The organism is Streptosporangium sp. LJ11 (genome assembly GCF_051918945.1).
Lineage (GTDB): Bacteria > Actinomycetota > Actinomycetes > Streptosporangiales > Streptosporangiaceae > Streptosporangium.
Window position 1 is genome coordinate 1 of the sequence record NZ_JBPXMB010000047.1, and the last position, 49138, is coordinate 49138.

General features: G+C 71.7%; 50 protein-coding genes and 4 pseudogenes. 25 read left to right on the plus strand and 29 right to left on the minus strand.

The features are described 5' to 3' along the window. The coding region (locus ACTOQ3_RS41055; RefSeq protein WP_440086835.1) for a DUF6766 family protein at nt 1–81 on the plus strand (81 nt) is incomplete at its 5' end. Nucleotides 82–418: 337 nt separating this feature from the next. Here the strand turns inward: ACTOQ3_RS41055 and ACTOQ3_RS41060 are convergent. Next, nucleotides 419–958: a DUF1062 domain-containing protein gene (locus tag ACTOQ3_RS41060; RefSeq protein ID WP_440089290.1), complete on the minus strand. Its 540-nt coding sequence runs from the start codon at nt 956–958 to the stop codon at nt 419–421. Between the two features lie 301 nt (nt 959–1259). Continuing rightward, complete coding sequence (locus ACTOQ3_RS41065) at nt 1260–1847, minus strand: TetR/AcrR family transcriptional regulator (protein ID WP_440066822.1); 588 nt, start codon at nt 1845–1847, stop codon at nt 1260–1262. Nucleotides 1848–2220: 373 nt separating this feature from the next. On the opposite strand from ACTOQ3_RS41065, the gene ACTOQ3_RS41070 reads away from it, so the two are divergent. From ACTOQ3_RS41070 to ACTOQ3_RS41080, 3 genes are all read left to right on the plus strand, one after another. Beyond that, nucleotides 2221–2790 carry a dihydrofolate reductase family protein gene (locus ACTOQ3_RS41070; protein ID WP_440089292.1) on the plus strand — a complete coding sequence of 190 codons (570 nt, stop codon included), beginning with the start codon at nt 2221–2223 and terminating at the stop codon, nt 2788–2790. Nucleotides 2791–3040: 250 nt separating this feature from the next. Next, nucleotides 3041–3445: a transposase gene (locus ACTOQ3_RS41075; protein WP_440089293.1), complete on the plus strand. Its 405-nt coding sequence runs from the start codon at nt 3041–3043 to the stop codon at nt 3443–3445. 538 nt (nt 3446–3983) lie between these two features. After that, the gene (locus ACTOQ3_RS41080) at nt 3984–4112 is read left to right on the plus strand and encodes a hypothetical protein (RefSeq protein ID WP_440089295.1); all 129 of its coding nucleotides are present in this window, start codon (nt 3984–3986) and stop codon (nt 4110–4112) included. A 202-nt stretch (nt 4113–4314) separates the two neighbouring features. Here ACTOQ3_RS41080 and ACTOQ3_RS41085 read toward each other — a convergent pair whose 3' ends face one another. Both ACTOQ3_RS41085 and ACTOQ3_RS41090 read right to left on the minus strand, forming a co-directional pair. Beyond that, complete coding sequence (locus tag ACTOQ3_RS41085) at nt 4315–5202, minus strand: CPBP family intramembrane glutamic endopeptidase (RefSeq protein ID WP_440089296.1); 888 nt, start codon at nt 5200–5202, stop codon at nt 4315–4317. Between the two features lie 271 nt (nt 5203–5473). Continuing rightward, complete coding sequence (locus ACTOQ3_RS41090; protein ID WP_440089298.1) at nt 5474–6472, minus strand: alpha/beta hydrolase; 999 nt, start codon at nt 6470–6472, stop codon at nt 5474–5476. Nucleotides 6473–6531: 59 nt separating this feature from the next. On the opposite strand from ACTOQ3_RS41090, the gene ACTOQ3_RS41095 reads away from it, so the two are divergent. Then, a complete protein-coding gene (locus ACTOQ3_RS41095) occupies nt 6532–7137 on the plus strand; it encodes a helix-turn-helix domain-containing protein (RefSeq protein ID WP_440089300.1) in 606 nt (201 codons plus the stop codon). A gap of 543 nt (nt 7138–7680) precedes the next feature. Here ACTOQ3_RS41095 and ACTOQ3_RS41100 read toward each other — a convergent pair. From ACTOQ3_RS41100 to ACTOQ3_RS41115, 4 genes and pseudogenes are all read right to left on the minus strand, one after another. Continuing rightward, nucleotides 7681–7791: pseudogene (locus tag ACTOQ3_RS41100) on the minus strand (IS5/IS1182 family transposase); the annotation flags it as partial. Nucleotides 7792–7855: 64 nt separating this feature from the next. Next, nucleotides 7856–8809: pseudogene (locus tag ACTOQ3_RS41105) on the minus strand (GlxA family transcriptional regulator); the annotation flags it as partial. Continuing rightward, nucleotides 8797–9444: an HD domain-containing protein gene (locus ACTOQ3_RS41110; RefSeq protein ID WP_440089301.1), complete on the minus strand. Its 648-nt coding sequence runs from the start codon at nt 9442–9444 to the stop codon at nt 8797–8799. The gene ACTOQ3_RS41110 and the pseudogene ACTOQ3_RS41105, both read right to left, overlap by 13 nt. Before the next feature lie 252 nt (nt 9445–9696). Beyond that, nucleotides 9697–10632 (minus strand): LysR family transcriptional regulator, encoded by a 936-nt coding sequence (locus tag ACTOQ3_RS41115; protein ID WP_440089302.1) that lies wholly within the window; start codon nt 10630–10632, stop codon nt 9697–9699. 133 nt (nt 10633–10765) lie between these two features. On the opposite strand from ACTOQ3_RS41115, the gene ACTOQ3_RS41120 reads away from it, so the two are divergent. Beyond that, nucleotides 10766–12211 carry an MFS transporter gene (locus ACTOQ3_RS41120; protein WP_440089303.1) on the plus strand — a complete coding sequence of 482 codons (1446 nt, stop codon included), beginning with the start codon at nt 10766–10768 and terminating at the stop codon, nt 12209–12211. Nucleotides 12212–12234: 23 nt separating this feature from the next. Here the strand turns inward: ACTOQ3_RS41120 and ACTOQ3_RS41125 are convergent. Further along, a pseudogene (locus ACTOQ3_RS41125) lies at nt 12235–12468 on the minus strand (NAD-dependent epimerase/dehydratase family protein); the annotation flags it as partial. A 174-nt stretch (nt 12469–12642) separates the two neighbouring features. Here ACTOQ3_RS41125 and vanY-N point away from each other — a divergent pair. The 4 genes from vanY-N to ACTOQ3_RS41145 all read left to right on the plus strand — a co-directional run bounded on the left by vanY-N (nt 12643) and on the right by ACTOQ3_RS41145 (nt 16550). Then, a complete protein-coding gene (gene vanY-N, locus ACTOQ3_RS41130; protein ID WP_440089304.1) occupies nt 12643–13215 on the plus strand; it encodes a D,D-peptidase/D,D-carboxypeptidase VanY-N in 573 nt (190 codons plus the stop codon). Nucleotides 13216–13377: 162 nt separating this feature from the next. Continuing rightward, nucleotides 13378–14334, plus strand: a complete 957-nt coding sequence (locus ACTOQ3_RS41135) for a D-alanine--D-alanine ligase family protein (RefSeq protein WP_440089306.1) — start codon at nt 13378–13380, stop codon at nt 14332–14334. Further along, the gene (locus tag ACTOQ3_RS41140) at nt 14331–15710 is read left to right on the plus strand and encodes a UDP-N-acetylmuramoyl-tripeptide--D-alanyl-D-alanine ligase (RefSeq protein WP_440089308.1); all 1380 of its coding nucleotides are present in this window, start codon (nt 14331–14333) and stop codon (nt 15708–15710) included. The genes ACTOQ3_RS41135 and ACTOQ3_RS41140 overlap by 4 nt, the downstream gene beginning before the upstream one ends. Before the next feature lie 147 nt (nt 15711–15857). Next, the gene (locus tag ACTOQ3_RS41145; RefSeq protein ID WP_440089309.1) at nt 15858–16550 is read left to right on the plus strand and encodes an aspartate/glutamate racemase family protein; all 693 of its coding nucleotides are present in this window, start codon (nt 15858–15860) and stop codon (nt 16548–16550) included. Between the two features lie 37 nt (nt 16551–16587). Here the strand turns inward: ACTOQ3_RS41145 and ACTOQ3_RS41150 are convergent, their stop codons facing one another. From ACTOQ3_RS41150 to ACTOQ3_RS41165, 4 genes are all read right to left on the minus strand, one after another. Beyond that, nucleotides 16588–17073 (minus strand): hypothetical protein, encoded by a 486-nt coding sequence (locus ACTOQ3_RS41150; RefSeq protein ID WP_440089310.1) that lies wholly within the window; start codon nt 17071–17073, stop codon nt 16588–16590. Continuing rightward, nucleotides 17070–18560 (minus strand): ATP-binding protein, encoded by a 1491-nt coding sequence (locus ACTOQ3_RS41155; RefSeq protein WP_440089311.1) that lies wholly within the window; start codon nt 18558–18560, stop codon nt 17070–17072. The genes ACTOQ3_RS41150 and ACTOQ3_RS41155 overlap by 4 nt, the downstream gene beginning before the upstream one ends. Before the next feature lie 7 nt (nt 18561–18567). Further along, complete coding sequence (locus tag ACTOQ3_RS41160) at nt 18568–19242, minus strand: response regulator (RefSeq protein WP_440089312.1); 675 nt, start codon at nt 19240–19242, stop codon at nt 18568–18570. Nucleotides 19243–19542: 300 nt separating this feature from the next. Beyond that, nucleotides 19543–19932 carry an Lrp/AsnC family transcriptional regulator gene (locus tag ACTOQ3_RS41165; protein WP_440089313.1) on the minus strand — a complete coding sequence of 130 codons (390 nt, stop codon included), beginning with the start codon at nt 19930–19932 and terminating at the stop codon, nt 19543–19545. A 235-nt stretch (nt 19933–20167) separates the two neighbouring features. Between ACTOQ3_RS41165 and ACTOQ3_RS41170 the strand changes: the two genes are divergently transcribed. Next, nucleotides 20168–21382, plus strand: a complete 1215-nt coding sequence (locus ACTOQ3_RS41170) for a M20/M25/M40 family metallo-hydrolase (RefSeq protein ID WP_440089314.1) — start codon at nt 20168–20170, stop codon at nt 21380–21382. Between the two features lie 55 nt (nt 21383–21437). On the opposite strand, the gene aspS is transcribed toward ACTOQ3_RS41170, so the two are convergent. Together aspS and ACTOQ3_RS41180 are read right to left on the minus strand one after the other, a co-directional pair. Continuing rightward, complete coding sequence (gene aspS / locus ACTOQ3_RS41175; RefSeq protein ID WP_440089315.1) at nt 21438–22769, minus strand: aspartate--tRNA(Asn) ligase; 1332 nt, start codon at nt 22767–22769, stop codon at nt 21438–21440. Between the two features lie 484 nt (nt 22770–23253). Then, nucleotides 23254–24090: an SDR family oxidoreductase gene (locus tag ACTOQ3_RS41180; protein WP_440089317.1), complete on the minus strand. Its 837-nt coding sequence runs from the start codon at nt 24088–24090 to the stop codon at nt 23254–23256. A gap of 119 nt (nt 24091–24209) precedes the next feature. On the opposite strand from ACTOQ3_RS41180, the gene ACTOQ3_RS41185 reads away from it, so the two are divergent. After that, on the plus strand, nt 24210–25055 hold the full coding sequence (locus ACTOQ3_RS41185; protein WP_440089319.1) for a helix-turn-helix domain-containing protein: 846 nt from the start codon (nt 24210–24212) through the stop codon (nt 25053–25055). A 90-nt stretch (nt 25056–25145) separates the two neighbouring features. Here the strand turns inward: ACTOQ3_RS41185 and ACTOQ3_RS41190 are convergent, their stop codons facing one another. Next, nucleotides 25146–26051, minus strand: coding sequence for an AraC family transcriptional regulator N-terminal domain-containing protein (locus tag ACTOQ3_RS41190; RefSeq protein ID WP_440089320.1), 906 nt, complete (start codon nt 26049–26051; stop codon nt 25146–25148). A gap of 175 nt (nt 26052–26226) precedes the next feature. On the opposite strand from ACTOQ3_RS41190, the gene ACTOQ3_RS41195 reads away from it, so the two are divergent. Continuing rightward, complete coding sequence (locus tag ACTOQ3_RS41195) at nt 26227–27309, plus strand: aldo/keto reductase (protein WP_440089322.1); 1083 nt, start codon at nt 26227–26229, stop codon at nt 27307–27309. Nucleotides 27310–27332: 23 nt separating this feature from the next. Here ACTOQ3_RS41195 and ACTOQ3_RS41200 read toward each other — a convergent pair whose 3' ends face one another. From ACTOQ3_RS41200 to ACTOQ3_RS41210, 3 genes are read right to left on the minus strand one after another with little or no spacing between them, the layout of a single operon-like run. After that, on the minus strand, nt 27333–28577 hold the full coding sequence (locus tag ACTOQ3_RS41200) for an RNA polymerase sigma factor (RefSeq protein ID WP_440089323.1): 1245 nt from the start codon (nt 28575–28577) through the stop codon (nt 27333–27335). Beyond that, nucleotides 28574–28912 (minus strand): YciI family protein, encoded by a 339-nt coding sequence (locus ACTOQ3_RS41205; RefSeq protein WP_440089324.1) that lies wholly within the window; start codon nt 28910–28912, stop codon nt 28574–28576. Before ACTOQ3_RS41205 ends, ACTOQ3_RS41200 begins: the two co-directional genes overlap by 4 nt. A 7-nt stretch (nt 28913–28919) precedes the next feature. Continuing rightward, nucleotides 28920–29288, minus strand: a complete 369-nt coding sequence (locus tag ACTOQ3_RS41210) for a YciI family protein (RefSeq protein WP_440089325.1) — start codon at nt 29286–29288, stop codon at nt 28920–28922. Between the two features lie 185 nt (nt 29289–29473). Here ACTOQ3_RS41210 and ACTOQ3_RS41215 point away from each other — a divergent pair, with 185 nt between their 5' ends. Beyond that, complete coding sequence (locus ACTOQ3_RS41215; RefSeq protein ID WP_440089327.1) at nt 29474–30118, plus strand: dihydrofolate reductase family protein; 645 nt, start codon at nt 29474–29476, stop codon at nt 30116–30118. Between the two features lie 111 nt (nt 30119–30229). Here the strand turns inward: ACTOQ3_RS41215 and ACTOQ3_RS41220 are convergent, their stop codons facing one another. Continuing rightward, nucleotides 30230–30664, minus strand: a complete 435-nt coding sequence (locus ACTOQ3_RS41220) for a nuclear transport factor 2 family protein (protein ID WP_440089328.1) — start codon at nt 30662–30664, stop codon at nt 30230–30232. Nucleotides 30665–30757: 93 nt separating this feature from the next. On the opposite strand from ACTOQ3_RS41220, the gene ACTOQ3_RS41225 reads away from it, so the two are divergent. Continuing rightward, on the plus strand, nt 30758–31327 hold the full coding sequence (locus tag ACTOQ3_RS41225) for a PadR family transcriptional regulator (protein WP_440089330.1): 570 nt from the start codon (nt 30758–30760) through the stop codon (nt 31325–31327). After that, nucleotides 31314–31439, plus strand: coding sequence for a hypothetical protein (locus ACTOQ3_RS41230; RefSeq protein WP_440089332.1), 126 nt, complete (start codon nt 31314–31316; stop codon nt 31437–31439). Before ACTOQ3_RS41225 ends, ACTOQ3_RS41230 begins: the two co-directional genes overlap by 14 nt. Here ACTOQ3_RS41230 and ACTOQ3_RS41235 read toward each other — a convergent pair. The 3 genes and pseudogenes from ACTOQ3_RS41235 to ACTOQ3_RS41245 form a co-directional block, all read right to left on the minus strand. Beyond that, the gene (locus tag ACTOQ3_RS41235) at nt 31424–33814 is read right to left on the minus strand and encodes an ATP-binding cassette domain-containing protein (RefSeq protein ID WP_440089333.1); all 2391 of its coding nucleotides are present in this window, start codon (nt 33812–33814) and stop codon (nt 31424–31426) included. The genes ACTOQ3_RS41230 and ACTOQ3_RS41235 overlap by 16 nt on opposite strands. A gap of 274 nt (nt 33815–34088) precedes the next feature. After that, nucleotides 34089–34193: pseudogene (locus ACTOQ3_RS41240) on the minus strand (VOC family protein); the annotation flags it as partial. Between the two features lie 5 nt (nt 34194–34198). After that, nucleotides 34199–34648 carry a helix-turn-helix transcriptional regulator gene (locus ACTOQ3_RS41245; protein WP_440089335.1) on the minus strand — a complete coding sequence of 150 codons (450 nt, stop codon included), beginning with the start codon at nt 34646–34648 and terminating at the stop codon, nt 34199–34201. 286 nt (nt 34649–34934) lie between these two features. Between ACTOQ3_RS41245 and ACTOQ3_RS41250 the strand changes: the two genes are divergently transcribed. Beyond that, nucleotides 34935–35558, plus strand: coding sequence for a hypothetical protein (locus ACTOQ3_RS41250; protein WP_440089336.1), 624 nt, complete (start codon nt 34935–34937; stop codon nt 35556–35558). Nucleotides 35559–35914: 356 nt separating this feature from the next. Here the strand turns inward: ACTOQ3_RS41250 and ACTOQ3_RS41255 are convergent, their stop codons facing one another. Further along, a complete protein-coding gene (locus ACTOQ3_RS41255; RefSeq protein ID WP_440089338.1) occupies nt 35915–36625 on the minus strand; it encodes an alpha/beta fold hydrolase in 711 nt (236 codons plus the stop codon). 199 nt (nt 36626–36824) lie between these two features. On the opposite strand from ACTOQ3_RS41255, the gene ACTOQ3_RS41260 reads away from it, so the two are divergent. Continuing rightward, nucleotides 36825–37136, plus strand: coding sequence for a phenolic acid decarboxylase (locus tag ACTOQ3_RS41260; RefSeq protein WP_440089340.1), 312 nt, complete (start codon nt 36825–36827; stop codon nt 37134–37136). A gap of 2 nt (nt 37137–37138) precedes the next feature. Next, complete coding sequence (locus ACTOQ3_RS41265) at nt 37139–37501, plus strand: nuclear transport factor 2 family protein (protein ID WP_440089342.1); 363 nt, start codon at nt 37139–37141, stop codon at nt 37499–37501. A gap of 141 nt (nt 37502–37642) precedes the next feature. Here ACTOQ3_RS41265 and ACTOQ3_RS41270 read toward each other — a convergent pair whose 3' ends face one another. Beyond that, the gene (locus ACTOQ3_RS41270) at nt 37643–38113 is read right to left on the minus strand and encodes an SRPBCC family protein (protein WP_440089344.1); all 471 of its coding nucleotides are present in this window, start codon (nt 38111–38113) and stop codon (nt 37643–37645) included. Nucleotides 38114–38152: 39 nt separating this feature from the next. After that, nucleotides 38153–40906 (minus strand): helix-turn-helix transcriptional regulator, encoded by a 2754-nt coding sequence (locus tag ACTOQ3_RS41275; protein WP_440089345.1) that lies wholly within the window; start codon nt 40904–40906, stop codon nt 38153–38155. A 98-nt stretch (nt 40907–41004) separates the two neighbouring features. Here ACTOQ3_RS41275 and ACTOQ3_RS41280 point away from each other — a divergent pair, with 98 nt between their 5' ends. After that, nucleotides 41005–41478, plus strand: coding sequence for a MarR family winged helix-turn-helix transcriptional regulator (locus tag ACTOQ3_RS41280; protein ID WP_440089347.1), 474 nt, complete (start codon nt 41005–41007; stop codon nt 41476–41478). 537 nt (nt 41479–42015) lie between these two features. On the opposite strand, the gene ACTOQ3_RS41285 is transcribed toward ACTOQ3_RS41280, so the two are convergent. Beyond that, nucleotides 42016–42282 carry a GlsB/YeaQ/YmgE family stress response membrane protein gene (locus tag ACTOQ3_RS41285; RefSeq protein ID WP_440089349.1) on the minus strand — a complete coding sequence of 89 codons (267 nt, stop codon included), beginning with the start codon at nt 42280–42282 and terminating at the stop codon, nt 42016–42018. 512 nt (nt 42283–42794) lie between these two features. Here ACTOQ3_RS41285 and ACTOQ3_RS41290 point away from each other — a divergent pair. After that, on the plus strand, nt 42795–44150 hold the full coding sequence (locus tag ACTOQ3_RS41290) for a serine hydrolase domain-containing protein (RefSeq protein WP_440089351.1): 1356 nt from the start codon (nt 42795–42797) through the stop codon (nt 44148–44150). Here the strand turns inward: ACTOQ3_RS41290 and ACTOQ3_RS41295 are convergent. After that, the gene (locus ACTOQ3_RS41295; RefSeq protein ID WP_440089352.1) at nt 44093–44989 is read right to left on the minus strand and encodes a LysR family transcriptional regulator; all 897 of its coding nucleotides are present in this window, start codon (nt 44987–44989) and stop codon (nt 44093–44095) included. The two genes, ACTOQ3_RS41290 and ACTOQ3_RS41295, sit on opposite strands and share 58 nt — an antisense overlap. A gap of 77 nt (nt 44990–45066) precedes the next feature. On the opposite strand from ACTOQ3_RS41295, the gene ACTOQ3_RS41300 reads away from it, so the two are divergent. The 3 genes from ACTOQ3_RS41300 to ACTOQ3_RS41310 all read left to right on the plus strand — a co-directional run bounded on the left by ACTOQ3_RS41300 (nt 45067) and on the right by ACTOQ3_RS41310 (nt 47737). Then, complete coding sequence (locus tag ACTOQ3_RS41300) at nt 45067–45771, plus strand: CTP synthase C-terminal region-related (seleno)protein (RefSeq protein ID WP_440089354.1); 705 nt, start codon at nt 45067–45069, stop codon at nt 45769–45771. Between the two features lie 275 nt (nt 45772–46046). Next, on the plus strand, nt 46047–46925 hold the full coding sequence (locus tag ACTOQ3_RS41305; RefSeq protein ID WP_440089355.1) for a cytochrome P450: 879 nt from the start codon (nt 46047–46049) through the stop codon (nt 46923–46925). Beyond that, entirely contained in the window at nt 46922–47737 is an 816-nt protein-coding gene (locus ACTOQ3_RS41310; protein WP_440089356.1) for an isocitrate lyase/PEP mutase family protein, read from the plus strand. Before ACTOQ3_RS41305 ends, ACTOQ3_RS41310 begins: the two co-directional genes overlap by 4 nt. A gap of 158 nt (nt 47738–47895) precedes the next feature. Here ACTOQ3_RS41310 and ACTOQ3_RS41315 read toward each other — a convergent pair whose 3' ends face one another. Continuing rightward, a complete protein-coding gene (locus ACTOQ3_RS41315; protein WP_440089358.1) occupies nt 47896–48321 on the minus strand; it encodes a MerR family transcriptional regulator in 426 nt (141 codons plus the stop codon). 37 nt (nt 48322–48358) lie between these two features. On the opposite strand from ACTOQ3_RS41315, the gene ACTOQ3_RS41320 reads away from it, so the two are divergent. Further along, on the plus strand, nt 48359–49006 hold the full coding sequence (locus ACTOQ3_RS41320) for a class I SAM-dependent methyltransferase (RefSeq protein ID WP_440089360.1): 648 nt from the start codon (nt 48359–48361) through the stop codon (nt 49004–49006). The last annotated feature ends 132 nt before the right edge of the window (nt 49007–49138 follow it).

The following is a 49138-nucleotide window of genomic DNA, read 5'->3' on the forward strand; positions in this document are numbered from 1 at the left end:
TCGGTCTACCTGCGCCAGCGTGGCTCCCCGGAGTCCAAACCCGTCGGCACCCCGCACGAGGAGACCGGCGTGGAAGGCTGACCCGCCGCACACCGTGCCCTTTCCATCACGCCTCGCGGGCACCGCGCGACGTCCTTGCTCCGCTCAGCCGCGCACCTGCTTCGGGGCCGGATCGCCTGCTCCGCCATGATCGGCTACCGCTCATGCACGTGATACATGGTCCGATATCACGTGCATGAGCGGCCGTCTGCGGTGCCGTCGTGGAGCCGGCGACGAAGGCCGCGGCGGAGCGGGCCACGCCGGCCCGCTCCGCGCACACCGTGGCCGCCCTGGGCGACTTTCTGCCACCGGAGCCGCCGCCGGACGAGGCGTGTCGCGCACGGACGCTCGAGGAACGCGCGCCGCGGCTACGTGCCCGCTAGTCCCCGGCCATCACGGTGAAGGTGAACCCGGTGCTCGTCGGACGGCGCAACGAAGTGTCGCACTTGATCCGGCGCCGCACCTCGTTCCTGCTGAAGCCGAGTCCGCGTGCGATGAGCCAATCCGGGCGCACCGGGACCGGATCCTCGAAGACGACCTCCACGTGGACCGGCCACGCCTCGTCGAGCCATGCCTGCGGGGTGTCCAGCCGCCAGGCCCCCTTCCAGTCCAGGGTGAAGCGGTTGCGCCGGGCGAGCAGCGGATCCAGCAGCCTGGACGCCACCAGCTCCGGATCGTTGGCGTGATAGCCGTCGAGCTCGGCCGGATCGAGGGATCTGACCGGCGCTCGCTCGTGCACGGTGAGCTTGCTCGTCCGATCGCAGAACACGCAGCGGACCAGCAGCCACACGTCCAGCAGGTTGCCGTTGGCGTTGACGCGGAACCTGCCCTCGCCGGTGGTGGCCGACTCCGACCGGCAGTCCACGCACCGCAACGACAGCAGAGGCAGCCTGGTCCGGCGAACGACCCAGGGCAGCACGATATGAGGTTGTGAAGACATGATCTCTCTAGACCTGACACGAGGCCGATTGCGCGCGGCCTCAAACGCTGTATGGCCGGGCGCGCACGGGCAACCCGGCAGAGCCGACGGAAGGGCCGGCTTGAAGGTGAGCGGAAGAAGGTGTCAGGTCTAAAGAGCAGGCGGGGTCACGCGGTTTGTCCTCTGTCCTCACTGCGGCGCGGTCGCAGGCAACCTACGGCAACGCGGGAAGAAGGCTCAAACGGTTTTCCGGCGGCGGTGGTCCCTGCCGCCGACCGGGAGATCGCCCGGGACGCGTGCGTCAGGTCGCGCGTCGGGGGCCGGGCAGGATGCGTTCGACCACGTCGGTGACCAGGGTGTGGATCTGGTCCTCGGGAAAGATGTCGGGCAGCGTGAGCCGTTCCAGGATCAGCCAGTTCAGCGCCAGGTAGAGCAGGACCACGGTGGTCGCGTCGCCGGGCAGGCCGGCCTGGGTGTGGTGGCTGATGTTGGCCTCGACGTCGGCACGGATGCGTTCGGTGAGCAGGCGGCGCAGTTCCGGGCGGCGGGTGGCCTCCAGGCGAAGTTCCAGCAGTGCCAGGTATCCGGAACGGAAGTGGCTGACGCGGTCCACCAGGTCGTGCATGAGCTCGGTGACCCGGTCGCGGTCACGCGGACCCTCCAGGACGGCGGCCATCACCCCCGGGTCGGGCTCCAGCCGCTCGTAGAAGCGGTGGCCGACCTGGGTGAGGAGATCGTCGCGGTTGTCGAAGTAGTTGGAAGCCGTGCCGTTGGGCACCCGCGCCTCGACGTCGACGGCGCGGAAGGTCAGTCCGCGCGCGCCCTCGCGGGCCAGGACCTCGATGGCCGCGTCGAGGAGCGCCGCCCGTCGTGCCGGATTCTGCCGCATTGCGATCTCTCCTGGAATCGATGTTGACACCACTGCAATCATAGTACTACGGTTCAACCACTACAGACAGAGTACTACACCGAAAGCACCAATCGAGAGGAACGCAGAGATGCGAGTTCGGCTCAACACCCTGACCGGCTTCACCACGCCGTCCGCCGCCGCTCCCTCATGGACAGCCGACCCGGCCTCACGCGCCTTCCCCCAGACCAAGCCGGGTCACCTACGGCCGAATCCCCGACCGCGCTCGGTACCGCGGCCCAGGTCCCTGCCCAAGCCCGGCGGCAACCGGTAGCCCGGCGCGGCCGGCTCCAGGACGCCACCGCTTCACACCATCCCGCTTGAAACCAAATAAAGACCGTGAATAGGACCAGATATGCGAAAGCTCGTTTACTACATCGGCATGACCATCGACGGCCGCATCGCCGCCCCCGACGGGAGCGCCGACTTCTTCCCGGTGACGCAGGACGTCATCGACTTCATCGTCGAGGACTATCCCGACACCCTGCCGACGCACCTGCGCGAGCAACTCGGCGTGCACGGTCCCAACCGGAACTTCGACGTCGGCGTGCAGGGGCGCGTCACCTACGAGCCCGCCCTGGAGATCGGGGTCACCAGCCCGTACGCCCACCTGCGCCAGTACGTGGTCTCCGAAAGCATGAAAGAGACCCTGGACCCCGCGGTTGAGATCATCTCCACCGACGTGGTCGGCAGGATCCGCCGGCTGAAGGCCGAGGACGGCAAGGACGTCTACCTGACGGGCGGCGCCCGGCTGGCGGGCACCCTGCTCCCGGAGATCGACAGGCTCGTCATCAAGCTCTACCCGGTGGTCGCCGGAGCCGGGATCCCCCTGTTCACCACCGACTTCTCCCCCACCCACTTCGAGCTCACGGGTACCCGCACCCTCGAGAACGGCACGGTCATCCTCACCTACGACAAGAAGTGACCGCTGTGGCGCGGGCAGTCCACCAGCGATCACCCCGTCGTCCTGGACCGCCCGCACGCCGACGCCGCGACCGCGCCGCGGTCGCGGCCGAGCCGCTCGCCACGAGCCTGCGCGCCTTCCGTGAGCACGGCGCGCGGAGGCTCCCGCTCCACAGCCCGGCGCCGCCCGCCGGCAGACCTAGGGCCTGTACGGAGTTGAGATCAGAGGGATTCGCCTGCGCGGTGGCTTGCCGTCCTGGTAGGCCATCGCCATGGCGCGTGGAGAGCTCACCGATGAGGAATGGTGCTTGACCGATCCTCACCTGCCCTTGGGTGAGCGCGGCCCGATCCCGGACTTGCGGCAGCAGTTCAACGCCGTGATGTGGCGGTTTCGTACCGGCAGCCCGTGGCGGGATCTGCCGGTCGAGTACGGGCCGTGGTCCACCGTTTATGACCGGTTCCGCTCCTGGGCGATGGCCGGCGTCTTCGAGCAACTGATGCAGACCATGATCGCTGAGGACGTTGCGCGTGGGCAGGCCGACCTTGACCTGGTCAGCGTGGACTCCACCAGCGCCCGCGCCCACCACCACGCCGCCGGAATGGTCTTGGACGCTGAGCTGGTCAAGGCGCTGGAGAAGGCCGCCGAGCAGGAAAAGGGGGCTACGCCAAAGGGGTAAAACTCCCACAACGGCGAACCCGGCGGAGACGAAGGTGAAGGCGAACGCCGGCGGTTACGACGACGGCGCCGCATCCGGCTGACGGCAGCCAGGCTGGGCCGCTCCCGGGGCGGGCTGAGCAGCAAGGTCCACCTGTCGGCTGATCGGCACTGCCGTCCGCTGTCGTTCGTGCTGACCGCGGGCCAAGCCGGAGACAGTCCGCAGTTTCGCGCCGTCGTGGGCGTGCAGCTCCTGGCGGGCCTCGATCTGGAGCAGCGGTACGCGGCCCAGCTGAAGCCCCCGGCGGGGAGGCGAAGCCGCGCGTTACCCGCCTGTACCTGCCCCGGCTGGTGTGGGCCGCGATCCGGGCCCGCGATCCGGCGGAGTTCCGGGTACGGATGGGCAGGATGGCTCGCCGTCAGGACCCCCTCGGAGGCCGAACGGCGGGCGGAGATCGTGCGGTGGCTCGGAGGTGTCCACACCTGGCCGGAGCGCAGACTGGTGATCACCAGCGTGGAGGCGGAGTCGGGAGAGTTCGTGACGTTCGACGCGGCGAGCGGTGTCGAGCTCGTGGAACATGCTCGACCCGGCCCGCCGTCCCGCCGCCGCCCGCGCCGGCCGAGCCCAGGCGGCCAAGGCGGCCAAGGCGGCCGAGCGGGTGGCCGACGTGTGGCGAACGACCCGTTAGGCCCCGCCCCGCTGCCAGGTGGCGAAGGCGCCCGGGTTCCCCGGCACGCGGGGGACCCGGACACCTTCGCACCGGGCCCGGCGGGAACCGGCCTGCCGGTCCGCCGGGCTCGTCCGTCTCCGATGTCTGTTTCCGACAGCCACGGGACGCGGTCGCGGGAGCTGACCCGGCAGACGCTCCGGGCCGATCCAACCCGGACCGATCAACCGCGGGTCCGGCCGGTCTGGTACGGCGCGTCGGTGTCGGCCCGGTGCGGCTGAGGGTCCGCGTCAACCGGCGGGTTGTCGTCGCGGCCACGCCGCGAGGCGAGCAGCGCGATCGCGACGACGATCTGCACCGCCACGACGGACGCCATCGTCAGGGGCGAGCTGACGCTCAGCAACGCCATCGTCGCGTTGACGCCGAAGTGGACCGCGATCGACGCCGCGACCCCGGCACGCTCGTAGGCGTAGCCGGTCAGCAGCGCCATCGGGATGACGCTGATCGTGAACAGCAGCCCGCTCCAGCTGAACAGCCCGAATCCGGCCTGGACGGTCCCGGGGACGAAGAACAGCGGCAGATGCCACACCGCCCAGACGACACCCAGCAGCAGGCCCGTCTGAAGGCGGCTCAACGACGCGCGCAGACGCGGGTACGCCGTGCCACGCCAACCGGGCTCCTCGGACAACGGGCCGGCGATCAGCATGCTGATGAGGAACGGCACGGGTCCGCCGATGGTCGCGACCAGATGCTGCCCCGCCGTCAGGCTCACCTCGGGACCCCCCAGGAGGTACGCGAGCAGCGCGGCTCCCACCACGGTCGCCGACGCCGTCACCAGCAGGGGCGGCACCCAGAACAGCCGCGTGCTCAGCCGGAGCCGCACCGTGTGAGCGGGGACGGGCTGACGGCGCCGGGCGCGGCGCGCCCGGATCACGATCGCGCCGATCATGGGGCCGAAGCCGGCGAGCAGGTGGGGGACGACGGTGGGGAAACTCATCGCCGACCCACCGAGCATGATCGCGGTGAGCCAGAAAGCCCAGCTCGTCACGAACGTGACGATCCAGAAGAGAGCGAGGCCGTTCTGCCGGCGGGCGGGGGGTGCGGTGGTCATGCTTTTCCCTTTCACGGGTGTCACGGGGAGGAATCTCTGGTTCCTGCCGCGGGGAGGAGAGGAAACCGCGATCGAGCGTTCTCGACGGCCGGCGCGGAACGACACGGAACGGCGTGAAACAACGCGGAACGACGCGGAACGGCGCGGCGGGCAGCGAGCCCGGGAGCGACGAGAACACGTGCGCCGACCGGACGCGACGCCCAGCCGGCACCTGACCGGCCGTGCCGACCAGAAGGGCCGGAATGCCGTGGAATGGCCTTAAATGGCAGGGCTAGGGGCTCTTGACCAGGGAATTTTCTGTCTCACCGGGAGATTCGCGCCCCGAAGCGGATGGATTCTCCCGGTCCTCGTCGCTCTTCCCGGACGTTTCCCGGAGCCGGCGGGCGAGCCAGCCGGCCACCCGCGCGAGCAGGTCGGCGTCGACCGGCCGACGCAGCAGCCGGGGATAGGAGCGCACCGACGGACGGCCGAGGTCACGGCGCAGCAGGTGGGTGAGGTCGGGGATCCGCTGGACCTCGACCTCACCGGGCACCAGCCTGCGGATCTCGTCCAGGTCCGCCGGGTCGACCTGGATGTCCTTGCCGCCGGTGATCGCCAGGACGGGGACCCGGATGTTCGCCAGGTCCGGGCGCGGGTCGTGGTCGAGCATCTCCCGCATCCACCGGGCGTTCACCGGCATCCCGGCGAAGCGGGCCACGTCCGCGCTGCTCGTCCTGATCTGAGCCAGGTGCCGGGCGGCCAGGGCCCGCAGGACCGGCAGCAGCGGCCGCATCGGCGCGGGGAGGCCGCGGGCGATCATCCCGGCCTGCCAGCGCAGGGCGTCCTCACCCGGGCGGGCGAACCCGGCCAGCAGCACCACCGCGCCGACCCCCGGGTGCGTGCCGAGGGACATGGCGTGGACGGCGCCCTCGCTGTGCCCGACCAGGCCGATGGCGTCCGCCCGGATGCCGGGCCGCCCGGCCAGGGCGCGTAGTGCGGCGGCGGCGTCGTGCCGGTTGTCGGTGAATCCGGTCGCGCGCCAGTCGCCGGAGGTGGCGCCGACGCCGCGCCGGTCGTAGCGCAGTGTGGCGATCCCGTCCTTGGCGAGCGCGGCGGCCAGCGGCGGTCCGAGCTCCATGCGGAGCCGGCCGGTGTTGGCGTCGCGGTCCAGCCGCCCGGATCCGTGCAGCAGCAGGACGGCCGGGTGCGGGCCGGGGCCCGCGGGCAGGGTCAGCGTGCCGGCCAGGGACAGTCCGTCGTCCGCGGTAACCGTCATGTCGACGTCGCGCATGTCCCGCCTCTCATTGTTATCAACTTTGAGAACATTATCTCATATGAGAAAATAGGTCCATGTCAACCGCGGACCTTCTCCTGCACCCCGTCCGGATGCGCATCCTGCAAACGCTTTTCGACACCGACCCGATGACCACCGCGCAGCTGCGCGAGCGCCTCCCCGACATCGCGCCGGCGACGATGTACCGGCACATCGCCGTGCTGACCGACGCGGGCGTGCTGGAGGTGGTGGACGAGAGACGGGTGCGCGGCACGGTGGAGCGCAGCTACCGGATACGCCCCAAGCAAGCGGTGGTCGACCCCGCGGCACGGGCGGCGATGACGCGGGAGGACCACCAGCGGGCGTTCACCACCTTCGCGGCATCGTTGATGGCGGATTTCGGTCGCTACCTCGCCCACGAGGACGCCGATCCCGTCTCGGACGGCGTGGTCTACCGGCAGGCGGCGGTGTGCCTGACCGAAGACGAGTTCGCCGTGATGGTCGAGGAGATCGAGCGCGCGGTCCTCGCACGGGTCAGCCACGCCGAGGGCGACGGCCGCACCCGTCGCATCGTCAGTCTCGTCGTCGTACCGGACAAACCCAGGCCGGAACCGAGGGCGAACCCCGGGCCGGAACCGGGGACGGACACCGGCACCGAGTGGCCGGTCGATCAGACCAGATGAGCTGATCAAGCAATTCGAACCGGTTGAAACGTTCCACGGCCGGTGGCCGGACCGCGAGCCGCGTCGCCCTGGCTCGGCACCGTTCCGTCCTCACGCGGTGGACCCCGACGGTGATCGACCGGACCCCCACGCCGCGGGATCACCATCCCCTGTTCGGGGTGGTCGAGATTCCACAGATCCAACGGGGTGGAACCATCAATCGCGACCAGTGGGCGGGAGACTGGCCTGCGATCAAGTCGTGGGCCGAGCACAGCGACATTCCCCTCGCAGGACAGCCCTAGACACATACCGCATGCGAACGCGGCGGAGTGTAAACCTCCTGGCGCGTCTCCTTGGCGGCAGGAGCGGTCAGGACACGAGAGCGTCCATGAATGACGTCTACTCTGCCCTTCGCTGTGCCAGGCTCGGGGCAGTCGCGCTCATACCGCTCGACACGGTGGACTCCGACGTACTGGGCGTCCAGCTCGGCTTGGTCATGCCGACGCTGCGCCAGCTGCCGATCCCTCTAGGGCCTGTACGGACTTCGGATCTTCGGAGGTGTTGAAGGCTTCGGATCCATAAAAGGGCTCCGCGGAGATGCAGACCCGCAAGGTAGCTTTCAGGGGTCTTGTCGAAGCGGAAGGCCAGGCCGCGCCACTCCTTGATCCGATTGATGCACGAGGTGCCCCGGCACGGCCGCGCGGGTCACGGCGGTGGTGGTGCGAAAGCGTGCCCGGTAGGTGGTCGGGGCGACGCCCAGGGTGTGCTGGAAGACGCGGCGCATGGTCTCCGCGGACCCGAAGCCGGACTCCTCGGCCACCCTCTCCACGGGGTTGTTCCCCGCTTCGAGGAGAGCCTGGGCGGCCTCCAGCCGTACCGACTCGAGGTAGTGCCCCAAGGTCGTCCCCGTCTCGCGGCGGAAGAGCCTGCTGAGGTGGCGGGCGCTGACACCGGCGTCACGGGCCAGGGACTCCAGGCTGTGCGGGGCGGCCGGGTCGGCCACGACGGCGTCCATCACGAGCCGCAGCACCGGATGCGCCGCCTCCCGCGGGGTCAGACGGGCGCTGAACTGGGACTGCCCTCCGGGGCGGGCCATGAAGACGACCAGCTCGCGGGCGACGTCGCGCGCGAGACCGGACCCGTGGTCGGCCTCGACCAGGGACAGTGCCAGGTCGATGCCCGCGGTGACGCCGGCGGAGGTGACGACGTGGCCGTCCCTGACGAACACCGGGTCCGGCTCGACCCTCACCCGGGGATAGGCGGCCGCCAGCTGCGCGGCGAGCCGCCAGTGGGTGGCGGCACGCCGTCCGTCGAGCACTCCCGTCTGCGCCAGCACGAAGGCCCCGGCGCACACCGAGGTGACCCGCGCCGAGCGGCGGGTGAGCTCCGTGACCAGGGCGAGCAGATCCTGGTCGGCCACGGCCCGCCGCCAGTCGTGGCGGCCGGGGACGACGACCGTGCCCAGCCGCGCGGGCAGGCTCTCCAGGGCTCCGTCCACCCCGATCCGCACCCCGGAGGAGGTGCGCACGTCCGCTCCGGACGGGGAGACGACCCGTACCGCGTAACGGGCGCCGAAACCGTTCGCCGTGGTGAGGACCTCGGCGGGACCGGTGACGTCCAGCAGTTGCACACCGTCGAAGGCCACCACCGCGACCACGTGGTCCGCCCGCCGTCGCGAGGCTACTCGGCCCACGGAGAGTCCAGGATGGTGCGCACGAAGTCCCCGCGCACGAAACCGGGAACGTAGTGGGCGAGCACGTCGGCCTTCACATTGCCGAACGTGGTCTGCGGCTTGTGCCGGATCCCCTCGGTGAAGGCGTCGAGGATGTGCCGCTTGAAGTCGGGGCGCGGGTGCAGGGCCACGATCGCCGCCCGGTCGGCCTCACTGATGTCGTGGTAGCCGATGCCCAGCACGTCGTACTCCACCCCCGCCGTCACCAGTGCCACCTCCGGCTCCATGAACTCGGGGATGCCCGGGGTGGTGTGCAGGGCGATCGCGGTCCACACCCGGCGGACGCCGTCCTCGGGCACCTGGCGCTCCCGCAGGAAACGGCGGGCCTCGTCGGCGCTGTCGACCTCGAAACGCCGCCCGCTGTCGTGGAAGGGCTCACCCAGGCCCAGGTCGTGGAACATGGCCGCGACGTAGAGGAGCTCGGGGTCGAAGCCCAGATCCCGGTTGCGCCCCTGCAGGGCGCCGAAGAAGTACACCCGGCGCGAGTGGTCGTAGATCAGCTCGCTCGCGCTCTCGCGTACCAGCTCGGTCGCCTCCTTCGCCAGCGTCGAGTCCGGCACCCGTATCCCGGCCGGTGCGGAAAAGTCCCCGATCATCGCCATTCCCCCTGCTCACGTCGCCTGCCGGCTCCTCCGGCGGCATCTCCAATCTATGAACCGCCCGATCGCGGCGCCATGACCGCAGGGCCCTACAACCCACAGATACGGACATCGGCCGGGATGGTCCCCGGAAAGGATCGAACCGGATTCCGGCGCCAGAGACGATCTTGAAAACGATTCGGTGACGGCGGCTCCTCACCCTGGTCGAGGGCTCTGGCGTGCCTGCTCGTGCCTGCCGGGCGGCGGCGTTCAGCGCGTGATCGCCCAGTCCGGCGTCCAGGTCCCGGCGGCGCCGTGGCCGGCCGCCGCGGCGGCGAGGTGGGCGCGGAGGGTGGCCAGCCCCGGGTGGGGGTTGTCGCGGTGCCACAGGAGCGAGTGCGGATAGACGGGCGTGGGGCCGGTCACCGGGATGCGGCGCAGGCCGTGGCCGGCGGGCCAGACCAGGCGGGTCTGCTCGCCCATGAAGGTGGCCAGGGCCGGGGTGTCGGCGACGGTGTCGAGGAGCGCGTCGGAGCCGAAGTTGGGGCCGGTCGCCTCGATGGTGAGGCCGAACTCGGCGACGAGATCGTCGTAGTAGGCGGCCCACTCGGTACCGGGGACGATCCCCGGCATCCAGATCCGGTGTCCGGCGAGCTGGGCGACCGTCACCGACCGGGCGCCCGCCAGCGCGTGGGCGGGCCCGGTGAGGAGCTGGAGCGCCTCGTCGAGCACCCGGACGGACTCGATGCCCTCGGGAAGGGGCCGGCCGGGTGCGGCGACGGCGCGGAAGGACGCGTCGATCGCACCGGACCGGATGGCGGCGAGTGCCTTCTCGATGTCGAACAGCATCACCACGTCGAGCTCGATCTCGGGGTGCGCGCGGTGGAAGTCGCGCATCAGGCCCGACTGCGCGCTGCGCGAGGTGATCACGTCGACGCGCAGCGGACGGCTGCCGGCGCGCACGGACGCGACCGCGCGCTCGGCGGCCCGGAGCAGCTCGCGGGCGTGGGGCAGGAACGCCTGCCCGTCGATGGTGAGCTCGGCGCCGCGCGGGGTGCGGGTGAACAATCGCACGCCGAGGTCGCGCTCCAGCGCGGCGATGCGCTTGGAGACGGCCTGCTGGGTGACCGCCAGCTCGGCGGCGGCCTCCTGGAACTGCCCCGCGTCGGCGGCGGCGACGAAGGTCCGGACGGTGTCGAGGTCCATGCGGACACCCTATGAGTACAACCATTGGTTGTGGCTGGATGGCCTGTAGTTGTTTGATCCCCGGACATGATGCTCGCTTTGATGCTTCCGATCGCGGATCGGTTGTGCGGATGAGTGACGAGGGGCGTCGAACATGAGGAACGGGCACCGGTTGGGGCGGCGGTTCGGGTGGCTCTGGGGGGCGTACGGGACCAGCGCGCTCGGTACGTGGCTCGCCTTCGGCGCGTTCCCGCTGATCGCGATCCAGGTGCTGCACGCCGGCCCGGCGGAGGTCGCGGCGTTGTCCAGCGTGGGGGCTCTGGCGGGCGCGGCCGTGGCGGTGCCGCTCGGCCCGTGGGCGGAGTTCCGCCGCAAGCGGCCGGTGCTGATCGGGATGGATCTGGTGCGGTTCGCGGCGCTGCTGACGATCCCCGCCGCGTTCGCGCTCGGCGTGCTCTCCTTCGTCCAGCTCCTGCTGGTCTCGGTCGTCGTCGCGGCGGCCGACATCACCTTCCGCGCCGCCTCCGGCGCGTACCTGAAGACGCTGCTGCCGGCCGAGGACCTGCTCGTCGCCAACGCCCGGTTCGAGTCCACGACCTGGACGGCCACGATCATCGGCCCGCCGCTGGGCGGCGCCGCGATCGGGCTCCTCGGCCCGGTGGCGACGGTGGTGGCCGACGCGGTCAGCTACCTGCTCTCGGCCCTGGGCATCGGCGCGATGGGCGGCCGGGAGCCGCGGCCCGAACGCCGAAAGGCCGCGCGCATGCGGGCCGGGGACCTGCTCGACGGTTGGCGGTACATCCTCGCCGACGCGACGCTGCGCCGGCTGTTGTTCAACACCGCCTTGTTCAACGGCCTGGTGATGGCCACCGGGCCGCTGCTGGCCGTCCTGATGCTCGGCAGGCTCGGGTTCGCACCCTGGCAGTACGGCCTCGCCTTCGCCGCGCCCGCGATCGGCGGGCTGCTCGGTTCGCGGCTGGCCCGGCCGCTCGTCACCCGGTTCGGACAGCACCGGGTCCTGGTCGTGGCGGGGACGCTGCGCGCGCTCTGGCCCGTCGGCCTGGTCTTCCTGGGGCCGGGCACCGGAGGGCTGCTGCTGGTGATGGGCGTCGAACTCGGGCTCATCTTCTGCTGCGGGGTCTTCAACCCCGTCTGCGCCACCTACCGCCTCGAGCGCACCGCGGCCGACCGGGTCGCCCGCACGCTCTCCGCCTGGGCGGTGACGACCAAGGTCTCGACCGCGCTCCTGACGGCCGTCTGGGGCGTGCTGGGCGGCGTGCTCGGCCCGCGCACGGCCATCGGCCTGGCCGGCGTGCTCCTGCTGGCGACCCCGCTGCTGCTCCCCCGGCGCGCCGCGGCGCCCCTCCCGCCAGGACGGGTGCGCCGGGCGCCGGCCCAGCTCGCGCTTGGCCTTCGCGTTCGACTGGCCTTCGCGTTCGACGCGCCGCGAAGCTCGGTCATCAGCACGACGCCGGCCTCCCCGGCGGCCAGCCGTCCGACGAACCGCGGCACACGCATCGGCTGCTTGACGCCCAGCATCCGGGCCGGCTCCGGCAGCCACTCGGCGACCGGGGCGGGATCATCGTCGACGATGTCGTAGACACCGCAGGCGCCGTTCTCGACCGCCGCGACCGTCGCCTCAGCCGCGTCGGCGATGTGGATGAACGACCACACCCCGCCGCCCTCGCCGACGATCGGGAACTTTCGCTCACGGATCATCTCGAGCTGCTCGGAACCCGGCTCCATCGAGGTGCCCGGTCCGTAGAACGCGCCGTAGCGAAGCACGATCCCCTCGGTCCGGTCGGCACCCAGCACAGCCCTCTCCAGACGCCCGATCGCGGCGATCATCGGGGCCATCCGGCTGACCGGCGACGGGTCCAGTGGGTGCCCTCGATCCGCAGCCGGCCGGGTGCCCGCCTCATCCTCGCCGTGTCATGGCCGTGTCACGACCTTGCCGACGGCCGCCGTCATCGAGAAACGGTGACATGCGGCGGACAACGGGCGCACATCCGGCGCCAATCGTGGTTCGTCATGAACGAGCCACGCACGATCCCGCTTCGGCCCCGTGACCGGCTGTATGCCGCGGTCACGCTGGTGCTCGCCGTGTTCCTGCTGCCCGCGGCGTTCGTCCGCCATCCCGGCCGTGCCCGCGAACTGGCCTGCCGCTGGGCGTTGCGGGTGCGCTTCCCCGCCGAGGACCTCACCGGGCTCACCGACGGCGCCCTGGCGGCGTTCACCGCGGCGCGCGCCCGGGCGCTCTGGCGTCACGGCCAGCTCATCGGCCTCACCTCGGGATACCGCGATCCCCATGTCCAGCAACGGATGTTCGACGAGGAGGTGCGCCGCTCCGGCTCCCCGGCGCTGGCGCGCATGCTCGTGCTGCCACCGGCGGAATCCTCCCACGTCAAAGGCGTCGCGCTGGACGTACGCCCTCATGAGGGCGCGCGCTGGCTGGAGGAACACGGCGCCCGCTACGACCTGTACCGCATCTACGACAACGAGTGGTGGCACTTCGAGTACCGCCCGGACAGGGGCGGCAGGCCACCACGACGACGGCCCCACCCCGGCGTGGGCCAGGTCGGCGAGTACCCGGACCGGCCGTAGCCCACAGGCAGTCCCCAAGGACGGCCCGGCCGTGACACAACCATGACACGGCGCTGACGAGGCGGGGACACGGTCGGCCGACAGTGGACGGGGTTGACCGGCGCCTGTTCCCCCAGTGGCGGGTCCGGCTGTCTCCGTGCCACCGAGGAAGGCTGATCGATCGTGACCGAACGCGTACGCGTGGCTGTGCTGGCGGGCGGGCCGTCCGCCGAGCACGAGGTGTCGCTGCAGTCGGCGCAGGCCGTGCTCAACGCCCTGCCGAGGGATCTGTACGAGCCCGTCGCCGTCATCATCGACCGGCAGGGCAGGTGGCCGGTGGAACTGCGACGCGATCTCGTGGACGTGGTCTTCCCCGTGCTGCACGGGCCGTTCGGCGAGGACGGCGTCGTCCAGGGTCACCTGGAGACGCTGGGCATCCCGTACGTGGGCTGCGGCGTCATGGCCTCCGCCGTGGCCATGAACAAGGTCGCGATGCGGCGCGCGTTCCTGGGAGAGGACATTCCGGTCACCCCACATGTGTGGTTCACCGAGTACGAATGGGGCACCACCACCGACCACTGGGGTCTGGTGAAGTCGCTCGACTGGCCGATGTACGTCAAACCGGCCAACATGGGCTCCTCCATCGGCATCTCACGTGTCACCTCCATGGAGGAGCTGCGCGCGGGCGTGGATTTGGCGCTGACCTACGACCGGGTGGTCATCGTCGAGCAGGGCGTGACCGCGCGCGAGGTCATCTGCGGCGTGCTCGGCGGCTATGACACCCCGGACGCCTCGGTGCCCGGCGAGCTCATCGTGCCCGGCGACTGGCTCGACTACGAGGCCAAGTACCTCAGCCGGGCCGAGATCGCCGCCATCCCCGCCGCGCTGCCGGAACGGGTGGCCGAGGACGTGCGCGAGCTGGCCCTGCGCGCCTTCCGGGCGATCGGCGGCTACGGCCTGTCCCGTGTCGACTTCCTCTACGAGGAGGACACGGGACGCCTGTACGTGCTGGAGATCAACACCATGCCCGGCTTCACCTCCCGTTCCGTCTACGCCAGGTCGTGGGCCGCGAGCGGCGTCCCGTACCCGGACCTGCTGCGCCGCCTCGTCGACCTCGCGTTCGCCAGGAGCGGCTCATGATCCCCATGACGCTGAACCAGATCGCACAGGTCGTCGGCGCGAGCCTGCATGACGTGAGCGACCCGCGGGCACAGGTGACGGCGCCCTCGGCGGTCGACTCCCGCGAGGTGGTGCCCGGCGGCCTGTTCGTCGCGACGGCCGGCGCCCGCGTCGACGGTCACGACCACGCGGCCGGTGCCGTCGCGGGCGGCGCCGTCGCCGTGCTGGCCTCGAGGCCCGTCGGCGTGCCCGCCCTCGTGGTCGAGGACGTCCAGCTCGCGATCGGCCTGCTGGCCAGGCACCTGCTCGAACACATCAGCCCGACCGTGATCGGCCTGACCGGCTCCGTGGGCAAGACCACGACCAAGGACCTGCTGGCCCAGGTGCTCGAACGGCACGCCGCGACGGTCGCCACCGACAGGTCGTTCAACAACGAGCTCGGGCTGCCGCTCACCGTGCTGCGCGCCGATGCCGCCACCCGATACCTGGTGCTGGAAATGGGTGCGGGCCGCAAGGGCGACCTGACGTACCTGACCGGGATCGCACCACCCCGGGTCGGGCTGGTGCTCAATGTCGGCACCGCGCACGTGGAACGGATGGGAACCGGACCGGCCGACGTGGCCGAGGCCAAGGGCGAGCTGGTCGAGGCACTTCCGGCGGACGGGTTCGCACTGCTCAACGCCGACGACCCGTACGTCATGGGCATGGCCGGCCGCACCAGAGCCCGGATCCTGTTGTACGGCAGGTCGGCGAAGGCGCAGGTGCGGGCCGAAGACGTGCGGATGGCCGACCGCGCGCGAACCGCGTTCGAGCTGGTGACACCCTCCGGCCGCGCCCCGGTCGAGCTCGACCTTCTGGGCGAGCACCAGGTGGGCAACGCCCTGGCCGCCGCCGCCGTCGCCACCGCACTCGGCCTGGGCGTCGCCGAGATCGCCGACGGGCTGAGCGCCGCCCGGCGGCGCTCAGCGGGCCGACTGGAGATCGTCGAACGACCTGACGGCATCACCGTCGTCGACGACGCCTACAACGCCAGCCCCGAATCCATGCGGGCCGGGCTGCGGGCGGTGAAGGCCCTGGCCGGCACCCGCCGTACCGTCGCCGTGCTCGGCGCGATGGGGCAGCAGGCGGACGCCTCCCGCGCCCGGCACGCGGAGATGGGCCGGCTCGTCGCCGACCTCCGCTTCGACGTGCTGATCGCGGTCGGGGCAGGGGATCCGCTCGCGATGGCGGAGGCGGCGGAGTCCTCGAACCGGGGCGTGGCCGTCCACGCCGCCGAGGACGTGGCCGAGGCCCTCAGGCTTGCCACCGCGCTTGTCGAACCGGGAGACGTGGTGTTCGTCAAGGCCTCCAGCGAGATCGGGCTCGGCGCCTGCGCCCGTGCGCTGGCCGGCGCCTGACCGCCGGCGCATCGCCGAGGGGCCGGGCGGACCGGGCGAGTTCACGCCGACGCACCGCCTGGCCGGACCCGGCCGGGCCGGTGGCGGCACCGTCACCGTGGCCGGCACCGACCAACCTGCCGGCACAAGCCATCGAAACGGAGTTCCATGCGCACCATCGGTCTCATCGGCGGGTTGAGCTGGGAATCGACGATGATCTACTACCAGATCGTCAACCAGCGGGTACGCGAGCGACTCGGCGGCAGCCATTCCGCCAACAGCCTCATCTGGTCGGTCGACTACACGACCGTCGAGGACCTCATCTTCGCCGACCGCTGGGACGAGGTGGGTACGCTGCTGGCCGACGCCGGCGGGAAACTGGAGGATCTCGGCGCCGAGGTCCTGCTCGTCTGCAGCAACACCTTCAGCCGGGTGAGCGACGACGTGGCGCGGGCCACGGGCGTGCCCGTGCTGCACATCGCCGACGCCGTGGGCGCAGAGGTCCGCGCCAGGGGGATGCGCAAGGTCGGCCTGCTGGGCACTCGCTTCACCATGGAGCAGCCCTTCTACCGGGATCGGCTGGCCGCCCACGGCTTCGACGTGATCGTCCCGCGGCGCGAGCAGCGGGAACTGGCCCATCGCGTGATCTTCGACGAGCTGGTGCGCGGGGTGCTCCGGGAATCCTCCAGGGACGCGTACGCCCAGATCATCGCCGATCTCGCAGCCGGCGGAGCCGAAGGCGTCATCCTCGGCTGCACGGAGATCGAGCTCCTGATCACCGAGAAGGACACCGCCGTCCCGCTGCTGCCGAGCGCTCGGCTGCACGCGGAGGCGGCGGCCGGCTTCGCGCTGGCCGGCTGACGCACCCTCGGTCGCCTTCCTTCCCGGCGCGCCGGCGTTACCCCGGGCAGCTGCGGGGGCCGACGCTCTGCCCGGCACCGACGACGGTGACCTGGGCAGGGCCTCCCGGCGCCGTGGCGGCGGCCGTGCACACGATCTGCTCGACGGCCGGTGCGGACAGATCGCCGGCCGGAGTGGACAGGGTCACCACCAGGTGGCCGGCCGGCCTGGCGGTCACCGAGAACGGACCGGCTTCGGGCGGGACCTCGGTGGTGAATCCGTTCGCCCGCTCCCCCGCGGTGGGTCCGTCCGCCAGCAGCGTGAGCGTGTCCGCCGGGAACATCGGACGATCACGGGGCCGCGTCACCGCGCTGATCCGGCCGTTCTTCACCAGATAGAGGGTGGTCGTCGTGGTCGGTGCGACGCGTCCGCTCGGCGGGTCGCCGGCGGGGATGACGTCGCTGGGTTGCACGCCGCAGCCGGCCACGGCGGCGAGCGACACGAGGCCCGCGGCGAGCATGCGGCGGGCGGGTCCGGTCCTCATTCGGGGCCTCCGTCCGGATCGGGTGCCCGGCGTGGCAGGCGCAGCGTGAACACGGCGCCGCCGTCCGGGGCGTTGGCGACGGTGAGGTCGCCTCGGTGCAGACGCGCGTTCTCCCGCGCGATGGCCAGGCCCAGGCCGCTGCCCTCGGACCTGGCCCTGGTCGCGCTGGCCTTGTAGAACCGGTCGAACACGTGCGGCAGCACCGCCTCGTCCAGCCCCGGTCCGTGGTCGCGGACCTCGAGGGTGATCCAGTGCGGGTCGGCGCGAAGCCGTACCGACACCGGTGGCTCGCCGTGCCGCAGGGCGTTGCCGACCAGGTTCGCGAGGATGACGTCCACCCGGCGCGGGTCCAGCCGCGCCGTCACCCCGGCCGGTATCTCGGCCTCCACCCGCTCCGACCAGCCCCGGACGCGCAAGGTCGCGCGCACCAGTTCGGCCACGTCGACCTCGTTCGGCGCGAGGGCCGCGACACCGGAGTCGAACCTGCTGATCTCGATGAGGTCGTTCACCAGAGCGGTGAGGTTGAGGGTCTCCTGGCTGACCAGCCTGGCGGCCCTGCCGGCGGGATCGGGCAGCCGGGCCGCCTCCTCCTCCAGGACGTCGGCGACCGCGGTGAGCGCGGCCAGCGGGGTGCGCAGCTCGTGGGACACGTCGGCCACGAACCGGCGGGCGTCGGCCTCCATCTCACGAAGCTGCCTGACGAGCCGCTCCAGCTCCGCGGCGGTGTTGTTGAACGTGCGCGACACGTCGGCGAGCTCGTCGGAGCCGCGCACCGCGATCCTGGTCCGCATCTCGCCCTCGCCCAGCAGGCGTGCCGCCCGGCCGAGCTCGCGCACCGGGCCCAGCACGCCACGGGTGGCCAGCAACGCCAGGACGACCGCGAACGCCAGGGCCGCCCCGCCGATGAGCCAGGCGCGTGCGGCGAGTTCGTCGACGCTGCGCTCTTCGGGAAGCAGGCTGCGCGCGCTGTAGACCTCGATGCCGGACACCCGCGTCGACCGGTCCTGCTCGATGATCAGCAACGGCATGCCGATGATCAGGATGGGCGCGTCCCGCCAGACCACGCGTTGCCACGCGGTACGGCCGCCGGCCACCACCTGCCGCAACTCCGGTGAGATCACCTTGAGGTCCGAGAGCCGGGCGTTCCCGTCCGGCCTCCAGGGCCCCGACCCCGGCGCCGGGGGCGAGGCCGGGGGGAGCGGCGAGTGCGTCTCGCCGTAGACGGCGACCGCGAAGCTGTTCTGGTCGGCCGCGGCCGCGGCGATCTCGCCGAGCTCGTCCGGGCCCGGCGCCGCGCTCCGCAACGGGTAGAGCGCCTCCAGGCGGCTGGTCATCGCCTGCACCGCGGCGTCCTGGGTCCTCTGCAGGATGGCGTTGCGGGCCTGGACGTAGATCCCGCCGGCCACCGCCGCCGCGGTGACCACGCACAGCAGCGCGAAGGCGGACAACAGCCGGGCACGCAGCCCCAGGCTCGGCCGGGGTGTCACCGGCGGCTCACACCGGCCCGAACCGGTACCCGAACCCACGCACCGTCTGCACGTAGACGGGCGCCGCCGAGTCGTCCTCGATCTTCGCGCGCAACCGTTGCACGCACGCGTCCACCAGGCGCGAGTCGCCGAAATACCCGTGCTCCCACACCGACTCCAACAGCTGCTGGCGGCTGTGCACCCGGCCCGGCGTGCCGGAGAGTTCGAGCAGCAGGCGCAGCTCGGTCGGGGCGAGGTCCACCGGCACGCCGCGTTTGGCGACCACGATCCCGGCACGGTCGATGGTCAGCTCCCCGTGCCGCTCCAGCTCCGCCTGCTCCCGGCCGATCCGCCGGAGCACGGCGCCGATGCGCGCCTCGAGCACCCTGGGCTGCACCGGCTTGACCACGTAGTCGTCGGCGCCCGCCTCCAGCCCGGCCACCACGTCCATGTCGTCGCCGCGCGCGGTCAGCATGATGATCGGCAGCTGGCCGGCGGCCCGGATGCGGCGGCAGACCTCGAACCCGTCCATGCCTGGCAACATCAGATCGAGCACGACGACGTCGGGAAGGTCCGTACGCAGCCGCTCCAGCCCCTGCTCGCCGGACTCCACCGCGCGCACCCGGTATCCGTGCAAGGTCAGGGCCAGCTCAAGGCCCTCCCGCACGGCCGGGTCGTCCTCGATCAACAACACTCGCGACACGCCCCCGAGTTTCACAGCACGCCCCCGTAACTCGTCCGCCGGTCGGTCCCGTCCACTGTCGACCGGCCGTGTGCCCGCCTCGTCTTCGCCGTGTCATGGTTGTGTCACGGCCTCGCCGACGGTCGCGCCGACGGTGGCCGCCGTCGACGAACGGTGACATGCGGCGTACAGCGCGCGCATTCGGCACCAATCGTAGTTCGTCGGGCGGGACCCGCCACAAGAACCCCCGCACCGTCAAGCGCTGAGCCGCGGTGGCGCGATCTCCCGCACCTGGTGACAGCGCTCTCACCAAGACCCCGATCAGTCGAGAACCTTGATCTTCTTCATGGTCGGCTGGGAGATCACCCGGGCCACCCCGGGAATACCGATGATCTTCCCGGTCTGGAACGCCTCGTAGGCGGCGTAGTCGGCGACGAGAACGCGCAGGTGGTAGTCGGGGGTGGCGAACAGACGGCGGAACTCGACGACCTCGTCGTAGGCGGCGATGGTCCTCTCCAGTTGCTCCAGGGTCTTCAGATCGCTCACGGCGACCTCGATGGAGACGATGACCTCCAGCCCGCCGCCGAGGATCCCGTGATCGACCGTCGCCCGGTAACCGGTGATGACGCCCGCCTCCTCCAGGCGCTTCACCCGGCGTAGGCACGGGGGCGGAGTGAGCCCCACGCGCCTGGCGAGCTCGACGTTGGTCAACCGGCCGTCCTGCCGCAGGTGAAACAAAATTTCGCGATCAATGGCATCAAGTATGTTTTCATTGCTCATATTGCGATTCTAGAGCCAGAATCGGGAACCATATGAGGTTGATTTCAACCTAGAATTACGTCAATTGCATTCCGGCGGCTTAACGCCCCGCTTTCCGCCGTGCACGCCCATACGGGCTCCGGGGGCGAGCCGCACCGTGACACCGTCCGACGAGAGGTGAGAACCCGTGACGAACCACGCCGCGCAGGTCGGAGCCTGGCTGGACGAACGGGCCGAGGAGATGGCTCTGCTTCTCGAACGTCTCGTGGCCGTCGACTCCGAGAACCCGCCCGGCCGCGCGCTGGGCCGCTGCGCGCGGGTGCTGCGCGAGGCGATGGACCGTCTCGGCCTGTCCCCGGAGATCATCGACCTCGTCGACCCGTCCGGTGAGCTCGAAGAGCCCTGCGTCGTGCGCGGCACCGCCGGCGACGGTGACAGGCTCGTCTACTTCCACGGCCACTTCGACGTGGTGCCCGCCCAGAGCCGCGGGCAGTTCACGGCCGTACGCCGCGACGGGAGGATCATCGGCCGGGGCGCGGCGGACATGAAGGGCGGCATCGTCAGCATGCTCTACGGCGCCGCGGCGGCCAGGGATCTGGGGCTGCTCGGCGACGGGCGGATCGTCGTGCACCTGGTGTGCGACGAGGAGACCGGCAGCGTCGTGGGCGCCGGGCACCTGCGCGCCGCCGGGCTGATCGAGCCGGCCGCGCTGGCCATGGTCACCGCCGAACCCAGCGGCGGGGCCATCTGGAACGCCGCCCGCGGCGCCGTCTCCGTCCGCGTCGACATCCGGGGCCGCGAGGCCCATGTCGGGCAGGCGAACCTCGGTGTCAACGCCTTCCGGCAGATGCTGCACATCGCCCGCCCCGTCGAGCGGTACGCCGCCGAGATGGCCGGGCGGCACACCGGCTTCCCGATGAGCGACGGTGACGCTCGCGGCAGCATGCTCGTCGTCGGCGGCCTGTCCGGCGGCGGCTCCAACTTCAACGTCGTGCCCGGCTCGGCCTTCTTCACCGTCGACGGCCGCTACAACCCCGAAGAGGATCTGGAGGGCGAGCTCAAGCGCCTGACCGGCCTCATCGAGGACGCCGCCCGCGAGATCGGCGCCGACGTGTCGATCCGCACGACCCAGCTGCAGCCCTCCGCCGGCACCGGGCGCGACCATCCCGCGGCCGTCGCGCTAGCCCACGTCGTCGGCGACGTCCAGGGCGCGCCGGCCCGGTTCGAGATGTGCGCGGGCATCCTGGAGACCCGCTGGTACGCACAGCTCGGCATCCCCGCCTTCGGCTACGGCGCGGGCCGCCTGGACGTCTCGCACGGCCCCGACGAGTACATCGACGAGATCGCCATGCGCCGCTGCGCCGCCGTGTACGCCCGCTACGCGAGCGACATGCTGTCCTGACGAACCGGGTGCGGGCCCGCCCCGGTGGTGTCCCGGCGGGCCGCACCCGGAGGCGTCAGGGGGTCAGCCGGTGGAGGTCACGGGGGAAAAGGGTGGCACGGCGGATGTTGTCGGCCCCCGTCAGCCGGGTGGTCCACCGTTCCAGGCCGATGGCGAAGCCACCGTGCGGGGGCATCCCGTGCCGGAAGGCGGCGAGATAGCCGGCGTACGGCTCCGGCGACTCCCCGCGGGCCGCCAGGGCCGCGAGATAGTCCTCGTGGCGGTGCAGGCGCTGGCCGCCGGTGACGAGCTCCAAGCCGCGAAAGAGCAGGTCGAAGCTGTTGGAGTACTGCGGCCTGCCGGGCTCGGGGTGGGTGTAGAAGGGGCGTTTGGCCATCGGGTAGCCGGTGACGAACAGGAACTCGCTGCCGTGCTCGCGCAGCGCCCACCGCGACAGCCAGCGTTCGTGGGCCGGGGCGAGGTCCGGCTCACCCCGGGGGTCCTCATCGGTGTGGGCGGCCAGGAGTTCCTGGGCCCGGGCGAAGTGGATCTCCGGGATCCGTTCCGGGACGTCGGGCAGCTCGACGCCCAGCAGCGCGCACGCCTCGCCGGCGTGCCGTTCGACGGCGGCCGTCATGCCCGCGATCACCTCGCGCAGCACGGCCATCACCTCCCGGTGGTCGCCGACGAAGCCGAGCTCGGCGTCCAGCGAGGTGTACTGGGCCAGGTGCCGCGCGGTGTCGTGGGGTTCGGCCCGGAAGACCGGCCCGGTCTCGTAGACGCGCTCGAAGACGCCGACCATCGCCTGCTTGAAGAACTGCGGTGACTGGGCCAGGTAGGCGCGGGTGCCGAACCAGTCGATCCCGAAGACGCCGGCACCGGACTCGGTCGCCGAGGCCACCACCTTGGGCGTGTGGATCTCGGTGAAGCCGAGCGCGTCCAATGTCGCGCGGAAACCCGCCACCGAGACCGCGGAGATGGCGTGGGGCGCCCGCAGCAGCGGATGGCGCAGGGTGACCGGGGCATGGTCGAGGATGGTCGGCAGGGTCGCCGGGACCGCGGGACGGTAGAGGTCGAACGGCGGGGCGGCGGCCGGTCCCGACAGGGCGGTCACCGCCGGGGACGTCACCTCGGCTCCGCCGGGAGCCTGGGGGCTGGCGGTCACGGTCCCGGTGATCTGCAGGACGGTCTCTTCTGGGTGGCCGCCGGCCGCGGCCATGGCCTCGGGCTCGGTGACCACGGCCTGGACCAGGCCGGAGCGGTCCCGCAGGACGAGGAAGACCACGGATTTCAGGGTTCGCCTGCGGTGCAGCCAGCCCTGGACGGTCACCTGCCGGCCGATTCGCCGCGGGAGCTCCGCGGCCAGGGTTCTGCGGGTGGACGGGACAGTCGCGGATGAGGAGATCATCACAAACCTCTGGTCAGTGAGTGGTGATCCCTTGGGAGTGCGGGCGAGAAGGGAACTCGCGGTGCCACCGCACTTTCACCGCCGTGGCGACGGCGGCCTCGATGGGCCCGGTGACGGGGGCCGGCCGGCGGGGCATTGGGCGCGGACGCCGTTTCTCCCCGCACTCGGGAGGGTCTTCGTCACCGGGGACGGGGCCGCCTTCGCAGCTGCCGGCGGCTCTCTCCTGCCCGCCCTGATCCCGTGACTACTCGTCTCCGTCAATGCGTTGCCGGAAGAGTACGCGTGCGCTGTCACGCATCGCAACCACAATCGCCGCGCGTCGCGGAGCACGCCGAGAAGGCGGCCCGTAGGTTCCGCGGCCGGGGCAGGGTCGGCCGGTCGGCGGTCCGGGTGGCGCCCGCCGGGGAGGATCGGGCAGGCGTTCCCGCGGCCCGTGGCCTCGGCGGGGGCGAGCGCGGGAGGCGAGCGCAGGGGCCGAGCGGGGTCAGACGGGCCGGCGGGTGGGCGTGATCGTGATCCGCTGGAGGGTCGCGCGCGGCGGCAGCGTGGCGATGAAGCCGACGGTCTCGGCGATGTCCTGCGGCGTGAGCCACTCCGTCGTCTTCCCGGAACCTCTCAGCCACCGGAACGCACCGTTGCCGGTGACGTGGCGCCGTGGCCTGGTTTCGGCGACGCCCTGTTCGAGCCTGGACACCCGCACGTTCTTGACGCCCAGCTCGACACGCAGGTGATGCGAGAGGCGGGTGACGTACGTCTTGGTGCCGGAGTAGACGGCGAAGTCGGGGAAGCCGTTCCGCGCCGCGATCGACGAGGCGTTGATCAGATCGGCCACGCCACGCTCACCGGCGGCCTTGACCAGCTGCGGGGTGAACGCGCCGAGGACGTTCGTCAGCCCGGTGATGTTGAGGTCGATCTGACGCCTGCACCGATCGGCGACCGGCTCCTCGATCGGGACGGGCAGCATGACGCCCGTGTTGTTGATCAGCAGGTCGGCGTCTTTCAGCTCGGCCGCCACCCGGCCGGCGGCCGAGCGCACCGCCGCGGCGTCGGTCACGTCAACGGCGATCGCCAGGGCGGTGCCGCCGTTCTTCCCGATCCGGGAGACCAGCCTGTCCAGCCGGTCCGCACGCCGGTCCAGGACGGCGACACGCGCGCCCAGCCCCGCCAGGTGTTCGGCCGAGGCCTCGCCGACGTCGTCGAAGGCGCCGGTGATGACCGCCACGCGGCCGGTCAGGGGCTTGCCAGGGATTTTCCCGAGCATGGGCACACCTCCCAACGAGAAACGGATCAAGGGATGGGCCGTGGCCGGCAACCGTCCCACACATCCAGCACACCACCTCCGAGCTCCGTTTACGGGGCCGGAACAGGCCCTGAGCAGGCAGGTACCCGCAGGGCCACCCGGCGAAGGCGCGCCACACCCGGCGGGTCCACACTGGAGACATGGACCGTGGTAGCGAGATCGCCGACTTTCTGCGCTCCCGCCGGGCCCGGGTCACCCCCGGTCGGGCGGGGCTGGCGGATGACGGCCGCATCCGGCGGGTGCCGGGACTGCGCCGCGACGAGGTCGCCCGCCTCGCCGGAGTGAGCACCGAGTACTACACCCGTCTTGAGCAGGGCCGCGCCAGAAACCCCTCCCCGGAGGTCGTCGCGACCCTCGCACGCGCGCTCCAGCTCGATCTCGCGGAGCGCGAGCACCTCACCGACCTGCTGGCGCGGCCCGTACCGGCTCCCCGTACCCCCGCCGGCCCGCAGCGGGTCCGCCCGGGCCTGTACCTCACGCTCCAGGCCCTGGAGCGCGTCCCCGCCTTCATCCTCGGCCGGCGCACCGACGTGCTGGCCGCCAACCACCTGACCTGCGCGGTCCTGACGGACTTCGAGGCCATCCCCGCCCCCCGGCGCAACCTCGCCCGCTACTACCTCCTGGACCCGGAGGCCCGTGACCGCGTCGGGAACTGGGCGGAGGCGGCCTCCGAGACCGTCGCCATGCTCCGCTTCGAAACAGGCCGCCACCCGCACGACCGGCTGCTCGCCGACCTCGTGGCCGAGCTCACCCTGCGTTTACCCCAGTTCACCACCTGGTGGAACGACCACCACGTCCTGCGCCGCACCCATGGCAGCAAGCACTACCACCACCCCGTGGTCGGTGATCTCCATTTCTTCTACGAGACCTTCCAGCCTCCCGACGACCCCGACCAGACCCTGTGCGTCTACAACCCCGAACCCGGCTCCGCCACCGCCGAGGCCCTGCGGCTGCTGAGCCGGACTCCCTCCCGGCCCCGGGGGTGAGGGACGGGCATGAGAGGACTCGGCGGCAGCACGCGGAAAGGCGCTGCGGGCGGGCGCCGCGCCGAAGGCGGAGGGCGGCGTGATCGCCGCCTACTCCTGGACGATCGCCGCGGTCTGGAGGCGTGCCGCGTCCTGGCCCGGTGGGACTCCGAACATGCGCCGGTACTCGCGGCTGAACTGCGACGGGCTGTCGTATCCGACGGCGTATCCGATCGCGGCCACGTCGTGCGGCGCCGCGATGAGTCGCAGGCGGGCCTGCTGGAGCCGGAGTTGTTTTTGATACTGAAGTGGACTCATGGCGGTCACCGCACGGAAGTGCCGGTTGAGCGAGGAGACGCTCATCCCGACCGCGTCGGCGAGGTCGTCGATGCGAATCACCTCGTCATAGCGGGCCCTGATCCACCCGATCGCACGGGCGACGAGGGTCGTGCGGCTGTCGGCCAGGCCGATCTGTCTGACCAGGTCCGCCTGGGGTCCGTTCAGCAGCCGCCAGTGGATCTCGCGTCGCACGCCGGGGGCCAGTATCGGGATGTCGGGTGGCTCGTCCAGCAGGCGCAGCAGCCGGACAACGGCGTCGAGCAGCTTGTCGTCGGCGTCACTGGTCGCGACGCCCGGTCCGTCGTTGGGCGCACGACTGGAGCGAACGACGGCGGGACCCGCTTCCACCAGCAGTTGCGCGATGGTCGCGGGCCGCAGCGGGAGTCCGAACCCGAGGAACGGCTCGGCGGGCGTGGCATGCGTGATCTGTGAGGTCAGGGGGAGGTCGACGGTCACGACGAGGTACTGGCCCGCTTGGTAGTCAAAGACGCGATCATTGAGGACAGAGCGCTTCGCTCCCTGGGCGACCAGGGCGAACATGGGGGTGGTGACCGTGCCCAGCGGTTCGGTCACGTGCCCGGTCGAGAACACCGTGACTCCCTCGATCCCCAGCGGGCGGGGACCACCCGCGGCCAGTCGCGCGATCCGGTCGCGAAGTTCCTCCAGGTGACGCACCACACCAGTGGACCATGAAGGTATGGACGAAACCAAGATGATCCGGGCAAGGTTGAGCGGATCGTGCAACGTTGCGCGCGTATCGTTCTAGGGGATCGCGACGCTTCGGGCTCAAATGGAGGAACGCGGGGAGACGGCGTCCATGCCGTCCCCACCTCTATCAGCTTGGAGTCACGGGATGTCGCTCGATTCCTACGTCACGCTCGGCCGATCGGGCCTGCGGGTCAGCCCGTTCACGCTCGGCACGATGACCTTCGGTGAGGATCACGGATGGGGCTGCAGCCCAGAGGAGTCCAGGAACATCCTTGCGGCCTACCTGGACGGGGGCGGCAACTCGATCGACACGGCCAACATCTACACCAACGGCCACTCCGAAAAGATCATCGGTGACTACTTCGCCGGCCGGCCCGCACTACGTGATCGAGTAGTGATCGGCACGAAGTTCTTCGGCAACCTGTACGAGAACGACCCCAACGGCGGCGGAGCCAGCCGTAAGGCGATCGTGCAACAGCTGGAGAACTCGCTACGGCGCCTGCGGACCGACTACGTCGACGTCTACTGGCTGCACAACTTCGACCCGTCCACGCCGGTCGAGGAGACCCTCCGCGCGCTGGACCACCTGATCGGCGACGGCAAGGTCCGCTACGTCGGATTCTCCGACGTGCCGGCCTGGGCGACGGCCGAGGCGGCCACCATCGCACGCCTGCGCGGCTGGGCCCCGATCATCGCCCTGCAGCTGGAGTACTCCCTGCTCGAGCGGACCTCGGAAGGGGAGCTGATCCCCATGGCCCAGGCCTTGGGAATGGGCGTGATGGCGTGGGGGCCGCTGAAGAGCGGGTTCTTGTCCGGCAAGTACTCCAGTGCCGGCACCGGCCCGGTGGACACCGCTCGCGCGCAGCTGGTGGGCGCCCCGAGCAAAGCCGACCATGTCGTGATCGACGCGCTCAACGACGTCGCCGGCGACGTGGGCGCCAGTCCCGCTCAAGTGGCCCTGGCCTGGGTACGGGGCCGTCCCGGGATCACCTCCACCCTGATCGGAGCACGCCGCATGGACCAGTTCGAGGTCAACCTGCACGCCCTGAACGTCACCCTCACCGAAACCCAGCGCGCCACGCTCGATGACGTGTCCACTCCCACGCTGAACTTTCCCGCCGAGAACAACAGGCACCTGGGCCGCACGCTGCAGTTCGCCGGAGCCACCGTGGACGGGTTCCCGTCGATGGTCTCCCCGCTCCTGCGGGCCGGCAGCGCTCGCTACTGAGACGCGGGCCGGCGCGCCGGCCGTCACCGGTCCAGCCTGCCCGCCCTGTCCCGCAGGTAGCGCTGTTCGGGAAGGCTCGTGGTACGCCGGGCCGCCAGCCGGTAGTTCTCTCGCGCGGCGGCGTGCTCGCCGGCCAGCTCCTGCAGGTGGGCGCGCACGGCGTGGAGGCGGTGGTGACGGGTGATCCGGGAGTCGCCGTCCAGGCTTTCCAGCAGTTCGAGCCCGGCCCGGGGCCCGCGGGTCATCGCGACCGCGACGGCGTGATTGAGCGTGGCCATCGGGTTCGGCGCGATCCGGGTGAGGATCGCGTACAGGATGCGGATCTGTTCCCAGTCGGTGTCCCCGGCTCGCGGCGCCTGGACGTGCAGCGCGGCGATCGCCGCCTGGAGCTGGTAGGGACCGAGGGCCGAGGCGGACATGGCGTCGGTGATCAGCGCGGCGCCCTCCTTGATCATGGCGGCGTCCCACCGGTTCCGGTCCTGCTCGGCCAGCGGCACGAGGGTGCCGTCCGGGCCGGTGCGGGCCGCTCGGCGGGCGTCGGTCAGCAGCATCAGCGACAGGAGCCCGGCGACCTCGCCGTCGTCCGGCAGGGACCGGTGCACCATCCGGGTGAGCCGGATCGCCTCCGTGGTGAGCTCGCCGCGGTGCAGGTCGGGTCCGGAGCCGGCGGTGTAGCCCTCGTTGAAGATCAGATAGAGCACGTGCAGGACGGCGTCCAGCCGTCCGGCCCACTCCTGGGCGCCCGGCGTCTCGAACGAGGCGCCGACGGCCTTGATCCGTTGCTTGGCGCGGCTGATCCGCGGCGCCATGGTGGCCTCCGGCATGAGGAACGCCCTCGCCACCTCGGCGGTGGTGAGGCCGCCGACGGCGCGCAGCGTGAGCGCCACCTGGGAGGCGGGCGTCAGCGCCGGGTGGCAGCACAGGAACAGCAGCGTGAGGGTGTCGTCGTGGTCGCGAGGGCTTTCGTCTCCGGGAGCCGGCGCGAGGCCGGCGTCCGGCGCCTCCCGCACCGCCGCGGCGGCCTCCCTGCGGCGGCGGGCCTGCTCGCTGCGTACCTGGTCGATCAGACGGCGGGAGGCGACGGTCACCAGCCAGGACAGCGGACTTTCCGGGACGCCCTCGGCGGGCCACCGCGTCGCGGCCGCGAGCAACGCCTCCTGCACCGCGTCCTCGCCCTCCTCGAACCCGCCGTAGCGGTGCAGGAGCACGCCGAGGACCCGCGGCGCCAGCTCGCGCAGCAGGTCCCCGAGGTGTTCGGAGGCGTTCACATCTCCATCCCGGCCGCGTCCATCAGCGGCCGCACCTCCACGCCGCCGACCTGATCGCTCGACATCAGGGTGGCCAGTTCCACGGCGCGCTCCCGGCTCTCGCAGTCCACCACGTACTGGCCGGCGACATGGTCCGGGGTCCGCAGGTACGGGCCCTCGGTCACCGTCACCACGCCGCCCCTCACCCTTACGACGGCGCCGATGGAGGGATCGGCGAGCGCGTGGGCACTGATCAGTTCCCCCGCCCGCCCGGCCACGGCCAGGAAGTCCTCATGGTCGAACCCCTCCCCCGGCGGGTCCGCCGCGTCCAGGTAGAGACTCAGCAGGAACTTCACCGCGTGCTCAGCCGTCCGCCGTGCCCGCGTGGACCACCGGCCGCACCTCGATGCCCAGGCCCTCGACGCCGGCGTCCGGAATGAGCGCGGCCAGTTCCAGGGCACGTTCCCTGTTCTCGCACTCCACCAGGTAGTAGCCGCCCAGGTACTCCTTGGCCTCAAGGTAGGGCCCGTCCGTCACCGCCGGGACGCCGCCCCGGACCTTGACCACGGCGCTCCGCGACGGGTCGGCCAGCGCGACGGTGCCGATCATCTCCCCGGACCTCCTGACGGTCTCCATGAACGCGCCGTGGCCCCTCATCACCTCGTCGCGCTCCTCCTCGGTCAGCGCGTCCCAGATCCGCGGGTTGTTGTGCATGATCAACAAGAATTTCACGTCGTCTCCTCCGAAGGCCGGGCGGCGCCCCTGAGGCGCCGTTCACCATGAAGTCGGAGCCGGTGCCGCATTCTTGCGGTACCGGACCGCAAGGATCTCCACGCTGTTTCGACTACCTCCCGAAAGGGGCACCTGACCTGGGCGTTCCATCAGAAGATACTTGCCGGCTCCCCGAAGGAGAACGCATGTCGCAGCTGTTGAGGGTGCAATGTTTCAACGTGTCGCAGGACGGGTTCGGTACCGGTGAGGGGCAGAGCCTGGAGCGGCCCTTCGGCCACGCGGACCCCACCTCCCTGTGGTCCTGGGCGAGCGCCACCGCCGGCTGGGTGAACCGCACCGACCCCGGAGGCACCCGCGGCCTGGACGACTACCTGACCCGCGCCCATACCAGCAACATCGGGGCGGAGATCATGGGGCGTAACAAATTCGGCCCCCAGCGCGGCCCCTGGGAGAACCACGAGTGGCAGGGGTGGTGGGGAGGCACCCCGCCGTTCCACACGCCGGTCTTCGTGCTCACCCACCACGAACGCCCGTCCTTCACCCTGGCCGACACCACCTTCCACTTCCTCGACGCGACACCGGCCGAGGCGCTGGCACGCGCGAGGCAGGCCGCAGGCGGCCGGGACGTGCTCCTCGGCGGCGGAGTCGCCACCATCCGCGAGTTCGTCCAGGCCGACCTGGTCGACGTGATGCACATCGCCGTCGCGCCCGTCGGCCTCGGCCGAGGCGAACGGCTGTGGAACAGCCACACCGACCTGCTCGACCGCTTCCACCTCGAGACGGTACCGAGCCCCAGCGGAGTCACCCACCTCCTGTTCTGGAGACGGTGACCACCGCCCCCGCACGATCGCACGCGCATGCCGCGATGAGCGCGTACCTGCCCGTCGACCCCGGGACGGGCAGGTCGTCAGCGGTGTGACGGTTCCGGGACCGCGGGTGCCTCAGCGATCGGCCGGGACCGGGACGAGGCCGTCGGCGACGAGACCGGCGAGGACCGCCTCCCCCAGGACCTGGACCGCGGACTGCGGGCGGACCATCACCGTGAGTTCCTTGATCAGGCCGTCCCGGTCGAACTGGAGGAGGTCCATGCCGTGGATCTGCTTGCCGCGCACGGTGGCCCGGAACAGCAGGACGGCCGACGGGGCCTCGGTGCCGTCGGTGCTGGTCTGCGCGGTGCCGTCGAAGTGCCCGATGTAGCGGAAGTCGTCCTCGAAGGTGCGCAGCAGGACACCGAGGAGCCCCAGGACCATGGCCCTGCCCTCGAAGGGGGTGAACTTCACCGGGCTGTACACGCGGACGTCGTCGGTGAGCAGGGCGCCCAGCGCGGCGAGGTCGCGGCTCTCGACGGCGGCCCGGAAGCGGTCTGCGGTGGTCATGACTGCACCTCAATACTCAATAAAATGATTAATCAATTACTTGAGTATCATGGCGGACAAGCACTGGGAAAGAGGGAGGACGGGGGCGACTCGATGGCGTTGCGGCACGCCGTGCTGGCGGCACTGATGGACGAGGAGCTCAGCGGGTACCAGCTGGCCAAGGCGTTCGACATGGGCGTGGCGAACTTCTGGCACGCCCTGCCCCAGCAGCTGTACGCCGAGCTGGCCAAGCTGGAGAGGGAAGGGCTGGTCGCCGGCCGGGAGGTGGTCCAGGACACCCGGCCCAACAAGCGCCTGTTCAAGGTCACCGAGACCGGCCTGGCCGAGCTGGAACGGTTCGCGGCGACCGCCGGCAAGCCCTCCTTCATCCGTGACGACCTTCTCGTCAAGGTCCAGGCCGCCGACCACGTCGACACCGACGAGGTGATCGCCCAGCTCATGGAGCGAGCCGCCTTCGCCGACGCCAAGATCGAACTGTTCGGCGGGCTGCTGCGGCGGATGCGCGGCGACAGGAGCGAGGAGGATTTCCTGCGCCACGGTGAACGCGTCGGCCCCTACCTGACCTGCCTGCGCGGCCTCGCCTTCGAGCGGGGCAACCGGGACTGGTGCCACCGGAGCGCGGCGATCCTGCGGGAGAGGCGGATCTCTCATGCCCGGCGGTGAGCACCTGCGCCACGTCGCCCTCCGGGCACTCCCCGATCCCGCGGTCGCCCGCGGGATCGGGGAAGGCGCGGTCGCGAGCCTCCTGCGGCTGCCCGGTCAGGCGCCGACGTAGGCCGCGAGGTGCTCGCCGGTGATGGTGGAGCGGGCGGCGACGAGGTCGGCGGGAGTGCCCTCGAAGACGATCCGGCCGCCGTCGTGGCCGGCGCCGGGACCGAGGTCGATGATCCAGTCGGCGTGCGCCATGACCGCCTGGTGGTGCTCGATGACGATGACCGACTTTCCGGAGTCGACGAGCCGGTCGAGCAGGCCGAGCAGCTGCTCGACGTCGGCGAGGTGCAGGCCGCTGGTCGGCTCGTCGAGGACGTAGACGCCGCCCTTCTCGGCCATGTGGGTGGCCAGCTTGAGCCGCTGCCGCTCGCCGCCGGACAGCGTGGTGAGCGGCTGGCCGAGGCTGAGGTAGCCGAGCCCGACGTCGGCGAGCCGGCTGAGGATGGCGTGCGCGGCCGGTATGCGCGCCTCGCCGGCGCCGAAGAACTCCTCGGCCTCGGTCACCGACATCGCGAGCACCTCGCTGATGTCGCGGCCGCCGAGGTGGTGGTCCAGCACCGATGCCTGGAACCGCCTGCCCTCGCACTCCTCGCAGGTGGTGGCGACGCCGGCCATCATCCCCAGGTCGGTGTAGATGACGCCGGCGCCGTTGCAACCGGGGCAGGCGCCCTCGGAGTTGGCGCTGAACAGTGCCGGCTTCACGCCGTTGGCCTTCGCGAACGCCTTGCGGATCGGCTCGAGCAGTCCGGTGTACGTCGCCGGGTTGCTCCGTCGCGAGCCGCGGATCGCCCCCTGGTCGACCGACACCACACCCGCGCCCGCGGGGACCGACCCGTGCACGAGCGAGCTCTTGCCGGAGCCGGCGACACCGGTGACGACGACGAGCACCCCGAGCGGGATGTCGACGTCGACGTCGCGCAGGTTGTGCGCCTTCGCGCCGCGGATCTCCAGCGCGCCGGTGGGCTTTCGCACCGTCTCCTTGAGGGTGGCCCGGTCGTCGAAATGGCGGCCGGTGATGGTGCCGCTGGCCCGCAGCCCCTCGACGGTGCCCTCGAAGCAGACGGTGCCGCCCGCCGTGCCGGCGCCGGGGCCGAGGTCGACGACGTGGTCGGCGATCACGATCGTCTCCGGCTTGTGCTCCACGACGAGCACCGTGTTGCCCTTGTCCCGCAGCCGCAGCAGCAGGCCGTTCATCCGCTGGATGTCGTGGGGGTGCAGGCCGACGGTGGGCTCGTCGAAGACGTAGGTGACGTCGGTGAGCGAGGAGCCGAGATGGCGGATCATCTTGACGCGCTGCGCCTCGCCGCCCGACAGCGTGCCCGAGGAACGGTCGAGCGAGAGGTAGCCCAGCCCGATCTCCACGAACGAGTCGAGGGTGTGCCGCAGCGCGGCGAGCAGCGGCGCCACCGACGGCTCGGCGAGGTCGCCGACCCATCCGGCCAGGTCGCTGATCTGCATCGCGCACGCGTCGGCGATGCTGATCCCGCCGATCCGCGACGACCGGGCCGCCTCGCTGAGCCGGGTGCCCTCACACTCGGGGCAGGTGGTGAAGGTGACGGCCCGGTCCACGAACGCCCGGATGTGCGGCTGCATCGCCTCCCGGTCCTTGGACAGGAACGACTTCTGGATCTTCGGGATCAGCCCCTCGTAGGTGAGGTTGACGCCGTCGACCTTCACCTTGACCGGCTCCTTGTAGAGGAAGTCGTGGAGCTCCTTCTCGGTGTACTTGCAGATCGGCTTGTCCGGGTCGACGAAGCCCGACTCGGCGTAGACCCGCACGCTCCAGAAGCTGTCGGACTTCCAGCCGGGGATGGTGAACGCGCCCTCGGCGAGCGACTTGGAGTCGTCGTAGAGCTGGGTGAGGTCGATGTCGGAGACCGCGCCCTGGCCCTCGCAGCGCGTGCACATGCCGCCGACACGGGTGAAGGTCGCCTTCTCGGTCTTGCGGGCGCCGCGTTCGACCGTGATCGCACCGCTCGCCCGGACCGTGGGGACGTTGAAGGAGAACGCGTTGGGCGAACCGATGTGCGGCTGCCCGAGCCGGCTGAAGAGGATGCGCAGCATCGCGTTGGCGTCGGTGGCGGTGCCGACCGTGGAGCGGATGTTGGCACCCATCCGCTGCTGGTCGACGATGATCGCGGTCGTCAGCCCTTCGAGCACGTCGACCTCGGGCCGCGCCAGCGTCGGCATGAAGCCCTGCACGAAGGCGCTGTAGGTCTCGTTGATCAGCCGCTGCGACTCCGCGGCGATCGTGCCGAACACCAGCGAGCTCTTGCCCGAGCCGGAGACGCCGGTGAACACCGTCAGCCGGCGCTTCGGGATCTCGACGCTGACGTCCTTGAGGTTGTTCCCGCGCGCGCCGTGCACGCGGATCAGGTCGTGGCTGTCGGCATCGTGCGGCGCGGGCGACTGCGTGTCCGTCCTGCCGGCCATGTTCATCGTGTCTCCATATGTGTAGGGGGGGCCGCCTTCGCGGTCTCCGCCGGCGTCGCCTGGCTCGATCTAACCAGCTTCGAGCGGTACGTCTGGTTTTCCCTTGTCGGCCCGGTGGAGGCGGGGTCAGCGGTACGGCGTGGCACCGGCGGCACCTCGCCGTCCCGGCCGGAGGACGGCGGAATCGGGCACGGCGCACCGCCCCGAGGCGCCGGCCACCCGGACGCCTCGGCCGTGGTCGCCGGAGGGGTCAGCGGAGCTCGTTGATGCGGGTCAGGTTGCCCGCGGGGTCGCGGACCTCGAAGCCGAGAACGTCACGGTAGAAGGCCGGCGAGGTGTCCGGATCGTCGTGCGGGAGGAAGGCGGCGTGAACGGTGATGTCCATGGCGATCACGCTAGGCGCGGCGCGGGGGCCGGCGCTTCTCGATTCCTGACGGGTCTGGTCACCCGTTTCGCCACGCACGGCGGCATCCCCGCCGTCGCGCGCGCCGCCTGGCGCCGGTAGATGCTGGGCGGCATGCCGACCAGTTCGGTGAAGCGGGTGCTGAAGGTGCCCAGTGACGAGCAGCCGACCGCGAAACAGACCTCGGTGACGCTGAGGTCGCCCCGGCGCAGCAGTGTCATCGCGCGCTCGATGCGCCGCGTCATGAGGTAGCCGTACGGCGACTCTCCGTAGGCGAGCCGGAACTCGCGGCTGAGGTGCCCGGCCGACATGTGCGCGCCGCGGGCGAGCGCCTCGACGTCCAGCGGCTGCGCGTACTCCCGGTCGATCCGGTCGCGGACGCGGCGCAGCCGCGCGAGGTCACGAAGGCGCTGCGCCGGGACGGGCCTGCTGGTCACCCGCACAATCGTATGTCGCCCCGGAATCGCCCGGTGACCTCGCGGTCGGTTCGGGAAACCCGGTGCGCGTCCCGGGTGGGGGCACGCCCTTGAGCGAGGTGACGCGTCCGGGCAGGGCGATCTTGGGGGGGAGGTTCACCCGCAGATGGACGTGATGGTCCTCGCCGTTGAACTCGGCAGGCCCGGTCCAGAAGTCGGCGCACACGTCCCGCGGCCGTACACTGGCGAACATTAGTCATAAATATTGACTATCATGAATCTTTACTAGTTGTGGCCAGGGGAAGACATGACCGAGACGCTCGACCACGAATCGATCTTCGAGCAGGCGTGGCAGGCGCCGGGCACCACGTCGGTGGAACTGCCACCGATACGGGTGAACGACGTGTTGCGCGACCGCTACGACACGCGGCCACCGTTCGCCTACACCGGCGCGCAGCTGTGGGACATGGAGGTCCGCAAGGCCGCGGCACCGGACAGGTACATCCCCACGGTCGTGAGAGCAGGCAGCGCCGAGAAGTTCCCGAGCGCGCGCCACGGCCGGTTCGAGGACTTCACCAGGGTGTCGGTGCAGCGGCTGTGGGCCCACCCTGACCGGTACACGACGGTCATCGAGCATGTCCGTCTCGATCACCGGGACCGGCGCGCGTTCTTCATCGGCGCCGAGCGCTTCGAGACGCCCGACGGCCGCGTCCTCACCGCCGGAACCGGACAGCCGGTCTTCCATGTCGAGCACTCCGTGACCGGTCCGGAGGACGACCCGCTCAACCTCTGGCGCGTCGTCCACCTGACCGACGGACCTGACCCGTCTTTGGTGGCCGCCTTCGACGACCTGGCAGGCGATCGCTACCTGCGGGTGTTCATCGAGGTGCACCTCCGCGAGGATCTCGGACGCGAGCTCGTCCGCCGCTGAGGACGCGACCCCGGCCGGCCGGCGATGGGAACGGCGAGCCGCTCCGCCGCCGGCCGGATCCCCGCGGCGTCGGGACCGCCTCGCGCAGACCGTCCGTGCCGCTGGGCGGTTCCGGGTCGTGCCGCACCACGCCTCGGCGAGACCGGCGAGGCCGAAGCCGATGGCGAGCGTGGTCGGCGGAAGCCTCTCCGGCGCCGGTCGGGGGGCGGGCGCTTCGGCCGGTGCGTGGCGATGGACGAGGGTGCCGGTCATGATGTCCTCCGGGGGCGACGGCCGCGGGCGACGCGGACCGGGCCGACGGCACCGCCGGCGGTGGCGGTGCCGTGTCGGGTGAGGTGATGGTCTCCGGGTGGCGCTCAGACGTCGGCGGCCCGCAGGACGAGGCCGGCGACCTCGTCAGGGTGGGAGGCGAACACCGCGTGGGAGGCGCCCGCGATGCTGACGACCTCGCCGCCGGCGCGCTCGGCCATGAAGTGGTGCGCGGCGGCCGGGATGTTCCTGTCCGCCTCGGCGATCAGGAAGAAGCCGGGCAGCTCCGTCCACGCCTGCGGGCCCTCGGCGGCTTCGTTCAGCGCGGCGGCGGTGATCGGCCGCTGGGTCGCGGCCATCACCCGCGTCGTCTCCTCGGGCACGTCGGCCGCGAACTGGTTTCGGTAGAGCTCCTGCGCGACGTACATGTCCTGGTTGCCGTCCGGCAGCGGCACCGGCCGCAGCGTCTCGGCAAGGGTGCTGCCGGGGAACTTCCCGGACAGGCTCGCCCCGCTCTCGCCCGCCTCCGGAGCGAACGCCGCGATGTAGACCAGAGCGGAGACGTTCTCGGCCCCGGCGGCGGCCTTGCTGATCACCATCCCGCCGTAGGAGTGCCCGACCAGGACGACCGGGCCCTCGATCGTGTCCACCAGCGCACGCACCTGCGCCGCGTCGTAAGCCACCGAGCGCAGCGGGTTGGGCGCCGCGATGACCTGGTGCCCGGCGGCCTGCAGCCGCTCGGCGACCGGGCCCCAGCCGCCCGACTGCGCGAACGCCCCGTGCACCAGGACGATGGTCGGCTTCTTGTTCGTGGCCATGGCTTCCTCCGAAAGGTCTCTCGTTCGTGCTGACGGAAACCATGGTCGGCAGGACGCCCGCGAACAGCACCTGTCAGATGACCGTCGTCCCGACGGTCACCGTCACGGCCGCAGTCATCTGACAGGCGTTGCCCACCGGCCTCGCCTCGACGATGGTTCCCGTCAAGACGAACGCGACGCGCAGCAAGGGGCAAGGGCCATGACCACAGAACTCGTCGGCCGGACATTCGCCGCCGACCTCGCCCGGCTGAAGGTGAAGCTGACCTACGACACGGATTCGAAGATGACCTTCGTGGTCACGTCGGGCGCCGCGATGGTGGCCGACGGTCACACCGAGACCGTCGAGGTGGAGATCACCGAGATCCGCCCGCGGGTCTACCTGGTCTCCTGGCAGGAGGCCACCGGTGCGACCGTGGTCCACGTGGAGGACCTGGAGCACTCCGTCGTGCATTCGACCGTGACCCTCGACGGGCGGCTCTACCGCCTGGCCGGCACTTTCACGGAGGTCTGACGATGTCGAACAAGGAGATCCTCCGCACCGCCATGCGCGAGCTGTTCGAGGACAAGGACGTGACGGCGCTGGATCGCTACTGGGCCGAGCCGTACGTGCAGCACAGCCCGAACCTGCCCAACGGCCTCGCCGGGCTGCGCGCGGCGGTGCCGTCGCTCGAGGGCTTCAGCTGGAACCCGGAACGCATCTTCGAGGACGGTGACTACGTGATCGCGCACAGCCGGGTGAGCGGCTGGATCCCGGAGGGGGACGCGGCGATCGTGGACATCTTCCGCTTCGAGAACGGCCGCATCGTCGAGCACTGGGACGTGGTGCAGCCGTACGTCCCGGCGGACAAGACGCTCAGCGGCAACGCGATGGTGTGAGGGCGTGAGGATGTGAGCGCGACCAACGGTACGAGGCGCCCGCACAGGTCACTTCGGTTCACTTCGGTGCCGATCGACCTCGTGCCGCGCCGTGTGCCGGCGACCGGGCCACCCCGGTCGCCGGCACACGGCGCGGCGAACTCAGCCGGGCCGCTCCCCCTCGACCGGCGGTAGGGCGTCCACCCAGCTGCGCGCCAGCTCGGCCCGGCCGCCCGCCCGCAACAACGCCGCCGGTCCGCGGGACGCCTCCTCGAAGATCGCCAGCGTGCCGCCGTCCGGCTCCTCCAGCAGGAGCCACGACTGGTAGAAGCTCAGCTCGTCGCTCACCGCGGCCCAGCCGAAGCGGGTCGGGCGGACCAGCTCGCCGACGATCCCGTCCAGCACGTGCGGTGGCGTCACGACCACGAAGCGGCCGCCGACGGCGAGCTCGCCGGAGACCTCCGTGCGGTCGACCTCCCGCTGCCAGCTCGGCCACATCTCGACGGCGACCAGATGGGCGAAGACGGCGACGGCCGGGGCCGCCACGCGGCGTTCGTGGCTGACGAAGCTGTCACAGCGGTCCGGGCCCCAGCCCGGGGGCCAGTGGACGCCGGGGTGCGGTTCTGCGCTCATGTCTTCCAGGGTCGCGCGCGCCGCCGCGCCCAGCACCCGTCACATGACTGTCCTGTCCGACCGGTCATAGGCGTTGAGCGCGTCCCGGAGCGCGGCACGCGACGTGATGCCCAGCTTGGGAAAGATCTTGTACAGGTGGTCGCCGACCGTCCGGTGGGAGATGAACAGCCTTTGCCCGATCTGCTTGTTGGTCAGCCCCGCGCCCGCCAGCTCGGCGATCTCACGCTCCTGCGGCGTCAACGGCGACCGGGTGTCCGAGGCCGGACGCCGGGTCAGCCCGGTCGCCCGCAGCTCGTTGGCGGCACGGTCCCGCCACGGAACGGCGCCCAGCGCCGCCAGGGCCTCGTGCGCCAGGGTGAGCTGCTCACGGGCCGCGCCGGTGTCGCGCAGCCGGCGCAGGCGTTCGCCGTAAGCCAGGCGTACCCGGGCCACGTCGAAGGGCCACTGTTCCGGATCCCGCACGGACAGCGCCGCCTCGAACAGGTCACGTGCCGTCTCGTCGTCCGCCGTCAAGGCGGCCGCCGCGGTGCTCAGCAGGCACAGACGCGGCGACAGCGTGCCCAGGCCCGCCTCGCTCAGCGCGGCCGCGTGCGCCGCCGCCTCGGCCCGGCGCCCGGTGTGCAGGCCGGCTTCGACGAGGTCCAGGCCCGCCCACAACGCGGTCGGCCGGTAGGGCGCCAGCCGGCCCGGCGGGCTGACCCGCGCCGCGTTCTGGTAGGCCGCCTCGTGCTCACCCGCGCCGATCTCGGCGAGCGCCCGGGCCTGCGCCGCGAAGTACGTGACCCCGGTGGCCTGGTGGGCGATGGCCCACCGGTTCATCTCGTCGGTCAGCCGCCGGGCCGCCTCGACCTCTCCGGACCCCGCCGCCACGAGCGCGTGAACGTAGTGGAAGTACCAGTGGAAGAAGCGGAACCCGTGTTCGGCGCAGACGGCGAGGCCTTCGTCGGCCATCGTCCGCGCCTCGTCCCAGCGGCCCGCGGCGAAGCCGTCGAGGCCCAGGTGCATGAGTGCGCCGAGGTGGCGGCGGGCCGGCCCCTTGCCGTCCCCGCGCGTCTGGGCGAGATGCCGTTCCGGGCCGCGCAGCCGGGGAAGGCGGTCGGCGAAGACCGCGGCGGTGCCGATGCGGATGAGGCGGGTGGGGTCCTCGCCGGTGCCGACGGTGTCGATCAGCGCGTCGAGGGCGGCGACGTCGTCAGCGCCGGCCCGCGCGGGGTCGGAGAACACGGCCGCGTTCACCCGCAGCAGCGGCGGCGGTTCCGGCGTCAGCCGGCCGACCAGGTCGTGGAAGGTGTGCCAGGCCTGTTCGGTGCCCACGTACCAGCTGATCAGCAGCAGGTTGAGCAGGGCCTCGACGAGGTCGGCGTCGCCCGCGGCGAAGCCGTGGTCGCCGGCCTCGATCGCGCCGGCCAGCAGCCGATGCGCGGTGGTCACGTCTCCGTCGGAGTTGATCAGCAGGTGCGCGGTCGCGGCCGCCGCGGGCAGCGAGTGGGTTTCCAGGGATCCGCCCCGCCGCGCGTCGCCCAGCAGCCGGCTCGCGGTCACCAGTTCCCCGCCGGCGTCCGCGCCGATGTAGGCCGCCGCGGCGAGCCGTCGGCTCCGGCCGGCCGGCTCGGGGCTGAGCTCCGCGGCCCGGGTCAGCGTGGTGACCGCGGCGAGCGCGTCCCCCTGCCGAAGCAGGACCTGCGCCGTGGCCTCGAGCTGGGCGGCGATCTCCTCGTCGGGCCCCACCGCCGACTCGGCGAGGTGGCGGACGCGACGCTCCGGGGCGTCGACGACCTCCGCCAGCGTGCCGTGCGCCCAGCGCCGTTCCCGTTCCGTGGACGCCTCGACCACCGCCGCCCCGACCAGCGGGTGCCGGAACGTCAGCCGGTGCGCGTTCAGCCGCACCAGCCGGTCCCCCTCCGCCGGGGCCAGGTCGTCGAGGTCACAGGTGGCGCCGCCGGCTGTCCGCAGGCGGGCCAGGTCGGTGGTGCCGCCGAGCGCGCCGAGCAGCATCATCAGCCGGCACCGCTCCGGCAGGCCGCGCACCCGGGCGGTGTACATCGCCTGCAGCCGCTCGGACAGTGGCAGGACGTCGGGCAACGTGGTGAAGTCCGCTCGCTGGTCGCCGTCCAGCGCGGACGGCAGTTCCAGCAGCGCCAGCGGGTTGCCCGCGGCCTCGGTGAGCAGCCGCCGCCGCACCGCCGGCGCGAGCTCCGGGAAGCGGCGGTCCACCAGGGTTCGCGCCGCCGGAGCCGGCAGCGGAGAGAGGGCCAGTTCGGTCAGCCCGCTGTCGCGGAAGAAGCCGCGCTCACCCGACCGGCAGGCCACCAGGAAGACGATCGGGCTGCCGACCAGGCGGCGGGCGACGAAGCCGAGCACCTCCGCGCTGGTCCGGTCCACCCAGTGGAGGTCGTCGACGAGGACCAGGACCGGCGTCTCGGCCGCGACGGCTCGCAGCCACAGCAACGCCGCGTTCGCCACGACGAGCCGGTCCGGTACCGGCCCGATCTCGAAGCCGAGCGCGCAGCGCAGCGCGGTGCGGTGGTCGGGACCGAGCGAAGCCATCTCGTCGCCGAGCGGGAACAGCAGCTGGTTGAGCGTGGAGTAGTTGATCCCCGCCTCGAACTGCACGCCGGCGGCCCGCAGGACGCGGGCGCCGCGTTCCGCCTCGCCGGCCGCGAACTCGTCGAGTAACGCGGTCTTGCCGACTCCGGCCTCACCGACGACGAGCAGCGCGCCGCCGCGCACCCCGGCGCCGTCGAAGAAAGCCCGGATCGAGCTGATGTCCTCCTCGCGACCGATCAATTCCACTGCCTGATCCTCCAGAAAAGCGGTGGGCTCGGCACGTACCGTCCGAGCAGGTCGATAAGGTCTTGACGGCAAGGTCGGCCAGGACAGGAGTGCGGCGGATGGTCACCCGGGCGGAGCGCAACGCGACGGACCCCGACCTCGGCGTGCTGTCCGGACGGCTCCTGTTCGCGGTGCAACACGAACTCTTCATCACCCTCGCCGGGCAAGGGTTCGACGACCTCAGGCACCGGCACGGCGCCGTGCTCGCGTACCTGGATCCGGACGGCGTCCGGGCCACCGAACTGTCGCGGCTGTCGGGCCAGTCCAAGCAGATCATCGGGGTACTGATCGACGAGCTGGAGGCTCTGGGTTACGTCGAGCGACGGCCCGATCCAAGCGACCGCCGGGCGAAGCTGATCTGTCCCACCGAACGCGGCCTGTCCCAGATGCGCGCCGCCGACACCATCATGACCGCCATCCAGCAGCGGCACGCGCGGCGCCTCGGGCAAAAGAGCTACGACGAGTTCAAGCGCATGCTCACCGATATCACCGAGCACCAGCGCAGCCACCTCCGCTCCGTCGGCGAGGACTGATCAGCGGTCCGTGACGAAGTCCAAGGTCGGCATCGGCGAGACCTGACCGCAGGTCCGTGACGACATGACTCATGATCGTCTCAGTCGTATAGTAAAAAAAATTACTATCATTAAAGTGGACTAAATTGCAAAGTGGTCACCCGCCTCGCCCGGGGCACCTCCCCGGCAGGCGGCCGACCACAAGATCACGGCCTGGTCCGCCGATCGACCCGGGTGGCGGTGCGAGTGGTCTGCCGGTCCCGCGTCGCGGGACCGGCAGACCACTCGCACAGGATGATCGGTGTGATGCCCGCTCCCGCCGCCGGGCGGCCCGTAGCCCGGCGGCGTCCCGCGCCATGTCCCGCGCCGTTCGGAGCGGACGCACGGTGCGCGGACACGCCGAGAGTCCGGTTCCGACTCGCGCCGGTCGGCGCTGATCGGTTCCGGACTCCTCGCCGGCCTCCCACGCCCCCGCGAGGGTGGGACCCCCTCGTGCGGCATGGTGACCCGCGTCGTCCACGCTCGGAGGCGGGCCTGTCGGCCCGCGTTCCGTGAGGTTCAGGCCTTGCTGCTCCTCTTCTTGGCCTGCATGTTGGAAACGACGCTCACGCAGATGACGGCCATGACGATCTGCACCACGAAGGTCAGCAACGTCCTGTCCGCGAAGCCCAGCAGGTGGGCGATGGCGGTGCCGGCGAGGGCGGCCACGATGCCCGCGAGGATGGTGGGAACCCACCCGATGTCCTGGCGGCCCGGAATCAGCAGCCGGCCGATGCCGCCGGTGATCGCACCGACGATGATGGCGCTGATAATGAACGTGATCATGGTGATCTCCCTGTTCGGGCAGGTCTCAACTGTCGACGGCGAGCCTAGGATGTCCCTGTTGACATGATCTTGACATCCTGTATACGCCGATGACCTGCCTTTATCGGGTGATCGAACCGATCGCGGGGCGCGCTCCCCCGGAAACGGGCCCAGCACGGCGCAGACGGCCGCGGGGTGGAGTTCACCGCCTGTCCAGCACCTTCCCCGAAAAAGGATCATCCGAACATGTCCTGACAAGATATGTCGATGACAGGGCCGCCGCGCGATGCGCGATCGCACCGATCCGGCCCGGCCCTCGAATGATCTCGCTCAAGCGGGACCGGCGACGCGTGGAGCCGCCGGTCCCGGCGGCCGGACGCCGCCACCGCCGGTACGCGCCGATCACCCGGGCGACCCGGCGGCCGGCCCTCACCCACCCCCGCCGGGTCGCCGCCGATGCTCTCCCGGCCCGGACGGCACTAACCTGGGGACACTTTTCGCGTTGGGTTTCGTGTCGGATGAGGAGCCATGTGATGTCCCCGGTTCTGGAGAGTACGGCTCGCGCGCTGCTGCGCAGGATCGCGGTGGAGCAGGCCCAGGGACGCCTGCCCTCGCTGACCGCCGCGGTGGTGCGCGACGGAGAACTCGCCTGGTTCGGCGCGCGGGGCCGGGTGGAGGGGATCGCCCCCACACCCGTCACCCAGTACCGCATCGGCTCGATCACCAAGAGCCTGGTCGCCGCCGTGGTGATGCGCCTGCGCGACGAGGGGAAGGTGGACCTGCTCGACCCGGTCGGCAAGCACATTCCCGACCTCCGGGTCGGCGAGGTGACCGTCGCCCAGTTGCTGTCGCACACCTCGGGGCTGAGCGCCGAGTCCCCGGGGCCGTGGTGGGAGCGGACTCCGGGCGTGCCGATCACCGATCTCGTCGCCGGGCTCGGCCCCGAGACGGCCAAGCACCGGCCGGGACGCCGCTTCCACTACTCCAACGTGGGCTTCGCCCTGCTGGGCGAGCTGGTGGCCCGCCACCGCGGCGTGAGCTGGGCGCAGGCCGTGCAGGAGGAGATCCTGCTGCCCCTGGGCATGCGCGACACCACCGCGCGACCGCGCGCCCCGCACGCCACCGGCTACGCCGTGCACCCCTGGGCGGACGTGCTGCTGCCAGAGCCCGAGCACGACGCGGTCGCCATGGCCCCGGCCGGGCAGCTGTGGTCCACCCCCGCCGACCTCGCCCGCTGGGCGGCGTTCGTGGCCGGGGACACCGGGGACGTGCTCGCCCCGGACACCGTGGCGGAGATGCGCGAGCCCGCGACCGTCGACGACGGTGACGCCTGGACCAGCGGGTTCGGCCTGGGCCTGCAGCTGGCCCGCGCGGGCGGCCGCCGCCTGGCCGGTCACAGCGGCTCCATGCCGGGCTTCCTGGCCACGGTGTGGGCCGACCCGTCCGACAAGGTCGGCGTGCTGTTCACCGCCAACTCCACCGCGGGCGTCAGCCGGAGCCTGCTGACCGACCTGCTGGCGATCCTCGACAAGCACGAGCCGCGCCTGCCCGCCGAGTGGGAGCCCGTCGCCGACACCGCGGGCCTGCTGGAACTGACCGGCCCGTGGTACTGGGGACCCAGCGCGTACGCGCTGCGGCTGCTGCCCGAGGGCGGGGTCTCCCTCAACCCGATCGGCGGCACGGGACGGGCCTCGCGGTTCACCGCCCAGGCCGACGGGACCTGGCTGGGGCTGGACGGCTACTACGCGGGCGAGACCCTGCGGGTGGTCCGCAGGCCCGACGGCACGCCCAGCCACCTGGACCTCAACACCTTCGTCTTCACCCGCACCCCCTACGACCCGGAGGCGGAGGTGCCCGGCGGGGTGGACGAGGGCGGCTGGCGCAGCTGAGCGACGAGCGCTGCGGCCGGGCCGGTGGCCTCGGCGTACAGGACCTCCACCCGGTGCACCACGCGCGGCGAGCCCAGCGGCACCCCCCGCACCGCCCCGGCCGCCGCGACCGCCACGGACGCGGGCAGCAGGACCAGCCCGTGCCCGGCGGCGGCCAGGTTCAGCACCGTGCGCACGTCCTCGCCGTCGTAGCGGAACCCGGCGCGAAACCCGCCTCCGCCGGCCAGCTCGCGCAGCCGCTCCACCGGTACGGCGACCGGCGCCCGCAGCCACAGGGCGTCGGTCAGATCGGCCAGGCCCAGGCCGCGCCGGTGCGAGAGCGGGTGGCCGCCGGGCAGAACCACCACCAGTTCCTCCTCGACGATCCCGAAGCCTGACAGCGGTCCCACGTCGGGCAGCCGCAGCGGGTCGCTGGGGGCGGCGATCCCGTCGACCAGGCCGAGACCGGCCGCGCCCGAGGCGACCTCCCCGGCGACGCGCTCGCGGGCGACGGTGCGCAGCCCGCATCCCGGGGACAGGCTCCGCACGATCGCCGGGGTGCAGGCCAGCGGGGAGGCGGCCACCGCCAGCCGCCCGGCCGGTCCCGCCGCGGCGCGCAGCACGTCCGCGCGGGCGGCCCGGTGGCGCAGCAGCAGCGACCCGGCGTGTTCCAGCAGGCGCTCCCCCGCCCGGGTGGGCGCCACCGGGCGGCGGTGCAGCAGCGCCAGCCCCAGGTCGGCCTCCAGCGCGGCGATCTGCTGTGAGACCGCCGACTGGGTGTAGCCGAGTTCGGTGGCGGCGGCGGAGAAGGACCGCCGGTCGGCGACGGTGACGAACGTGCGCAGCAGGTGCGGATCCACGGTGCATCAGTATCGCTTATCGAATCACCAGGGATCATCGTTGGCGCTTACCCGGTGGCCGGCGCCAGGATCGGGACATGACCACCGCGAGGATCGCCCTGGTGGGCGACAAGTCACCGTCCGTCCGATCCCATGCCCGCATCCCCGTACTGCTGGAGGCGCTGCGCGAGCGCGACGGGCTTGCGCTGGACGCCTACTGGATCCCCACCACCGAGGCCACCGGCCTCGAGGGGTTCGACGGCGTCTGGATGGTGCCCGGCAGCCCGTACCGCAGCGAGGCCGGTGCGGTGAACGCCGCCCGCACCGCCCGCGAGCACGGCATCCCGTTCCTGGGCACCTGCGGGGGCTTCCAGCACACCCTGCTGGAGTACGCGCGCAACGTCCTGGGCCTGCCCGTCGCGCACGCCGAGAACGACCCGGGTGCCGAGGACCTGCTGCTGCTGCCGCTGGCGTGCTCGCTGGCGGGTCACGAGGACGCCGTCCGGCTGACGCCGGGATCGCTGGCCGAGAAGATCGTCGGCGCCGAGAGGACCGTGGAGAGATACTCCTGCGCCTTCGGGCTCAACGCCGACTACGTGCCCGTACTGGAGACGGGCGGGCTGCGCTTCACCGGCCACGACGATGCGGGGCTGGTACGGGTCCTGGAGCTGCCGGGCCATCCGTTCTTCCTGGCCACCCTCTTCCAGCCGGAACTGGCCGGAGACGGCAGCCGCCCGCACCCGGTCATCGCCGCCTTCGCCTCGGCCTGCGTCACCCGCGCCGCCTCGTCCGCGCGAGCGTGACCCCCGCGGAACGCCGAGCGGAAAGCCGCCGGCCGCGTCTCGCCGACGTTTCGCGCGGACGGCTCGCGCGGACGGCTCGCGCGGACGGCTCGCGCGGACGGCTCGCGCGGACGGCTCGCGTGGACGCTTCGGCGGGTGCCGAAGCGTCCGGTGCCTAGCCTTTCGAACATCGCCGAGCCACGGGGCGCCACACCGCGCGTCCCCGTCGGAGAGCGTGGCGGTCCCACGCCTCCCCCTTCGCCCGAAGGGGGAGATCTCCACCCCAGGGAGAACCGATGACATCCGATCCGCTGGTCCTGAGCCGCCCCGCCGAGATACGGGCCGTGCTGGCCGACCCCCGCTTCACCGTCGAACCCGTGCCGCGCCCGCCGTTCGCGCTGACCGTGGCATGGCTGCGCGGAGCGGTCGGCCGCTTCGCCGAGGGAGCCCTGCACGCCGAGCGCAGGGCCGCGGGAGAGGCGGCGCTGGCCGGGCTGGACCCGGACGCGCTGCGCGCCGAGGCGTTCCGGCTCGCCTCGCGGGACACCGGCGGTCATCCCTGTCCACCGGAGCCGGTTCCGGTGCTGGTCCTGGCCGTCGCCCTGGGGGTGCGGGCCGGGGACGGGCCGGAGGCCGTGGAGGCCGTCGCGGCGATCGCCCCGGCCTACCTGCCAGGGCCTGGGGCCGGGCCCGATGAGACGGATGTCGCCGCGGCCGACGCGGGGCTGGTGCGGCTCTCGCGCCTGCTGGGCGACCCGGCTCCGGAGCGGCTGGCCGTGGTGGCGGGACTGCTCGCCCAGGCGTACGGTCCGATGACCGGTCTGGTCCGCGGTGCCCTGGCCGCCGCACGGGCACGGTTCGCGGCCGGAGCCGGGGACGGGGGCGGGGAGCCGCGTACGGCCGGGGCGTGGACGGCGCGGGAACTGCTGGACGAGACCCTGCGCCACGATCCTCCGGTCCGGACACTGCGCCGCAGGGCGCCCGGCGACGGGAGGACCGTGGTGCTCGACGTCGCGGCGGCCGGCCGGGATCCCGAGACGCCCCGCGGCCCGGACCTCGCGCGTACGGGAGACGAACCGGAGTTTCTGACGTTCGGAGCGGGACCGCGCGCCTGCCCGGGCAGGCAGGTCGCGCTGGCCCTGGCGGCCGGGACGATCGAGGCGGCGACCCGATGACGTTCGCGCGGTTCAGGGCGCTGCACCACGCGGACGAGCCGCTGCTGCTTCCCTGCGCGTGGGATCACGCCTCCGCGGCGGCCCTGGCGGAGGCGGGGTTCGCCGCGATCGGGACGACGAGCCTGGGGGTGGCCGCCGCGGCGGGCAAGCCGGACGCCGGACGGGCGACGCGGGAGGAGACGCTGACGCTGGCCCGGACGATAACGGGGCTGGGGATCCCGGTGACGGTGGACATCGAGGCGGGGTTCGCCGAGGCGCCCGGCCAGGTCGCCGACCTGGTGGCGGAGCTGGCGGGGCTGGGAGTGGCGGGGATCAACCTGGAAGACGGGCGTGGTGACCGCCTGGCCGATGTCCCGGCACAGGCGGAACTGGTCGCGGTGGTCAAGCGGCGGGTTCCGGAGGTGTTCCTCAACGCGCGTACCGACGCGTTCTGGCTGGGCCTGCCCGGCGCCCGGGCGCTGGCGCTGGAAAGGGCCCGGGCTTACGCGGGGGCGGGGGCCGACGGGGTCTTCGTGCCGGGCGCGAGCGCCGAACGGGACATCGAGGCGCTGGTGGGCGGGGCCGGGGTGCCGCTGAACGTGCTCGTCCAGCCCGGCGTGCCGGTGCGACGGCTGGCCGAGCTGGGCGTGGCCCGCCTCAGTTACGGGTCGCTGCTGTTTCGCGCGGCGTTGCGCGCGGCCGTCACCACGGCGCTGGCGGTGGCCCGGGGCGAACCGGTCACCGGCGATGTGCCCTCCTACGAGCAGGTCGAGGCGCTGCACCGGTACGGCTCGCGCACCGGCGACGGCACGCGCGGAACGAGTCACCGCTGACGCCCGGTCCGGGGTGACCCGGCGGGGACCGGGCCGACCACGGCGCCGTGGCCTCGGTGACACCCGCCCGTTCGGCGAGCCGGTCCGAGCCGTCATCCGTGATGATCTCGCGCACCGGCAGTGAGGCCGGCGGTGAGGCCGCCCGTCTCGACGGAAGGTCAGTGCGAATGAGCCTCTTCGAGAGAAGATCCCGCCAGGAGCGCCGCGACCCCGCCGGTGAAGTTGGGGCACTCGAAGATGTCCTCGTGCGGGCAGGCCAAGCCATGGGCGATGGCGGTACGTGCCACCTGAGCCTGGGCGATCCGTTGATCCAGCTCGGCGAGCTTGCGCCGGTACAGCTCCCGCCAGCCGTCGCCGGCCGGCGAACGAGACGCGATGAAAGCTTTGATCTCTCGCAACGTGAAACCGACATCTCTCAGCAACACGACCACACCGACCAGGCCGACCGCCGAGGGCGGATAGCGCCGCTGGCCCGAGACCCTGGCCGGTGCCGGGAGCAGGCCGAGCTCCTCCCAGTAACGCAGGGCGGAGGTGGCGACACCGGTGCGGCTCGCCAGCTCACCGATCGTCAGTTGCTCATCCATTTGACTTCAAGCGTACTTGAAGCCGTTGACTGCGATCATGCAGACAGCAGGTACATCTCTCAAGCAACGCGCGCTCAGAAGCCTGGTCCGCCAGGCGCACCACCCCCGGGGCGCCATCGGGTGGGCGGTCGGCTGGATGTTCGCTCATCGCTCCTCCAACCGGCAGCGCAACATCTGGGCGGTGTCGTTGCTGGATGTGCGGCCCACCGACCGGGTGCTCGAGATCGGCTTCGGTCCCGGCGTCGCCATCGCCGAGTCCGCCCGCCGCGCCACCCGGGGCCACGTCTTCGGCGTCGACCACTCGCAGGCCATGGTCCGCCAGGCCACCCGTCGTAACGCCGCCGCCGTCCGCGCCCGCCGCGTGCACCTCACGCATGCCTCCGTGGAGCGGTTGCCGAGCTTCGGCGATCCGCTCGATGCCATCCTCGCCGTCAACTCCGTGGGGTTCTGGCCCGACCCGGTGAATCGGCTTCGCGAGCTGCGTCGCCTGCTCCGCCCCGCGGGACGCATCGCGCTCGTCAGCCAGCCCCGCTGCCCCGGTGCCACCCGCGACACCACGGCCCGGGCCGCCCAGGAGCTCCAGGACATGCTCACCCAGGCCGGCTTCACCCATCTCCGGGTCGAGACCCTTGAGCTCGACCCACCCGTGGCCTGTGTGCTCGCCGACAATCCGACCCGGCGGTGATCGCGAGGTCACGCCGGTCGGCGTCCAGGTCCTCGCGAATGCACCCGGCCGTGACGGTTCCCGTGGTGGCGCGGTCTGGTCCGGCTGTGTCTAAGGTGATCTCGTGTCTGCCCCGCTGAACGTCACGAAGAC

Bases quoted from the DNA above. Each gene is read 5' to 3' on its own strand.
- ACTOQ3_RS41065 (WP_440066822.1), bottom strand. From the start codon at position 1,847: ATGCGGCAGAATCCGGCACGACGGGCGGCGCTCCTCGACGCGGCCATC.
- ACTOQ3_RS41070 (WP_440089292.1), top strand. From the start codon at position 2,221: ATGCGAAAGCTCGTTTACTACATCGGCATGACCATCGACGGCCGCATC.
- ACTOQ3_RS41075 (WP_440089293.1), top strand. From the start codon at position 3,041: ATGGCGCGTGGAGAGCTCACCGATGAGGAATGGTGCTTGACCGATCCT.
- ACTOQ3_RS41085 (WP_440089296.1), bottom strand. From the start codon at position 5,202: ATGACCACCGCACCCCCCGCCCGCCGGCAGAACGGCCTCGCTCTCTTC.
- ACTOQ3_RS41090 (WP_440089298.1), bottom strand. From the start codon at position 6,472: ATGCGCGACGTCGACATGACGGTTACCGCGGACGACGGACTGTCCCTG.
- ACTOQ3_RS41095 (WP_440089300.1), top strand. From the start codon at position 6,532: ATGTCAACCGCGGACCTTCTCCTGCACCCCGTCCGGATGCGCATCCTG.
- ACTOQ3_RS41110 (WP_440089301.1), bottom strand. From the start codon at position 9,444: ATGATCGGGGACTTTTCCGCACCGGCCGGGATACGGGTGCCGGACTCG.
- ACTOQ3_RS41115 (WP_440089302.1), bottom strand. From the start codon at position 10,632: ATGGACCTCGACACCGTCCGGACCTTCGTCGCCGCCGCCGACGCGGGG.
- ACTOQ3_RS41120 (WP_440089303.1), top strand. From the start codon at position 10,766: ATGAGGAACGGGCACCGGTTGGGGCGGCGGTTCGGGTGGCTCTGGGGG.
- vanY-N (WP_440089304.1), top strand. From the start codon at position 12,643: ATGAACGAGCCACGCACGATCCCGCTTCGGCCCCGTGACCGGCTGTAT.
- ACTOQ3_RS41140 (WP_440089308.1), top strand. From the start codon at position 14,331: ATGATCCCCATGACGCTGAACCAGATCGCACAGGTCGTCGGCGCGAGC.
- ACTOQ3_RS41145 (WP_440089309.1), top strand. From the start codon at position 15,858: ATGCGCACCATCGGTCTCATCGGCGGGTTGAGCTGGGAATCGACGATG.
- ACTOQ3_RS41150 (WP_440089310.1), bottom strand. From the start codon at position 17,073: ATGAGGACCGGACCCGCCCGCCGCATGCTCGCCGCGGGCCTCGTGTCG.
- aspS (WP_440089315.1), bottom strand. From the start codon at position 22,769: ATGATCTCCTCATCCGCGACTGTCCCGTCCACCCGCAGAACCCTGGCC.
- ACTOQ3_RS41185 (WP_440089319.1), top strand. From the start codon at position 24,210: ATGGACCGTGGTAGCGAGATCGCCGACTTTCTGCGCTCCCGCCGGGCC.
- ACTOQ3_RS41195 (WP_440089322.1), top strand. From the start codon at position 26,227: ATGTCGCTCGATTCCTACGTCACGCTCGGCCGATCGGGCCTGCGGGTC.
- ACTOQ3_RS41215 (WP_440089327.1), top strand. From the start codon at position 29,474: ATGTCGCAGCTGTTGAGGGTGCAATGTTTCAACGTGTCGCAGGACGGG.
- ACTOQ3_RS41220 (WP_440089328.1), bottom strand. From the start codon at position 30,664: ATGACCACCGCAGACCGCTTCCGGGCCGCCGTCGAGAGCCGCGACCTC.
- ACTOQ3_RS41225 (WP_440089330.1), top strand. From the start codon at position 30,758: ATGGCGTTGCGGCACGCCGTGCTGGCGGCACTGATGGACGAGGAGCTC.
- ACTOQ3_RS41230 (WP_440089332.1), top strand. From the start codon at position 31,314: ATGCCCGGCGGTGAGCACCTGCGCCACGTCGCCCTCCGGGCACTCCCC.
- ACTOQ3_RS41235 (WP_440089333.1), bottom strand. From the start codon at position 33,814: ATGAACATGGCCGGCAGGACGGACACGCAGTCGCCCGCGCCGCACGAT.
- ACTOQ3_RS41250 (WP_440089336.1), top strand. From the start codon at position 34,935: ATGACCGAGACGCTCGACCACGAATCGATCTTCGAGCAGGCGTGGCAG.
- ACTOQ3_RS41255 (WP_440089338.1), bottom strand. From the start codon at position 36,625: ATGGCCACGAACAAGAAGCCGACCATCGTCCTGGTGCACGGGGCGTTC.
- ACTOQ3_RS41260 (WP_440089340.1), top strand. From the start codon at position 36,825: ATGACCACAGAACTCGTCGGCCGGACATTCGCCGCCGACCTCGCCCGG.
- ACTOQ3_RS41265 (WP_440089342.1), top strand. From the start codon at position 37,139: ATGTCGAACAAGGAGATCCTCCGCACCGCCATGCGCGAGCTGTTCGAG.
- ACTOQ3_RS41270 (WP_440089344.1), bottom strand. From the start codon at position 38,113: ATGAGCGCAGAACCGCACCCCGGCGTCCACTGGCCCCCGGGCTGGGGC.
- ACTOQ3_RS41280 (WP_440089347.1), top strand. From the start codon at position 41,005: ATGGTCACCCGGGCGGAGCGCAACGCGACGGACCCCGACCTCGGCGTG.
- ACTOQ3_RS41285 (WP_440089349.1), bottom strand. From the start codon at position 42,282: ATGATCACGTTCATTATCAGCGCCATCATCGTCGGTGCGATCACCGGC.
- ACTOQ3_RS41290 (WP_440089351.1), top strand. From the start codon at position 42,795: ATGTCCCCGGTTCTGGAGAGTACGGCTCGCGCGCTGCTGCGCAGGATC.
- ACTOQ3_RS41300 (WP_440089354.1), top strand. From the start codon at position 45,067: ATGACCACCGCGAGGATCGCCCTGGTGGGCGACAAGTCACCGTCCGTC.
- ACTOQ3_RS41305 (WP_440089355.1), top strand. From the start codon at position 46,047: ATGACATCCGATCCGCTGGTCCTGAGCCGCCCCGCCGAGATACGGGCC.
- ACTOQ3_RS41310 (WP_440089356.1), top strand. From the start codon at position 46,922: ATGACGTTCGCGCGGTTCAGGGCGCTGCACCACGCGGACGAGCCGCTG.
- ACTOQ3_RS41315 (WP_440089358.1), bottom strand. From the start codon at position 48,321: ATGGATGAGCAACTGACGATCGGTGAGCTGGCGAGCCGCACCGGTGTC.
- ACTOQ3_RS41320 (WP_440089360.1), top strand. From the start codon at position 48,359: ATGCAGACAGCAGGTACATCTCTCAAGCAACGCGCGCTCAGAAGCCTG.